Genomic DNA, 56,770 nt, shown 5'->3' on the forward strand with positions numbered 1-56,770 from the left:
TGCGTCTCGCGTCCGCGGTACTGGTTGTTGACCCCGATGAGCAGGGTGACGAAGCCGAACGGTCCGGCGGGGGTCGCCTCGTCGATGGCCGCGTCGAGCTCGTCGGTGGTCCAGCCGGTCCGCGCAATCGTGGTGGGCGTTTCCAGCGCGATGCCCTCGGCCTGCAGCAGCGCGGCCAATTGATGGGGCCAGCGCTCCTCCTCGGGCACGGCCTCGCCGATGGTGTAGCTGTCACCCAGCGCCAGGTACGTGATCGGCGCGGGGCTCGGGTCGGGGGATGGTGTCATCGTGCATCCGGCAAGGGTGGCCAGGGCCAGGGGGAGGAGGAGTGCGGCCCGCATGTCAGGCGACGCTGCGCGCGCTCGCGGGCGCCGACTCGGCGCGCCGGGCGAGGACCCGCCCGATGCGCTGGAACACTTCGGCCATCGTCTCCGAATCGGGCAGCAGCGTGATCCGGAAATGATCGCGGCGCGCGAGGTTGAAGCTCGATCCGGGCACCACGAGAACGCGTTCGGTCTCGAGCAGCTCCACGGCGAAGAGGTGGTCGTCGAAGCCCGTGGCTGCGTCCCCGACGACCCGCGGGAAGGCGTACATGGCCGCCGCCGGTGCCACCAGGTCCAGGTGCCCGCTGGCAGCGCAGGCGTCGACCACCGCCTGGCGCGAGTCGTAAAGGCGGCCGCCCGGCCGGCACAGGGCGCTGATCGAATCGGCGCCCTGCAGGGCTGCCTGCACCGCGAACTGGCCAGGCACGTTGGCGCACAGGCGAAGCGCACCCAGCAGGTCGATCGCGTGGTGGTAGTCGCCGATCCTGGCGGCGTCACCGGTGAGCACCGCCCAGCCCACGCGCCAGCCGCAGGCGCGATGGACCTTGCTCAGCCCGCCCAGGCTCAGGCAGGGCACGTCGCCCGCCAGCGGCGCCAGGGGCTGGAACGGCGCGTCCGCATAGACGATTCCGTCGTAGATCTCGTCGGCCATCAGCAACAGGCCGTGGCGGCGGGCGATGCCGACCAGGGCCTCGAGCAGTTCGCGCGGGTAGCTTGCCCCGGTGGGATTGTTGGGGTTGATCAGCACCAGGGCCCGGGTGCGCGGGGTGACCAGGGCTTCGATCTCCTCCGGATCCGGGAGGAAGGCATTTTCCGACCGGCACGGGTAGTGCACCGGGAACCCGTCGTTGAGGATCGTGGCGGCCGTCCACAAGGGGTAGTCGGGACTGGGGAGCAGCACCTCGTCACCGGGGTTGAGCAGGGCACGAAGCGACAGGTCGATGAGTTCGCTGACCCCGTTGCCGAGGAACACCCGGTCCGCGTGCGCCTGGCTGGCGCCGCGCGCCCGGTGCACGGCCGCAACCGCCTCGCGGGCCTCGGGCAGGCCCTGCTGGTGGCCATAGGCTTCACTGGCGGGCAGGCCCCGCGACACCGCTTCGCGCAGATGGGCGGGTGCCTGGAATCCGAACGCGCCGGGATTGCCGATGTTGAGCTTGATCAGCGTCTCGCCGCGCGCCTCGAGTTCGCGCGCGCGCCGGGCCAGTTCGCCGCGGATTTCGTAACGGACATCGTTGAGGCGGAGGCGGGTGGCCAGCGGACGTTGCGGCATCGGCGGGGTTCGAAATGGATTCGCGCCAGCCTAGCCCAAGCACGGCCGCCCGTCAGCCGTCGCGTGTGCGACGCACGGCGTCCATCCACAGCGCGGTCGCGGCCAGCGCGACGAAGCCGAACTCCCACACCAGTGCGCCGGTGAAGAAGCCGGTCCACACCTGGTCGATGAGGGCGCCGAGCACCCGGGAGATGCCGATGCCGAGGTTGAGCAGCAGCACCAGCCACAGCGCCGGCCGAGCCCAGTGCGGACGGGTGGCGGCGAGCAGCAGCCAGGCCGCCAGCGCGATTTCCAGCCCGCCGTAGAAGGCCCTGAGTTCGACCGGGGCGGCCTCGCCCGAGAGGGTGATGCCGATGCGGGCCATCGGGTCGACCGGATCCAACAGGAACCAGCCACCGAAGCCGAGGAAGCCCAGTGCCGCCAGGATCAGTGTCAGTCGAACAAGCCAGTGCATGGGCGCAGGCTGGGCGCGCGGTGATGAAATCCGTGTGCACGGGCGCGACCGCGCGGCGCTACACTCCGCCCATCATGCAGCTTGGCGACGACACCCTCGACCACCTCGGCCATCTCGGCTGGCGCCCGGGCGTGGCCTTCTCGGCGGCCTTGCCCGATGCGCCGGCAGGACGCGTGGGCCGCGTGAGCAGCCAGCACCGCGCCGGCTACGAAGTGGCGGTGGACGAGGACGACGTCCGGCACGGCGTGCAGCCTCCGCCGGAGTGGCTGCGACCGCGCTTCCCGGCCGAGGATCGCGCCTGCGTCGGCGACTGGGTCGTGCTCGACGCGGAATGCGCCAACATCCTGCAGCGCCTGCCACGGCAGTCGGTGCTCAAGCGTGCCGCAGCCGGCGAGCACTACAAGCAGCAGCTGATCGCCGCCAACATCGACCATGTGCTGGTGGTGTGCGGCCTGGACCACGACTTCAACCCCCGGCGGCTCGAGCGCTACCTGCTGCTGGTGCGTGCCGGTGGTTCCGAGCCGGTCATCGTGCTGACCAAGGCCGACCAGGTCGACGACCTCGAGCCGGTGGCGGAAGCCCTGGCGGACATCGCGGCGCAGGACATCGCCATCCACCCGGTCAATGCCAAGGACGCCGATAGCGTGCGCGTGCTCGAGCCCTACCTTGGTGCCGGCCGTACGGTGGTCCTGGTCGGCAGTTCGGGTGCCGGGAAGTCGACCCTGACCAACACCCTGCTGGGCCTGGAGAAGATGGCGACGGGAGAGGTCCGCGAGAAGGACTCGCGCGGCCGCCACACCACGACCCGGCGCGTGCTGCTGCCGCTGCCCCAGGGCGGCTGCCTGATCGACACGCCGGGGATGCGCGAGCTGAAGCTGACCGGCGAGGAGAAGCTCGAGGCCAGCGCGTTCAGCGACGTCGAGGCGATCGCCGCAGGCTGCCGCTTCCGTGACTGCCGCCACGAGGGCGAGCCGGGTTGCGCGGTGCAGGAAGCGCTGGACACCGATGCGCTCGATCCCGACCACGTCGCCAACTACTTCAAGTTGCGCGACGAGCTGGCGACCGCTTCGGGCCAGCAGGCGATCCGGCAGGCCCAGCGTGCCGAGGAACGGACACCGGGGCGTGGTGCCGGCCGCACCAGCGCAAAGCGCCCGGGGGAATGGAAGGGGCGTCGTTGAGCAGGCTGCGTGACCCTGCGGTGCTGCACCACGCCGCCCTCGACGCGCGCCTGGTGGATGCGATCGGCTCGATCCGCATGCTGCAGTCGCTGAGCTGGCCGGCGCACGTGCAGGACGACTTCCTCTACAGCTGGAGCGCGGGCCAGGCGCGGCTGCCCAGCGTGGCCTACCCGCAGGCCGACTACCGCGAGGTGCGCGAGGAACTGGGTCGCATCGCTTCGGCAGCCGATGCCGACCATCCGCTGGGTCGATACCTGCTGGGCACGGTGGAAAGCTGGACGTCCGCGACCTGGCTGCTGGAGGGGGCAGGCGGTGCCGACGTGACCCGACACAGCATCGCGCTGTTCGGCCGGCCGGGCGACGCGCTGCCCGGGGGCGGGGCCACCAACATCGATGCGGCACGCCATTTCATCAGCCTGGCCGACGAGCTCGACCGCGAGCTGCTGCCGGACGAGTCGCAGCAGCGCATCACCGCCGAGGAACTCCGCAACGACTTGCAGGGCGAGCTCGATCGCTTCTTCGTGCACCATCGCATCAGCGTCGAGATCGACCCGGAACTGATCGCCAAGCCGCTGCGGGCCCGACCCGCATCCGCCTGCGGGGTGGCGGCCATTACAGCGAGTACGACCGGCACCAGCTGCTCGAGCACGAGGCCTACGTGCACAGCCTGACCGCGCTCAACGGCCGCGAGCAGCCGTACATGAAATCGCTGGCGCGCACCTCGCCACGCATCACCGCCACCCAGGAGGGAATGGCGACGTTCGCCGAGCTGATCACCGGGGCGATCGACATCGAGCGCATGAAGCGCATCAGCCTGCGCATCATCGCCATCGACATGGCCCTGCGTGGCGCGGACTTCATCCAGGTGTTCCGCTTCTTCCTCGACGCCGGCCAGACCGTGACCGACAGCTTCGCCTCGGCCCAGCGGGTCTTCCGCGGCGTGCCGTTGACCGGCAAGGCGGCTTTCACCAAGGACACCGTCTACCTGCACGGGCTGATCGGCGTGCATACGTTCTTCCGCTGGGCGCTGCGCCACCGGCGGCTCAACCTCGCGCGGTTGCTGTTCGCCGGCAAGATGACGCTGAGCGACGTGGTGGCGCTCGAGCCGATGTTCGAGTGCGGCGCCCTGGTCGCACCGCTGTACGTGCCGCCCTGGCTGCAGCGCGCCCAGGGGCTGGCCGGGATGCTGGCCTTCAGCCTGTTCGCCAACCGCATCCGCCTGGACAACATCGACGACGAGGCCCCGATCCCGGGGCTGTAGACGCGCGGCGCCCGGCTTCGGCGGCTTCGGCCCGTGCCGGCTACAATCCGGGGTCTGTGCCCAGCAAAGCCGCCGGTAGCCCCCATGCCCGAGAAAGACCTCAAGATCGCCGCCCTCGACTACCACCGCCAGAACCCGCCGGGGAAGATCAAGGTGGTGCCGACCAAGGCGATGGTGACGCAACGTGACCTGGCCCTGGCCTACTCGCCGGGCGTGGCCTACGCCTGCGAGGCGATCGTCGAGGATCCCAACGAGGCCAGCACGCTGACCGCGCGCGGCAACCTGGTGGCGGTGATCTCCAACGGCACCGCGGTGCTGGGCCTGGGCAACATCGGCCCGCTGGCGTCCAAGCCGGTGATGGAAGGCAAGGGCGTGCTGTTCCAGAAGTTCGCCGGCATCGACGTGTTCGACATCGAGATCGACGAGAACGACCCCGACAAGCTGGTCGACATCATCGCCAGCCTGGAGCCGACCTTCGGCGGCATCAACCTCGAGGACATCAAGGCGCCGGAATGCTTCATCGTCGAGCGCAAGCTGCGCGAGCGGATGAAGATCCCGGTGTTCCACGACGACCAGCACGGCACCGCGATCATCGTCGGTGCCGCGGTGTTCAACGCGCTGCACGTGGTCGGCAAGCAGATCGACGAGGTCAGGCTGGCCACGGCCGGTGCCGGTGCGGCCGGCATCGCCTGCCTGGACATGCTGGTGGCGCTGGGCATGAAGCGCGAGAACATCCTGGCGGTCGATCGCGACGGCGTACTGCACTCCGGCCGCAGCGACCTGGACCCGGACAAGGCGCGCTATGCGCAGGACACCGGGTGCCGGACGCTGGCCGACATCATGGACGGGGCCGACGTCTTCCTTGGCCTGTCCGCCGGCAACATCCTCACCGAGGCGATGCTGGCCTCCATGGCGCCCAGGCCGGTCATCCTCGCGCTGGCCAACCCGACCCCCGAGGTCGATCCGGGCCTGGCCCGCAAGGTGCGCCCCGACTGCATCATCGCCACCGGCCTTCGGACTACCCGAACCAGGTCAACAACGCCCTGTGCTTCCCCTACATCTTCCGCGGCGCGCTGGATGTCGGCGCCACGGTGATCAACGAGGCGATGAAGACCGCCTGCGTCAAGGCGATCGCCGAGCTGGCCCGCATCGAGGCCACCGACCTGGGCTCCGCCTACGGTGGCGAGACGCCAAGCTTCGGTCCGGACTATCTGATCCCGCGTCCCTTCGACCCGCGGCTGATGGTGCAGCTTTCCCCCGCGGTCGCCAAGGCGGCGATGGACTCGGGCGTGGCCACCCGGCCGATCGAGGACATGGACGAGTACCGGGACCGCCTGAGCCAGTTCGTCTACCGCACCGGCCTGCTGATGAAGCCGATCTTCGACCGCGCCCGCACCGACCTCAAGCGCGTGGTCTATGCCGAGGGCGAGGAGGAAACGGTGCTGCGCGCGGTCCAGACCGTTGTCGACGACGGCCTGGCGCGCCCGATACTGATCGGCCGGCCGGCGGTGATCCAGATGCGCATCGAGCGCCTGGGCCTGCGCATCCGGCCGGGCGTGGATTTCGACCTGACCAACATCGACGACGACCCGCGCTTCAACGACTACTGGCAGCTCTACCACGCCATCATGCAGCGTCGTGGCTTCAGCCCGGCCGCGGCCAAGGCCGTGGTGCGCACCCGCTCCACGGCGGTGGCGGCACTGATGGTCAAGCGCGGCGAAGCCGATGCGATGCTGTGCGGGATCGTCGGCCGCTACCAGAAGAAGCTGGCCTACGTGGTGAACATCCTCGGGCGCGAAGTGGGCATTCCCAACAGCTCCGCGATGAGCGCGGTGCTCAACGACAAGGGCGTGTTCTTCTTCTGCGACACGCATGTGCAGGCGTGCCCCACCGCCGAGCAGATCGCCACCAGCGCGCTGCAGGCGGCCTACCGGCTCAAGCTGTTCGGCATCACCCCGAAGGTGGCGCTGGTAAGCCATTCCAACTTCGGCAGCCATGACGACGAGAGCGCGCGGAAGATGCGCGATGCGCTGGTGCTGATCCGCGAACGCGCCCCCAAGCTCGAGGTCGAGGGCGAGATGCATGTTGATGCGGCGCTCAAGGAAGAGATCCGCAACCGGATCTTCCCCAACTCGCGCCTGAGCGGCAGTGCCAACCTGCTGGTCTTTCCGAACCTCGACGCGGCGAACACGGCCTACAACCTGGTGCGCACGATGACCGACGGCGTCGGCCTCGGCCCGATCCTGATGGGAGTGGCCGGCGCGGCGCATGTCCTGACGCCATCGGCGACGGTGCGGCGGGTCGTGAACATGACCGCGCTGGCCGCGGTGGAGGCGCAGATCCGTGCCGAGCGGGGCTTGTAGCCCCACCGGGGCCGGGGCGGAAGAGGGCCTCGTCCGACCGGGCCCGGCGCGCCAGCGGCGTGGCGTGCGGACCTGCCCGCCGGCGGGTCCGGATTGCCGGCGGGGCTCGTGACAACGCCTCCGGGAGCGCTGAGGTGGTGGCGGGCATGGCGAAGCTTCGTCGACGGAAGGACCGCTGCGCTGCCCCCGGTCGAGCGTGCCCGCATGGAGCGTCTCCAACTCGACACCATGCACGCACCGGCGACCCGGCTGGTCCAGGTGCTTTGCGTGTTCGGTCTGCTCAATGTCGTGCTTGCGGAGCTGGGGCTGATGGCCGGGGCCGGGTTCTCGCCTGAGGTCGGCGTGGCCTTCGCCGTGATGCTGGCATGTGCCGGCGGTTTCGCGCGGATCCCCGCGGTGGGGCCGCGGGCCCTCGTGGGCCTGGTCTTCCTGTTCTCGTTCGTGATCGTGCTGCTCGGCCCCCCTGCCGCCTGGCCCCACGTGTCCGGGCTCGCCCTGGCAGGCATCATCCTGCTCCCGGTGATGATCATCCCGCTGCTGGTGCGCTGGTGGGTGGTCTGGATATTGATCGTGTTCTGCGTCGTGCTGGTGGTCATCCTCACGATGGTCGCCGAGGGCGTGCCCGCCGCCACGCGCATGGGCCTGTACTTCCACCTCCTGCTGGCCTTCGCCTCGGGCCTGATGCTCAGGCGCAGTCGCGCCGACCTCGTCGCGCATGCGATCACCAGCCTGGAGTCGGCCTGGTCGCAGGCCAACACCGACCTGCTCACGCGCCTGCTCAATCGCCGTGGCTGGGTGCGGCATACCCAGGAAGTGCTCGGACGTGGGCGCGAGGAGGGTGAGGAACTGGCCGTGCTGTTCATCGACATCGACCATTTCAAGCAGCTCAACGACACCCATGGCCACCAGGTGGGCGACGAGGTGCTGGCACAGCTGGGTCGGGTGATCCGGACCCGGCTGGGCGAGGAGGACCTGGGAGCCCGCCTGGGTGGCGAGGAACTGGCCTGCCTGTTGCGCCGCTCGTCGCGCCCGGCGGCGCTGCGTTTCGCCGAGCGGGTCCGCCGCGACTTCAGCGCGCGCAACGCGCAGTACGGCTCGACGATCAGCGTGGGGATCGCCATGGCCGGCGCGGAGCAGGATCTTGGCGACCTGATGGCCCGGGCGGACGAAGCGATGTATCGGGCCAAGTCGCTCGGACGCGATCAGGTGGTGCTGGCCGACGAGGTGTGCGCCGGCAAGGTGGTTGGCGCATCCAGCCATACGGCATCCCAGAAGGGGTAGTCGGCGATCCGCCGGGCGAGCCCGCAGCGTACCGGTGCCAGGACGAGCTCTCGACCTGCCTCGCGGGGCGTGTTCACACCGGCCAGCTGCGTCAGGTGGCCACCGAAGGCCCACAGCCCGCCCTGTCCCCCGAGCTGCGCCCAGGCCCGCTCGCCCGCTTCGCGGACGCGATTGAGCCGAATGTCCGGGCTGTCGAGCGCGCCCGACTGGACCAGGCCCTGCCAGCCATCGGGCAGCAGCACCCAGGCCAGCAGGCGCGAGTTCACCCACACCCGCCTGTCGCTCAGCGCGCGACTCAGGACGAACCCGCGACGCCCCTGCAGCGGGTCCAGGCGCTCGGCGAAGGGCAGGCTGACGCGGTAGAGGGCCACGGGCGCGAAGGACTGCGTCCGCACGGGGCAGGCGGCAAGGTGCATGCAGTGATGTTGCCCGCCTCGGGTGCCGGTCCGCCGTCGGCACGACATGCGTCGCGATGTCGGAAATTCCCCCGGCATCAGTGCCATACGCTGCCGTACCGGCGGGTTCCCGAAGCACCATGCGCTACACTTGGCGGTCCGAAACCTAGAGCGGACGGGAGCGCCCGACCGCACGACGCACGAGCTGCGGTGGACGGCCACCGCCCTTGGAGAACTACGAATGAACTGGCTGAACGACGCGCTGGCACAGGACCCGGATCCCACCGAGACCCGAGAATGGATCGAGTCGCTGCAGGCGGTGATCGGCCACGACGGCCCCGGGCGCGCCCACCAGTTGCTCGAGAACATGGTGGAGATGACCCGCCGGGCCGGTGGCTCGCTGCCGTTCAACCCCACCACGGAATACATCAACACCATCCCGCCGCACCTGGAGGCCAAGAGCCCGGGTGACGCCGCGATGGAGTGGCGCATCCGCTCGATCATCCGCTGGAACGCGCTGGCGATGGTGGTGCGCGCCAACCGCAAGCCCGGCGACCTTGGTGGGCACATCGCCAGTTTCGCTTCGGCCGCCACGCTCTACGATGTCGGCTTCAACCACTTCTGGCGCGCGCCCAGCGACGACAACCTGGGCGACCTGCTCTATATCCAGGGCCACTCGTCGCCGGGCATCTACGCGCGCTCGTTCCTGGAGGGCCGCATCAGCGAAAGCCAGCTCGACCACTTCCGCATGGAGGTCGACGGCAAGGGCATCAGCTCCTACCCGCATCCCTGGCTGATGCCGGACTACTGGCAGACCCCGACCGTGTCGATGGGCCTGGGCCCGATCGCGGCGATCTACCAGGCACGCAACCTGAAGTACCTCGAGAACCGGGGGCTGATCCCGAAGCAGGGCCGCAAGGTCTGGTGCTTCCTCGGCGACGGCGAGACCGACGAGCCCGAGAGCCTCGGGGCGATCTCGGTGGCCGGTCGCGAAGGGCTGGACAACCTGGTGTTCGTCATCAACTGCAACCTGCAGCGCCTGGACGGGCCGGTGCGCGGCAACGGCAAGATCATCCAGGAGCTCGAGGGCGGGTTCCGGGGTGCCGGCTGGAACGTGCTCAAGCTGGTCTGGGGCAGCTACTGGGATCCGCTCCTGGCGCGCGACAAGGACGGGCTCCTGCGCAAGCTGATGATGGAGACCGTCGACGGCGAGTACCAGAACTGCAAGGCCTTCGGCGGTGCGTACACGCGCGAGAACTTCTTCGGCAAGTACCCCGAGACCAAGGCGATGGTCGCCAACCTGTCCGATGACGACATCTGGCGCCTCAACCGTGGCGGCCACGACCCGCACAAGGTCTATGCCGCCTACCACGCGGCGGTGAACCACGAGGGCCAGCCGACCGTGATCCTGGCCAAGACGGTCAAGGGCTACGGCATGGGCAAGGCCGGTGAGTCGCTCAACCCGACCCACCAGACCAAGAAGCTCGACGAGGAGGACGTGGCCGCGTTCCGCGACCGCTTCAACATCCCGGTCGAGGTCGAGCAGCTGTCGAAGCTGCCGTTCTACCACCCGGGCGAGAAGTCCGAGGAAGTGCAGTACCTCAAGGAGCGCCGGGCCGAGCTGGGTGGCTACCTTCCGCAGCGCCGGGTCAAGGCCTCCAAGCCGCTGACGGCGCCGAAGCTGGAGGTGTTCGAGCGCCTGCTCAAGTCCACTGGCGAGCGCTCCAACTCCACCACGATGTCGTTCGTTCAGGCGCTCAACATCACCCTGCGCGACAAGCAGGTGGGCCCGCGCTGCGTGCCGATCGTGGCCGACGAGGCGCGCACCTTCGGCATGGAGGGCCTGTTCCGCCAGCTGGGCATCTATGCGCCGAAGGGGCAGAAGTACAAGCCGGTCGACGCCGACCAGCTGATGTACTACCGCGAGGACCAGACCGGGCAGGTGCTGGAGGAGGGCATCACCGAGGCCGGTGCGTTCGCCAGCTGGATGGCGGCCGCCACCAGCTACTCGACCAACGACCTGCAGTTGATGCCGTTCTACATCTACTACTCGATGTTCGGCTTCCAGCGCATCGGCGACTCCGCCTGGCAGGCCGCGGACATGCGTTCGCGCGGGTTCCTGCTGGGCGCCACCGCCGGGCGAACGACGCTCAATGGCGAGGGCCTGCAGCACGAGGACGGCCACAGCCACCTGCTGGCCAGTGCGATCCCGAACTGCCGCAGCTACGACCCGACCTTCGGCTACGAGGTGGTCGTCGTCCTGCAGCACGGCATGCAGCGCATGCTCGAGGAGCAGGTCGACGAGTACTACTACCTGACGCTGATGAACGAGTCCTACCCGCATCCGGACATGCCGGAAGGCGCGGCCGAGGGCATCATCAAGGGCATGTACCTGCTCAAGGACGCCGGCAAGCCGAAGAAGGGCGAGCTGCGCGTGCAGCTGATGGGCAGCGGCACGATCCTGCGCGAGGCGATCGCTGCGGCCGAACTTCTGGACAAGGACTTCGGCGTCACCGCCGACATCTGGAGCTGCCCCAGCTTCACCGAGCTGGCGCGCGATGGCGAGGACGCCATCCGCCACAACCGCCTGCACCCGGAGGCGAAGTCGAAGCGGCAGCCCTACGTGACCGAGCTGCTGTCGGGTCGGCAGGGCCCGGCGATCGCGGCGACCGACTACGTGCGCAGCTTCGCCAACCAGATCCGCGAGTTCGTGCCGATGCGCTACACCGTGCTGGGCACCGACGGCTTCGGCCGCTCCGACACCCGCGAGAACCTGCGCCGCTTCTTCGAGGTCGACCGTTACCACATCGCGCATGCGGCGATCTGTGCGCTCGCCGACGAGGGCAAGATGAATGGCAAGGACGTGGCGCGGGCCATCAAGGAGTACAAGCTCGACCAGGACAAGCCCAATCCGCTGACGGTCTAGGGGCGGCCTCCACGCCCCGCGGGAGGGTGCCAGGCCTCTCGGGACCCGGGCCCTTTCCCGCGAGGAGAGGGGCTATTGAGGGGTGCCGAATACCTGGACCCAGTAGATCACCGCGTCGCTTTGCTCGTCGATGGCATAGGCCGCGCCGGTTGCGGAGAAGTCCGGATTCATCAGCGTGGTGCAGTGGGTCGGACTGTCGATCCAACCCTCCACGGCTTGCTCCGGCGAGCCGGCTCCGGCGGCGATGTTCTCGCCGATGCGGCTCCACGCGTAGTCGGCCTGGTCGACCCGGTGCGACAGCGTCTCGCCGCTGGGACTGACGTGGCTGAAGAAGTTGTGCTCGGCCATGTCGCGGCCGTGGGCCAGGGCTGCCTGCGCCAGCGGTTCGCTCCATTGGAGCGGCGCGGCGGCATCGTGGTGGGCGGATCCGCAATAGCGTGCTGTCGCTCGCGCCTGGTTGACCTGCTCGAGGATCGCCCGGCCCGCCTCGCGCCAGTCGCCCAGTCCCTCGTCCAGCAGCGGGCGCGCCAGCACCACTTGCCACCGGGTTCCGTCACGCGCCACGCCGATGTCGGTGAACTGCTCATCGAGAAGGACCGGGCAGTAGCGCGTGGCCAGGAACTCCATCGCTTCGTGCGCATCGCCGGGGCCCCGCAGTTCGATGACCTGGACCTTCGCCGGTGAATACCCGGTGGCACGGGTCGCCGCCATCGGATTGGAAGCCGCCCCGGCGTCGAGCCGGGCCAGTCGCTCGTCCGGGGCCAGCGAGGGCACCGCGGCCACCTGCCGTCCGTCGCATGCGTCACTTGCGTCGCGGTGGCTGTTGATCAGCGACACGAGTTCGGCTTCGTCTCCAGCCACGGGATCGCTCGCTGACGCAAAGCCCATGATCATCAGGGCGATCGGAAGGAGCACTGCAGCGCAGCCTCGGGGTGCGCGACTGTCCCGGCGCATCGGCAACGGGGTGCGTGAAGGATGCTGACTGGGGGAATCATTCACGGGAAGGTTCCTGTTCGGCGGATGGCGCAGCTTGGGCTGCGACGTGTCCGGGAAACCGTACCCGGCTAATTATGAATGCTGTCGGCCGGGCGCGGGGGGAAGTCCGCGCCTAGCTTGACGGCGGCAGCGGCAGGCTCCAGCCACGGCGCACCGCCATGAAGCGCAGCCAGAAGCACAGCAGCGCGCCCACCAGCATCGACGGGGCGGCGGGCACGCCGAGCTGGTGGCCGATGACCACCGCGCCCGCGCCCGCGGCGGCCGCGACCGCGTAGAGGTCGGAGCGCAGCACGACCGGTGTCTGCGCCACCAGCACGTCGCGCACGATGCCGCCACCGATGCCCGAGAGCATCCCCAGCAGCACCGCCATGATCGGGCTGAGGCCGAAGGCCAGCGCCTTGCTGGCGCCGGACACCGCGAACAACGCCAGGCCCGCGGCGTCGAACATCTGCACCGGGTTCTTGAGCCGCTCGATGTCCCGGCTGCGGAAGAAGGTGACGAGGCCGGCGATGCAGGCCACGGCGAGGTAGTGCCAGCTCTCCAGCGCCGCCGGCGGCGTGGCACCGATCAACACGTCGCGGGTGATGCCGCCGGCCGTGGCCGCGCAGAACGACAGCACCAGCACGCCGAACAGGTCGAGGCGGTGCCGTACCCCCAACGTCGCGCCACTGATCGCGAAGACGAAGGTGCCGACGAGGTCGAGGGAGAGCAGCAGCATCGTCAGGCCGGCCCGAAGGCCAGTGCCACCCATTCGGCCGCGCGGATGCCGTCGACACCGGCCGACAGGATGCCGCCGGCGTAGCCCGCGCCTTCGCCGGCCGGGTACAGGCCGCGTGTATTGAGGCTCTGGCCATCCTCGCCACGGGTGATGCGCACCGGAGAGGAGGTGCGCGTCTCGACCGCGGTCAGGATCGCATCGTCCATCGCGAAACCCGGGATCTTGCGATCGAAGGCGGGCAAGGCCTCGCGCATCGCCGCCAGCGCATAGTCGGGCAGGCAGGCGTCGATCTCGGTGAGGTGCACGGCAGGGGTGTAGGACGGCAGCGCACCGCGGACCTGCGTCGACGGCCGCCGGGCCAGGAAATCGCCGACCAGCTGGCCCGGTGCGTCGTAGGTTGCGCCGCCCGCGACATAGGCGCGCTCCTCCCAATGCCTTTGCAATGCCACGCCGGCCAGCACCGAGCTGTCCGGGAAATCCGCCGGCGTGATGCCGACCACGATCGCGGCGTTCGCATTGCGCTCGTTGCGCGAGTACTGGCTCATGCCATTGGTGACCACGCGGCCCGGCTCGCTGGCCGCGGCCACCACCGTGCCGCCCGGGCACATGCAGAAGCTGTAGACGGTGCGGCCGTTGCTGCAGTGGTGCACCAGCTTGTAGTCGGCCGCTCCCAGCAGCGGATGGCCGGCCTGGGGGCCGAAGCGGGCGGCATCGATGATCGATTGCGGGTGCTCGATGCGGGCGCCGATCGAGAACGGCTTGGGCTCCATGTACACACCGCGACGGTGCAGCATCTCGAACGTGTCGCGCGCGCTGTGTCCCACCGCCAGAACCACGTGGTCGGTGCGGATCACCGCGCCATCGGCCAGCACCACGCCGCGCACCTGCCCGTCGACGATCTCGATGTCGTCGACCCGGCAACCGAAGCGGTACTCGCCGCCCAGCGATTCGACCGTCTCGCGCATGCTTTCGACCATGGACACCAGCCGGTAGGTGCCGATGTGCGGCTTGGCGACGTAGAGGATTTCCTCCGGGGCCCCCGCGCGCACGAACTCCTCGAGCACCTTGCGCCCCAGGTGGCGCGGGTCGCTGATCTGGCTGTAGAGCTTGCCGTCGGAGAACGTGCCGGCGCCGCCCTCGCCGAACTGGACGTTGGACTCCGGATCGAGCCGGCGCTGGCGCCAGAAGCCGAAGGTGTCCTTGGTCCGCTGCCGCACCGCGCGGCCGCGCTCGAGGATGATCGGCTTGTAGCCCATCTGCGCCAGCAGCAGGGCGGCGAACAGGCCGCAGGACCGGTGCCGATCACGACCGGGCGTTGCGGCAGGGTCGAAGGCGCCCTCGCCACCAGCCGGTAGGTCGTGTCCGGTGTCGGGCCCAGCTTGATGCGCGAGACCGGCGAAGCCCGGCGGCGTCCGCGCCCGCCACGATGGCCCGGTCCGCGCGAGGCATTGTCGCTGCCGTCTTCTCCGGCAGCATCGTGCGCCAGAAGCTCCGTTTCGCGCGGCGTATCCACGTCGACGGCATAGATCAGCTTGATCGCACCGCGCTTGCGCGCGTCGTAGCTGCGCTTGGCCACGCTGAAGCCGCGCAGGTCGGCGGCTGTGATGCCCAGCCGCTTGAGAATCGCCGCTTCCAATGCTTCGGGGGCGTGGTCGAGCGGCAGCTGGATGTCGGTGAGTCGGAGCATGGGGCGCGTTCCCGGTGGGGCGCCATTCTAGCCCAGCCCCCGCGTCCCACCCGGTGCGACACGGCCCGATACGAGGTTCAGTTTCCGGCCGGGGCTGCCGCGGCTCCGCCGAAGTCGGGACCCTGCACGTCTTCCCGGCCCCAGCCGCGGTCCTCGTCGCGCGCGGTGATCCACCACTGGTGCGCACTGATCCGCAGCGGACCCCGGACGCGCTCGTCGAAGCGCGAGGGAAACACGTACGGGCCGACGCGGTCGTAGGCCAGGAACGTCGTGTCCACGTGCGCGCCCTGGGTGGTCTCGAAGCCATTGAGGGTCAGGTGGACCCGGAACAGCAGGTCGGTCCCGGGGTGGATCCACAGCACCACCTGGTCCTCGTCGGCTTCGCCGAAGCCGGGCCGAAGGGTCGCGAGGACGCGGCGGTAGTCCACGCCGCCCTCGCGGGCGTCGGCCAGGCGCACCATGCGCTGGGCGCGCCACTTCACCAGCGATGGACCGAAGTGGAACAGCTGAAACGCGTCGGTGGTCATCGCCGTGGCTCGCAACTTCGCCGGGTCGGTCTCGCGCTCGCCGTTGTAGAAGACTTCGATCGAGTCCGGCGTGCGCACGACATGCTTGCTGCCTTCCGGGCCCTGGTGGCGCACCACGTAGAGCTGTTCGCCGGGACGAAAGCGCTCCTCGGCGGTGATCCGGTAACCGGCGTCGGTGACCACTGGCTGGATGCGCTGGATCAGCGACTGCCACTCCCCGGCCATCGCCAGGTTGAAGTCGCCGGGCGCTTCGGCAAGGTCGCCGCCATGCGCGGCCAGGGAGCGCTCGAACACGGCGTGGGCGTCGAGCCCGTCTTCGAACACCAGCCCCGGCTGTGCGGTGGGAAACGTGCCCGCACATCCGGCCAGCAGGACGGTGGCGAACAGGGGCATGGCCAGGCGCAGGATCGGGTTCATGCTGCACAGCAGGCCACGGGCCAGGTGTTGCCCCGGTGAAATCGGGGCCCGCGGGTGCATACTCGCGCAGGCGGCCGCCGCGCCGCCTTCCATTCACGTCCCGAGGAACGCGATGAACATTGCCCTGACCCCGCTGCTGGCCCTGCTTGCCGGCATCCTGATCCTCATCATGCCCCGCCTGCTGGCCTACATCGTCGCGATCTACCTGATCATCATCGGGCTGGTCGGCCTGTTCGGTGGTGCGATGAACCTCACCATCTAGCCGGCGGCCACCCGCCTGCGTAGCGCCGCGGTGCTGCGCGGGCGGGCGGTGGCGTGATGGGCGCACATGCAGGCATCCTCCGGGGTCGGGTGTCGCGCCGCGAAAGGACCAGCAAGGTGTCAGCAGTCATATCGATCCAGGGCCTGGAGAAGACCTATGCCGGCGGCTTCCAGGCGCTCAAGGGCGTGGACCTGGAGATCCGGCGCGGCGAGATCTTCGCGCTGCTGGGACCCAACGGGGCCGGCAAGACGACGCTGATCGGCGTGGTATGCGGCATCGTTAGGCCTACCGGCGGGCGGGTGCTGGCCGATGGCCATGACGTGGTCCGCGACTACCGCGCGGCGCGCGAAAAGATCGGGCTGGTGCCGCAGGAGCTTTCCACCGACGCGTTCGAAACCGTCTGGGCCACGGTGCGCTTCAGCCGTGGCCTTTTTGGCAAGCCGCCGAACCCGCAGTACCTCGAGCAACTGCTCAAGGACCTCTCGCTGTGGGACAAGCGCAACAGCAAGATCATGCAGCTTTCCGGCGGCATGAAGCGCCGGGTGCTGATCGCGAAGGCGCTGGCCCACGAGCCCGACATCCTGTTCCTCGACGAGCCGACCGCCGGCGTGGACGTCGAGCTGCGCCGCGACATGTGGCGCATGGTGGGCGGGCTGCGCGAGCGCGGGGTGACGATCATCCTGACCACGCACTACATCGAGGAGGCCGAGCAGATGGCCGACCGCATCGGGGTGATCAACCATGGCCGGCTGCTGCTGGTGGAGGACACCGCGACCCTGATGCGCAAGCTCGGTTCCAAGCAGCTGCGACTGGCCCTGCACGAACCGCTCGACGTGCTGCCTCCCGCCTTGGCCGACCTGCCGCTGGTCCTCGACGACCAGGGCAACACGCTGGTCTACACCTACGACGCCCAGGCCGATCGCAGCGGCATCGCCACGCTGCTGCGGCGATTGCAGGACGAGGGCGTGTGCTTCGGGGACATCAACTCGCGCGAGTCCTCGCTCGAGGAGATCTTCGTGGACCTGGTGAGGGCGCCGGAATGAACCTGCACGCGATCCGCGCGATCTACCGTTTCGAGATGAGCCGCACCTTCCGTACGCTGGGCGAGAGCCTGGCCGCGCCCGTGCTGACCACGTCGCTGTACTTCATCGTCTTCGGCGCGGCGATCGGCTCGCGCATGGGCGACATCGACGGGGTGAGCTACGGCGCCTTCATCATCCCGGGCCTGATCATGCTCTCGCTGCTCAACGAGAGCATCTCCAACGCCTCGTTCGGAATCTACATGCCGAAATGGTCGGGCACGATCTACGAGCTGCTTTCCGCGCCGGTGTCGTTCGTCGAAGTCGTGGCCGGTTACGTGGGGGCGGCGGTGTCGAAATCGCTGATGATCGGCGTACTGATCCTGATCACCGCGCGTTTCTTCGTGCCCTACGGCATCGAGCACCCGCTGTGGATGCTGTTCTTCCTCGTGCTCACCGCCACCAGCTTCAGCCTGTTCGGGTTCCTGATCGGACTGTGGGCGGACGACTTCCAGAAGCTGCAGGTGATCCCGCTGATGATCATCACCCCGTTGACCTTCCTGGGCGGGGCGTTCTATTCGATCGAGATGCTCCCGCCGTTCTGGCAGACCGCCTCGCTGTTCAATCCGGTGGTCTACCTGATCAGCGGCATGCGCTGGAGCTTCTATGGCGTGTCCGACGTGAACGTCGTGGTCAGCGCGGCGATGATTCTGTGCTTCCTGGCCGCCTGCCTGGCGGCGGTCTGGTGGATCTTCCGGACCGGCTGGCGCCTGCGCAGCTGAAGCCGCTGCGCCGCGCGACCCGGGTTTGTCACGTTGGGTGGTTCCTCCGCGTCGTGGGCGGCGGCGCGACCGACGGGTGTCCACCGTTGTCCGGGGGGCGCCCCGGACAGCGCCGCGGACAGCCCGGATGGCGGCCGCAGGGCCTGGACGCGCCCGGGGCGCGACGTTTTTCGATTGGCAGGCATCTTGCTTTAGGACGGTAACCCACACGAGTCGCCTGCGGCCCGCCCACCGGGCCGGTAGCCACGGAGAACCCCCATGTTCAGCCTGCCGCTTTCGATCCTGCTCATCCTCGTACAGGCGGTCTTCTGCAATGGCCTCGGCTGCGAGGCGGCCACAACGCCGCAAGAGGCTCCGGCCGCAAGCCACGCCATGTCCACCGCGGAGGTCGCGCCTTCGCAGCGCTACACCCTGGCCGACCTCGGTCGGGCTGCCATCGACATGGCGTTCTCCGGCGTGGTCGAGATCGGCGAAGGTCCCGTTGCCGCGCTGCCGCCGCCCGTGGCGTGCTGAATCTCCAGGGCGTTCGCGTTCGCGGAACATACGGTCGCCTAAGCTCGGGCTTCCACCCGATGCACGGAGACTGGCATGAAGAAGCACGGATCGGCGGTATGGAAGGGCGGCATCAAGGATGGCGGAGGCACGATCTCCACCGAGACCGGCGTGCTCGACGCGGCCCCGTACGGTTTCAAGGCGCGCTTCGAGGATGGCCCGGGGACCAATCCCGAGGAACTCATCGGCGCAGCGCACGCGGGCTGCTTCTCGATGGCCTTCTCGCTGATCCTCGGTGAGGCCGGCTTCACGCCCGAGCGAATCACGACACGGGCGACGGTGACCCTGGAAAAGGCCGGCGAGGGGTTCGAGATTCCTTCGGTGCACCTGGACGTGGGTGCCAGGGTGCCCGGGGTCTCGAAGGAGGTGTTCCAGGAACTCGCCACCAAGGCGAAGGAGGGATGTCCGGTGTCGAAGGTGCTGCGCGCCGACATCACGATGGACGCCCGCCTGGAAGATTGATCCCTGCGGCGGTGTCCCGCGCATTCCCCTGTCCATGGCCGTTCACCTTGGGCTGGTGTTGGTTGGGGCATAAAGTCCCTACCAAGGATGCGAAGGAGGTCGTCATGGAATCGAGTCGAGTGCGGACAACCCGGAACCGCGCGGGCGTCGCGGGATTGGCCGCGACCGCGTCGCTGGTCCTTGCCGCCTGCGGCACCACCGCACCGCGCGTCGTCACCGATGCGGCGGCGCGCGCGCCGGAATGCCGGACGGTGGCCTGGGCGCCCGCGGACGAGCGCCCCTTGACGATGGTCGACCAGCAGGTGCGCGACCTCCTGCTGGACACCATGCAGGGCAAGGGCTACGCCCTTGGGGCCGACGGCGCGGATTGCCTCGTCTACCACCGCTTCGGTACCGGCCAGGCCGTCCCGCGCAGCGGCCCGAGCGTGGGCCTGGGCGCGGTGGCGGGTCGAGGCGTGTCGGCGGCGGCGTCGGGCTGAGCTTCCCGATGGGCGGCGGCACGCGCACCGGCGCGCAGCTGGTGGTCGATGTCGTCGACGCCTCGCGCAACGAGCAGGTCTGGGGAGGCACGGCCGACCTGACCCTGGCCGGCCAGCAACCGACCCAGGCGGAACTGGCCGATGCCGTGTCGCGCCTGCTGTACCAGTTCCCCGACCGGCGCTGAGCGCACCGGGGCACATCCGTGGACGGTGCGTTCAGGGCGCGCCGACTAGCTTGGACAATTCCCCCCGCAAGGAATCGCGACGCATGAAGATCCATCTCAATACGGACAACCACATTTCCGCCAGCGAAGGCCTCAGCGAGCGCGCCGATCGCGTCGTCGGCGGTGCGCTGGAGCGCTTCGCCGACCGACTTACCCGGGTCGAGGCCCACATCAGCGATGTGAATTCGCACAAGACCGGCGACGGCGTCGACAAGCGCTGTGTGCTGGAGGCACGCGTCGCCGGCCACCAGCCCGTTGCGGTGACCGAGGATGCCGAAACCGTCGAGCAGGCCTTGTCCGGCGCCGCCCAGAAGCTCAAGCGAGCCCTGGATTCAATGTTCGGCAAGCTCGACCGCCGCCCGGAAAAGGCGCCGGTTCTGCCCGAGGCCGCAATGCCTCCGGAAGACTGATACCGCTTGCTGGCCCGTTCGTGGCGGCCGTCGCGGTCGCCACGACCATCGCCGCGGCGATCGCCGGCGGCATGTACAAAACCCTCCTTGGACTGAATGGGTCACGCTCCGTAGCGCGGGCATGACTTTCGGCCTATGGTGTTTTTGTTCTGGTGTTGTAGTCTACCAGCACACCAGCCCACAGGAACACCGACATGAACGCCCTCTTCATTGCTTCCCGCTTCGCCTCCGCCACTCTGGTCGACCTGCCCCTGAAGGCGCCGTACCTGCAGTCCAGTGCGATCGGCCAGGCGTCCGCGCAGGCCTTGCCTGCCCGACGCAACCGTTACTCCCAGCGCTCCTTCGGCGTCGCTACGGCCGCAGCCAGGGTTATGCCAAGGCGCGCTCCTACCTCGGCACCCCGAGCCTGTCGCGCTACCGCTGAATCCTCCCCATGGCGGGCTGGCCGGTGCATCTTCCGTCCACCCCGGGTCCGTCGGACCGATCCCCGCCCGACGCGGCCCGGTGGTGGACACCGCTTCGGCCCGCGGTCCAGAATCATCCCTGGGCCGATGGCAGCCCCCGATCGGGACAGCCGCATGGGCACGGAGGGTGATCGATGAACGCAAGCGCGATCCCGGACCAGCGCCTGCCATGGCGCGACGGCAAGCGCCACGCCTGGCTGCTCTCGTTGCTGGTGCCCGCGCTCGTCGGTGCCGGGCCGCTGGCCTGGCTGTGGCTTGGGCACGACCTGGTGCTCTGGGCACCCCTGGTCCTGGTCTACGTCCTTCTCCCCCTGCTGGATGCGCTGGTCGGCGAGGACCGGTCGAACCCGCCTGAATCCGCGGTCGCCGGGCTGGAGTCCGACCCCTACTACCGCCGCATCACCTGGGCGCTTGTGCCGATGCTCTGGGCGGCCGTCATCTTTGCCGCCTGGTTTGCAACCACGCAGCCGCTGCCCTGGCACGGCCTGCTCGCCGTGGTCCTGTCCACCGGGGTCGTCGGCGGCTTCTGCATCAACGTCGGGCACGAGCTTGGGCACAAGCGTTCGCCGTTCGAGACGTGGCTGGCCCGACTGATCCTGGCTCCCACCGCCTACGGCCACTTCCGGGTCGAGCACAACCGCGGGCATCACCGCGACGTCGCGACGCCGGCCGACCCGGCGTCCTCACGCATGGGCGAATCGATCTACAGGTTCATGTGCCGCGAGATCCCGGGTGCGTGGCGGCGCGCGTGGGCCCTGGAGCGCGAGCGGCTTGCGGCCCGCGGCCGTCCTGCGTGGCATCCGGACAACGAGATCGTGCTCACCGGCATGATCACGCTGGTCCTGTGGACTGCACTGGTGGCCTGGCTGGGGCCGCCGGTGCTGCTGTTCCTTGTCGCCGCATCGTTCTGGGCCAACTTCCAGCTCACCTCGGCGAACTACATCGAGCACTACGGCTTGCTGCGGCGCATCCTGCCCGACGGTCGCCGCGAACCCTGCGGGCCGCAGCATTCCTGGAACAGCAACCACCTGGTGTCCAACCTGGCCCTGTTCCAGTTGCAGCGCCACGCCGACCATCACGCGCATGCGACCCGCCGCTTCCAATCGCTGCGGCACTTCGACAGTGCGCCGCAACTGCCCGCGGGCTACTTCGGCATGTTCCTCCTCGCCTACGTGCCACCCCTGTGGTTCCGGGTGATGGACCCACGCGTGGTGGCCCAGGTCGGGCGTGACGGGCGATGCATCAACATCGACCCTGCCCGACGGTCGCGACTGCTTTCCAGGCACGGACTGGCGATGGACGGGGAGGGTTCACCAAGCTGAACCCAGTCCGCGGGGTCCGCGACGGATCCGGCGCCAGGGGCGCGTTTGTTTCCATGGGTGCCAGGCAGGCATCGTGGAAGAGGAACCGCCCATGAAGCACTTCGTATTCGCTGCCATCATCGGCACGCTGGCCTTCGTGCCCGCCGTGGCCGATGCCCAGTCGTACCGGGACGGTTCGCGCGGTCATACCCAGGACCAGCGCCATGACCGGGGGCGGGACTACAGCCGCGTCCAGCATCGCGGCAACACCCGCGCCCATCCGGCCCAGAACCGCGGCCACAACCGCAGCCACAACCACAACCGGGGCCACAACCGGGGCCACAACCGGGGCCAGTATCGCGGCCACAACCGCGCGATCGTGCATCGAGCGCCCCAGCACCATTACCGTCCGGCACCGAGGACCGTCACGCGGGTGGTCTACGCGCCGGCGCGTCCGGCCTACCACCACAACGCACGCTGGCAGCGCGGCCAGTACCTGCCGCCCCAGTATCGTGGTGGCGACTACTACGTCGACCACCGCCACCATCGCTTCGCGCCGCCGCCTCCGGGCCATCGGTACGTGCGCATCGACGGTGATGCGGTCCTGATCGGCGTGGCGACCGGCCTGATCACCGCCGTGCTGGCGGGAGCCTTCCACTAACCCGGGGGAGTCGGGGCGGGCCGGGCAGGGTGGGGCGCTAGAATGGCGCCTGCACCCTGGCCCGGCCCACTTTCTTCTTGGCGATCGCCACCTCCGACATCGATGCCCTTGTCGCCAGCCTGATGCTCCCGTTCGACGAGGGCAGGCTGGCTTGGCCGCGTGCGGGCCGGGTGCTGGTGCTCAATGCCCGCTTGTCGCCGGCGCTGGGGCAGGCACCGGTCGAGCGCTTGGCCTGCCAGCAGGACTTCCGACCCTTCTTCGATGCCCTCGACCGTGCCGGCTTCAGTGTCGGCGAGTCCGAGCCAACCGGGCGGTTCGAGCGCGTCCTGGTCATGCCGGTCCGCCAGCGCGACCAGTTGCGCGCCAGCTACGCGCGGGCCCTGGGCTGCCTGTCGCCGGGGGGGCGTCGTGCTCGGCGTGGCGGCCAACGACCAGGGCGCGCGTTCGGCCCAGGCGGACCTCACGGCGCTCGCAGGCCCGTTGTCGAGCCTGAGCAAGAACCGCTGCCGTGTGTTCTGGAGCGCGCCACTCGAGGGTGCCGGGAACACCCAGCAGGCGCAGGACTGGATCGATGCGGCTGCGCCGCGTCCGATCCTCGATGGCCGGTTCGTCTCGCGGCCGGGCCTGTTCGCCTGGGACCGCATCGATCCGGCCTCGGCGCTGCTGGCCGAGCACATCGATCCCGACTGGCGCGGGCGTGCGGCCGACCTTGGGGGAGGGTGGGGTTACCTGTCATCGCAGCTGCTCGCACGCTGCCCCGGCATCACTGCGCTGGACCTGTTCGAGGCGCAGGCCCAGGCCCTGCCCCTGGCCCGCCTGAACCTGGGCGCGCATGCCGATCGGGTGACGCTGGGCCTGCACTGGCACGACGTCACCCGCGGACTGGCGCAGCGTTACGATGTGGTCGTGACCAACCCCCCGTTCCATGCCCAGGGCAGGGCGGATGACCCGGCGCTGGGCCAGGCCTTCATCGCCGCGGCCACCCAGGCGATGGCACCCGGAGGAAAGCTGTTGCTGGTGGCGAACCGCCATCTGCCCTACGAGGCAGCATTGCAGCGCGGCTTCGGCAAGGTGTCGCTCCTGGCCCAGCGGGACGGATTCAAGCTGTTCCTCGCGACCGCGCCGCGTTAGCGGCGCCCTGTTGGAACGATGTACGCCAATCGCAGTCTCATGATCGACGCCCGGATTCCCTGCAGGTAAAGCCATGCCCCCGCGCCGCCCCGCCAAACCCGCCCGCCACAGCCTGTGGCCCGTCCTTCTCGCCGCCGCCCTCATTGCACTCGGCGCGCTGGCCTGGTGGATGTACCAGCGCGACGCGCTTCCGCCGGGGACGGATCCCGCGCCCGTCGGGGATGCCGTGGCGCCGTGGCGCGGGGACGACACCGCGCCGCGCTATCCGATCGGCGTGCAGGACCCGGACGACCCGGATGCCGTCGTCGACCTGCCCGGGCTGGGCGACTCCGACGCCGCATTCCTGGACGCGCTGGCGCAGCTGCTCGAGCGCACGCAGCTGGAAAGCCTGGTCGTGCCCGAGTTCATCATCCAGCGCGTGGTGGCCAGCGTGGACAACCTGCCGCGGCGCAGCCTGCCCGCCCGGATGCATCCGGTGCGACCCACGCCCGGTGCATTCGAACCGGAGGCCGGAGAGCCACTGCGACTCGGCACCGGCAACCACGCGCGGTATGCGGCGCGTCTGTCGCAGCTGGAGTCGGTCGGCGTCGGCCCGCTGGTGGATCTGTACGAACGCTGGTATCCGCGCTTCGACCAGGCCTATCGCGAGCTGGGCTACCCCGAAGCGCACTTCAACGACCGCCTCGTCGAGGTGATCGACCATCTCCTCGAGGCACCGGAGCCCGGCGGGGAGCTCGAGCTGGTGCGCACCGAGCGCGGTTATGCCTTCGCCGACCCGGCGCTGGAAGCGGCCTCCGTGGGGCATCGGGCGATGTTCCGCATCGGCCCCGAGAACGCTGGTCGCCTCAAGGCCTGGTTGCGCGAATTGCGATCAGAGGTGACCAGCCGCGCGGCCGTCGGCGCGGGTGCGCGCCGGTGAAGCTGCTGCGACTCATCGCCAACCTTGGCTACGGGAGCCGCAAGCAGGTGCAGGCGATGTTCCGCGAGGGACGCATCACCGACAGCGATGGCGACGTGCTCTACGCCGATGACCCGGCCCGGCACGAGGGGGTGCAGGTCGACGGCGAGCCGCTGGATCCGCCGATCGGGATGCTTGTGATGTTGTACAAGCCGGTGGGCTACACCTGCTCGACCAAGGACCAGGGCCGTCTGGTGTACGACCTGCTTCCACCGCGCTTCCGCCTGCGCAACCCGGTGCTTTCCACTGTGGGCCGGCTGGACCGCGAGACGTCCGGACTGCTGCTGTTGACCGATGACGGCCAGCTCCTGCACCGGATCATTTCGCCGCGTTCCAACCTCGGCAAGGTCTACGACGCCACGCTGGCGCGTGAGCTCACCGGGACGGAGGCGGCGGCATTCGCCAGCGGCGAACTGATGCTGGAGTCCGAAACCACCCCGCTCAAGCCCGCGGTGCTGGAGGTGACGGGTCCGCGGCAGGCGCGGGTGGTGCTGACCGAGGGCCGCTACCACCAGGTGCGGCGGATGTTCGCCGCCCTCGGCAACCACGTCGAATCGTTGCACCGCAGCCAGGTCGGTGGCCTCGGGCTGCAGGGGCTGGAGCCCGGCGAGTGGCGCCTGGCGGACGCGGCCGACCAGGCCCTGCTGTTCGGCGTCCAGGCGCCGGCGTCGAACTAGTCGCGGAAGTTGTCGAACTGCAGCGGCAGTTCGACCTCGCTCTGCCTGAGCAGCGCCATCGCGGTCTGCAGGTCGTCGCGCTTCTTGCCGTTGACGCGGATCTTGTCGCCGTTGATCTGCGCCTCGACCTTGAGCTTGGCGGCCTTGAGTTCGGCGATCAGCTTCTTCGCCGTGGCCTGCTCGATGCCCTGCTTGACGGTGATCTTCTGCTTCGCCCCGGCCACGTTGCTCTCCACTTCGCCGGCATCGAGGCAGCGCATGTCGATGCTGCGTGCGGCCAGCCGCCCGCGCAGGATGTCGAGCATCTGCTGCAACTGGAACTCGCTCGGTGCGGATTGGGTGATGACGAAGCCGTCGAGCTCGAAGCTCGCCTCGACGTTCTTGAAGTCGAACCGGGTCGACAGTTCGCGGTTGGCCTGGTCCACGGCGTTGGTCAGCTCGTGCTTGTCGACTTCGGAAACCACGTCGAAGGAGGGCATGGGGCGGATCCTGTGGGCAATCGAGGCGGAAAGGTTAGCCCAGCCGGGCACCGGTGCGCGACTCAGTCGTCCCCGCCGCGCAGCACGCGGCGCAGCCCGCCTTGGCCGAGTTCGCGCAGGCGCGCCTGGTTGCGCCCGATGATCGCATCCGGGTCCGGGTAGGCGGCCACGGCGCGGTCGATGCTGTCCTCGCGCAGCAGGTGCAGCATCGGGAACGGCGAGCGGTTGGTATGGTTCTCGATGTCCTCGGGCAGGCTGTCGGCGAACCGGTAGTCGGGGTGGAAGCTGGCCACCTGGATCACGCCCTCCAGGTCGAGCTCGACCAGCGCGGCATCGGCGATGTCGAGGAAGTCGTTGTAGTCGAGGAAATCCTGGAGCACGTGCGGATGGACCAGCAGGGTCGTTTCCAGGACCTCGGCGGGCGTATCGCGCAGTCTTGCCAGTTCGCCGGCCAGGTCGCCCAGCAATGCCTCGGCGCTGGCCGCCTCGCTGAGTGCGTAGCGCACCTGTCCGCGGACTTGAACGGCTTTGGCGAACGGGCACAGGTTCAGGCCGATCACGACGCGCTCCACCCAGTGCCGGGTCAGGGTGATCGGGTCTTCATTGGAAGGGGCTTCCATGGTCTTCACTCCTGTGCGGCTCGACCCATTGTCACCCACGCCGGTGCGCGTGCCGATGGTTGGGGTTTCCCCGGTGAAGCGCTTGGTCGACACTCGGGGATTGAATCCACGCCTGCAACGGAGCCCGAGATGTCCCGAACCTCCACCCTCAGCCTGGCGGTCACGTTGTCCCTGGCCCTGTGTGCGCCATGGGCGACCCTCGCCGCGGGTGCCCCACAAGGACAGCGCAGCAGCGATTCCTCCGTCGAAGCCCGCAGTCCGGCCAGCCAGGCCCTGCACGCGCTGTTCGAGGCCGATTTCGAACGCTCGCTGCAGGAGAACCCCCTGTTGGCGACGGCCCTGGGCGACCCCCGCTACAACGACCGCTTGCCCGAACTCGGCCCGCAGGCGCGCGAACGCCAGCAGCAGGCGGTGCGCGATTCCCTGGCGAGGCTCGAGGCGATCGACCGCGGTGCACTGGGTGCGGCCGACCAGCTCAATTACGACATCTACCTGACCCTGCTCGAGGAGCAGGTCGAACGCGCCGCGTACCGCACCGACCTGATGCCGATATCGCAACGTGGTGGCGTGCACACGATGGGCGATTCCTGGCGCCAGTCCTGGCGGCCGGGCACGCTCAAGGACCACCAGGACTGGATCGCGCGGCTCAATGCATACGGCGACTACGTCGACGGCACGATCGCGTTGATGCGCGAAGGCATCGACAGCGGCTGGGTGTCGTCGCGCGCGATCATGCAGCGCGTGCCGCCGCAGCTGGCTGCACAGATCGTCGACGACCCGACCCGGAGCGCGTTCTACGCTCCGTTCCGCGACATTCCCGGCAGCGTGCCCGCCGACCAGCACGAGACCCTGCAGGCACAGGCCCGCGAGGCGATGGTCGAGGTGGTTCTGCCCGCCCTGCGGCGCCTCCAGGTGTTCTTCAACGAGGAATACCTTCCGGCCACGCGCGAGTCGGTGGCGGCCAGCGAGCTTCCCGCCGGGCCGGCGTTCTACGATTTCCTCGCCCGACGCTTCACCACGACCGAACTCAGTGCCGCCCGGATCCACCGCATCGGCCTGGAAGAGGTGGCCCGGATACGCGCCGACATGGAGCGCATCCGCGAGGAGGTGGGCTTCGAGGGCGACCTGCAGGCGTTCTTCCACTACCTGCGCACCGATCCGAAGTTCTACTACGACAGCCCCGAGGCGCTGCTGGAGGGCTACCAGGCGATGACCCGGCGCATCGATCCGGAACTGGTCAAGGTGTTCACCCACTTCCCGCGCATGCCCTATGGCGTGGTGCCGATTCCAGAGGCGACCGCGCCGGACACCACCACCGCCTACTACAGCCGACCCGCGGCCGACGGCAGCCGCGCCGGCCAGTACTACGTCAACCTGTACCGGCCCGAGACGAGGCCGAAGTGGGAGATGATGGCGCTGTCGCTGCACGAGGGTGTTCCCGGCCACCACTTCCAGATCGCGCTGTCGCAGGAAATGCCCGGCCAGCCGATGTTCCGGCGCATGTCGCCGTTCACCGCCTTCGTCGAGGGCTGGGGCCTGTACGCCGAGCGCCTGGGCTACGACATGGGCCTCTACGACGACCCCTACGACCGCATGGGGCAGTTGACCTACGACATGTGGCGCGCGGTGCGGCTGGTGGTCGACACCGGCCTCCACGCCAAGGGCTGGAGCCGGCAACAGGCGATCGACTACTTCGCCGAGAACGCCCCGAAGTCCGAGCACGACATCACAAACGAGATCGATCGCTACATCGGCAACCCGGGCCAGGCGCTGGCCTACAAGATCGGCCAGCTGCGCCTGAGCGCCCTGCGCGAACGCGCCGAGCAGCGGCTGGGGGAGGAGTTCGACCTGCGGGTGTTCCACGACCGCCTGCTGGCCGATGGTGCGTTGCCGCTGTCGGTGCTCGAGCAGCGCGTGGACGCGTGGATCGAGCAGCAGGCGGCCGCGCGCTGATGGCAGGGCCCGGCCGGGTCGAGTTCCGGGAGGCCGTGGATGCCGATCTTCCCGGCATCCTCTCGTTGCTGGCCGACGATGCCGTGGCGCTTGCCCGGGGCGGATACGCCGCAGGGGCGACCCCACAGGTGGTCGAGGCGTTTGCCGCGATCCAGCGCGACCCGAACAACCTGCTGCTGGTCGGCGAGCAGGGTGGCGACGTGGTCGCGGTGCTGCAGATGACGCTGATCCCGGGCTTGAGTCGCGGCGGCATGCGTCGTGCGCTGGTCGAAGCGGTTCGGGTCCGGCAGGATCTGCGCAGTTTCGGGATCGGCGCGGCACTGATGCAACACGCGATCGTTCGCGCCCGCCAGGAGGGCTGCGGACTGATGCAGCTGACCTCGGACAAGCAGCGCACCCGGGCACACGATTTCTACGTCCGCCTGGGTTTCGTCGCCAGCCACGAGGGCATGAAGCTGGCGCTGGACTGAGTCAGAAGACCGACAACCCGGTGAGCTGGGTGAAGCGGTCGAGTGCAATGCCGCCCGCCAGCGAGTTGCCCTTGGAGTCCAGCCCCGGGGACCACACCGAAATCGCGGCGACGTGGGGAATCACTCCGACGATGCCCCCGCCGACGCCGGATTTCGCCGGCAAGCCGACGTGGAAGGCGAAGTCGCCGGCGGCGTCGTAGGTGCCGCAGGTCAGCATCAGCGCGTTGATCCGCTTGGCCCGCTCCGGGTTGATGACCTGGCAGTCCGAGTGCCGGCACTGGCCGCGGTTGGCCAGGTACAGGAAGCTGCGGGCGAGGTCGGCGCAGTGCATGCGCAGCGAGCAGTGGTGGTAGTACACGTCGAGCACGTCTTCGACGGCGCTGTCGATGTTGTCGAAGCTGCGCATGAAGTGCACCAGGGCCGCATTGCGGTGTCCATGCTCGGCCTCGGATTTCTTGACTTCCGGGTCGGACTCGATCGAATCGTCGCCCGCCCGCGCACGCACGAAGTCCAGCATCGCCTGCTTCGGATCGTCGAAGTGCTTCGCCAGCACGTCGGCCACGACCAATGCACCGGCATTGATGAACGGATTGCGCGGTATGCCGTTCTCGTGCTCGAGCTGCACCAGCGAGTTGAAGCTGTTTCCCGACGGCTCGCGGCCACAGCGCTTCCACAGGTCGGCGCCGATGCAGTCCAGTGCCATCGTCAGCGAATAGACCTTGGAGATGCTCTGGATCGAGAAATAGTCCTCGGCGTCCCCGACCGTGTACACGTCGCCGTCGAGCATCGCGAGCGCCATGCCGAACTTCGATTTCGGCACCTCGGCCAGGGCTGGGATGTAGTCGGCCACCTCGCCCTTGTCCAGGTGCTCCTGCACCTCCTCGTGGATCTGCTCGAGGATGGCCGGGAAATCGTATTCCTCGACCTTGCTGTCGTTGGTGGGTGGTGTGTCCATGCGGGGTCGGGCATCCGGATGCGAAGGGGAACGCGCAGCCTATCGTGCCACTGCGTCGGCCGTTGCGAGGACGCGGACGCTGAACGCGTCCCGACCGGTGCGTCGCGACGTCATGCTGCGTTTACACCACGGTCCCAGCCAGCGGCTAGGCTGCCATGCAGGAAGTTTTTCCAGCATGCAAGGAACGCCATGTCCGTCGATCCCCGCCAACTTCGGCGCCCTCCTGGGCGCTCGCCCGCCCACCCGGTCCGCGGGCCCTACCCTGGACGGGTGGGCGCCGTGCCGCGGGCGCCCCGCCCCAGGCAGGCCTTCCTCGACCACGTCGACGACGAATCCTTCCCCTGCGTCGGCGCGAAGGCGTCGCGCGCGCGCGACGGCATGGAGGTGCACGAGTTCACCGACCTGGGCAGTCCCGCGGACGACCGGCGGCTGTGGCTGCGCCTGCGCCGCTTCGGCACGAGCGTGGATTCGGCCGGAGCCGAGGACCCGACCCTGCGCTCGCTCGCCGCGGTTTTCGCCGGTCCGGTGCCGAGGACCGAACACCAGTTCGAGCAACTGCTGTGGGCGCAACTGGCGCGCCTGCACCGCCTCGACCGCGACGCCGGCCAGGCCTGGGCCGGCGACGTGTCCAGCGACCCGGCCGATCCGCGATTCAGCTTCAGCCTTGGTGGCCATCCCTTCTTCATCATAGGACTGCATCCGTCGGCGTCGCGGCGCGCACGGCGCTGTCCCTACCCGGCACTGGTGTTCAATTCCCACCGGCAGTTCGAGCAACTGCGCGCCGATGGCCGCTACGCGAAGATGCAGGCGGCCACGCGCCGCCGCGACCGCGCGCTGCAGGGTGCGATCAATCCCAACCTGGCGGACTTCGGCACCGCTTCGGAGGCCAGGCAGTACAGTGGACGACGCGTCGAGCCCAACTGGCGCTGTCCGTTCCGGAAAGGGGATTGAAGATGTCGGGAACCACGCAACGCATCGCGCCGTGTTCGGCACGCGCGTTCGAACTCGAGCCCGGGGACGAGCTGGTGGTGGTGGATCCCGAGGGGCAGCAGGTCGCGGACCTGGTGGCGTTCGCCCGGCCCGGCCTCGTGGAGTACCTCTCCTCCGGACGCTCGATCGACTATGCGTCGCGCCTGTGGCTCAGCACCGGCGACGTGCTGTACTCCAACCGCAGCCAGCCGATGTTCGAAATCCTGGACGACACCTGTGGACGGCACGATTTCACGCTGACCCCCTGCTCCAGGGACACCTTCTCGATCATCTACGGTGAAACCGAGCCCCGCCCCGGCTGCGAGGGCAATCTCGCCAATGCACTGGCCCCCTGGGGCCTGGACGTGGACCGCATCCCGATCGCCTTCAACGTGTTCATGCACGTCGCGGTCGACGCGAAGACAGGGGTGATCTCGGTGGAACCGCCATTGAGCCGGGCCGGCGACCATGTCCGCCTGCGTGCGCTGATGCCCCTGCTGGTCGGCCTGACGGCATGCTCGGCCGGGCAGTCCAACAATTTCCGCTACAAGCCGATCGACTTCCGCGTCGAACGCGCGGATGCCTGAGCGGCTCATTCCAGCTCGCTGAACAGGTTCTCCTGCACCGGCAGGTCGGGGTCGTCGAAGCCTGCCAGGCCGACGCCCACCAGTCGGAAGCGGGTACTGTCCGGCAGCGTGACGCGTGCGCGCAGGTCCAGCGCGACGCGTACCAGTTCGTCCTGGTTGGCCACCGGCCTGGGCAGGCTCTGGCTGCGGGTGAGGGTCTGGAACTGCGCCGTCTTGAGCTTGAGCACGACGGTCCGGGCGCCACGGCCGCCCCTTCGGTAAGCCGCCCAGGTCTTCTCGGCCAAGGCCTGGATCGGTTGGGCCAACGCCGCCAGCGGCAGGTCGCTGGCGAACGTGTCTTCCGAGGACACCGACTTCACCGGCCGATGCGGGCGCACCTCGCTGCGGTCGACGCCGTGGGAGAGTTCATCAGCCTCAGCCCGTAGCGACCGAAGTGCCGCTCGAGCTCGACCAGCTCGCGACGGGCCAGGTCGCCCGCGGTGCGGATACCCAGGGCGTGCAGGCGCGACTCCATGACCCGGCCCACGCCGTGGATCTTTCCTACCGGCAAGGGTTCCAGGAACGCACGCACCTGGTGGGGCCGGATGACGTGGATGCCGTCGGGCTTGTTCCAGTCCGAGGCGATCTTGGCAAGGAACTTGGCCGGCGCCACGCCGGCGGAGGCGGTCAGTGCGGTCGTCTCGCGGATGCGCGCGCGGATCGATTCGGCCACTGCGGTCGCGCTGGGCAGGTCGAGCAGGTTCGTCGTGACGTCGAGATAGGCTTCATCCAGCGAGAGCGGCTCCACCAGTTCGGCATGCTGGTGGAAGATCTCGCGCACCTGCCTGGACACGGTGCGGTAGCGGTTGAAGTCCGGTGGCACGAAGACCGCGTCCGGACACAGTCGTTCCGCACGCAGCGCCGGCATGGCCGAACGGATGCCGAAGCGACGCGCTTCGTAGCTGGCGGCGCATACCACCGAGCGCGCCCCGCGCCAGGCCACCACGACGGGGCGTCCGCGCAGCGCGGGATCGTCGCGCTGCTCGACGACGCGTAGAACGCGTCCATGTCGATGTGCAGGATCTTGCGGACCGGGTCGTCGGGCATGCCGCCATCGTAAGTCCTCGGGCCGCAGGGGCGTCGCGCATAGGGCGCCGGGCTTGCATCCCGGCGAGGCAGTGCCCACGTTGGAGCGCGAGATGATCGAAACCGGTTTTCCGCCACTGGCGCGCCCCGACGCGCGCATCCTCGTGCTGGGCTCCATGCCTGGCCGCCGCTCGCTCGACGAGGCCCGCTACTACGCCCATCCACGCAATCTGTTCTGGCCGTTCATGGCCCGGGTCGCGGGCTTCGATCCCGGGCTCGGCCATGAGGCGCGCGTGGAGGCACTGCTCAGGGCCGGTGTCGCGTTGTGGGACGTGCTGGCGGCCTGCGAGCGCCCCGGCAGCCTGGACACGGCGATCCGCCGGGCGAGCGAGCGGCCCAACGCGATCGGCGAACTGCTCCATGCCCATCCCGGCATCACGCTGGTGGCGTGCAATGGCGGCAAGGCCCTGCAATTGTTCCAGCGCCATGTCCGGCCGACGCTGGCGGACGCCCTGAAGGCACGCATCGAGATCCTCGGGCTGCCCTCGACCAGCCCCGCGAACGCCTCGATTCCCCTGGCCGAGCGCGAGCGCGCATGGATGCGGCTCTCGTCCTACCTGCGCTGAGGGCGTGGATCAGGCCGGATCGGCCTCGATGACCTCGACCGGGTCTCCCAGTTGCACGCGGCCCCGGCCCCGCGCGATCAGCAGCACGCCGAAGTCGACGCCCTTGGCTGATCGCCGGTACGTCGACAGGGTTCGCAGCGGTTCGCCATCGGCGTCCCTGCGGCCAGTGAGCGGATCGACCGTGGTGAACGCACAGCGCGTGCAGGGCTGGGCCACCTCGAACTCGATGCCGGCGATGCGCAGCCGCCGCCAGCGGTCCTCGGCATGCGCCTTGAGGTTGCCCACGACGATGTTGGGCCGGAACCGGGTGATGGCCATGTGGCGGCCGATGCGTTCGCCCAGGTCATGGACGGCGCGGGCGCTGAGCAACAGCAGTGGAAAGCCGTCGGCGAAACTGACCTCGTCGCCGGGCTTGCCGTACTTGGCATTCACGGGCCGCACCGCGTCCGCGTCCATGTGGACCAGGTCCACGGGCTGGCCGAGGAAGTCGGAAAGCCAGGAGGAGGCTTCGGGTCCTGCCACCGGTGCCCGCACCCGGTCGCCCCACACCTCCACCTCCCGGTGCATTGCACCCGCATCGGGCTCGGCGACGTGCAGGGGTGGCTTTCCCGGCGCCTCCAGCTGCAGCCCTCCCGGTACCGGCCGCGCACGCAACAGCACCATCTGCGGCCGGGTCCGTCCGGTCACGAACTTGCCGGAGTCGTCGACGACCATCCAGCGCCGGTCGTGGGCGGGGCCGCGCGCCTGGATGTCCAGCGCCCCCAGGGGCAGGGATGCGGCGGACTTCAGCGGATGGACGTAGAGATGGGTGACCAGCATGGAGCCTCCTGTGCCGCCCATTGTGCCCCGGCGCCACGCCGCTGGCAGCGCCGGCACGTCCGCAGCCTCCGGCATGTCCCACGGTCGACTCCCGGGTTAGCATCCGCGACTGGTTCTATTTTCAGGTCACACGCCCATGACGACCCACACACGCGCCGTCCTGCCGGGATTCGCGGCCACGTCCGGTCGCCGACTCCCCTGGCTGCTGCTCGCCTGTGCCTTCACGTTGCCCGGTTGCTCGGACGAGGGTGGGTCGCAAGCCCCGGCGGATCCGGCAGGCAGCAGCGCGGTCGTGGCGGAAATGAAGCGCTTCCCCTCACCGCCGGCCTCGCGCTCCCTGGGCATCATGGACGATCCGGTCGCGGCGCTGAGCCTGCCCACCGGCCCGACGGACGCGGAGGGAGGCGTCCCGGTCCAGCGCGTGGAGGGACGGGTGTTCCGGCGCGTGTCGTTGATGTCCACCGGTTCGCAGATCAACGCACTCGCCAGCCACTACCGGGAGCGCTTCGAAGAAGGCGGCTACACGATCGTGTTCGAGTGCGAGGGGGCTGATGGCTGTGGTGGCACGCGTTTCGTCACCGAGGTCATCGAAGACTACGTGACCGCCCCCGACAACGTGTCGCGCTCGCGCTCGGTGATCACGCTGACGCAGCCGACAAGTGGCGAGCTGCGGCACTTCAGCGTCGCGCGCAACCACGAGGGCGTGGCCGAGCACATCGCAATCACGTTGACCCGCTCGGAGAAGGGGCCGCTGGTGGTGGTGACGCAGCAGGCATTCTCGCCGGTCTCCGGCGACTGATCCGGATCAAGGGAGCCCGTGGCACCGGCAACCACAATGGTTGCACTGGCGTTTCGTTGGAGCTGCGCGGGTGGAGGATCTCGGGAGATGGCCATGGTGATCCGGGTGGTGCTTGCCATCGCCGCCGCGATGGCGACGGGGGCCGCCCCGGCCGCGAACGCGCCGTGGCGGCTGAGCGGGGACGTGCGCGTGGGCACCTTGCATTCGGAGCGGGTCGCGCGCGATGGCGCGGGTTCCAGCGACGATGAGCTGCGCAGCCGCATACGCCTGGCCGCGGATGTCGCGATGGGGGAGCGCTGGAACTTCCGGGCGCGTGCCGCCAGCCGGCCCAGCAGCGCACAGGACGGCATGCGCGCCTACGTGCGCGGTCCTGCCCCGGAGTCGGGCGGCGCGGCCGCAGGCGACACGACGCTCGATGAGTTCTATTTCGAGCGGGGCAGGGGCGAAGGCCAATGGTGGCTTCGCGCAGGCCGTTTCCAGAGCCGCTTCGACCTGCAGGGGGTGGCCGCCAAGAGCCTCGACCGCAACGACAGCCCGAACATGGACGTTAACTGGACCGACGGTCTCCATGTCCGTTACGACGGGCTGCCCGGTTGGCGCGTGCACGGCGTGCTCGAGCGCAATGCGTCGCGCTTTCCGTCATCGGTGCGTCGCCCGCCACTGGATTTCAGCCGGAATCCGGCCGGACCCGGGGTATTCCTCGGGCTGGAGGCCGCGCAGCGCGCCGGCCCGGTGGTGCAGCGCATGGTGTCGGTGACCTGGTTGCCCGACGCGCTCGCCATCCAGGGCCTGACATCCCCGGCTCGAAGCGATTACATCGCGATCACCGCACGGGCCGCCGTGGCGTTCCTGGAGTCCGGGTCGGGGCGCAGGATACTGCTCGGCGGCGAGATCGGTCAGGCGCCAAAGACGCCCTACCGGTCCGCCCTGGGGCTGGATGGGGGCGGGCGCGTCGGCGGCAAGGCCTGGCAGGCGGCGTTGAGCTTCGAGCAGTTCCGACCGGGGCATTCGCTGGGCGTGGTGCTGGGGCGGGCGCAGGCGGGCTGGCTGCTGTCGCCGGACTTCCGCAACAACGATCGCCTGGCGGAGTTGCGCTACCAGTGGCGCTTGAACAGTGACTGGTCGATCGAGGCGCGGGTGCGTGAACGCGAGGAACTCCACGTGCCGGCATCGGCCCTGCGCCCGCGGCGCGACCGTGATGCCTACCTGCGACTCAGCGGTCGCTTCACGGGGCCCTAGGCAAAGAGCTTCACGCCGTCGGCGGCGACAGGGCTTGAAACCCGGGGCCCACGCCCCGAAACTTGAGGATTGAAAACCCTTGGATTCAGGAGAGTGACCCGATGAACCAGACGAACACGGCCGTCAGGACCGTTTCCGGTGTGCCCGTCAGCCGGGTGGTCCGCAATGCCTACATCCTGTTGGCGATGGTCATGGGCACTGCCGCGGTCGGCGCCGGTGTCGGGCTGGCCATGAACATCGGCTGGAGCCTGGGCATGTGGCTGCTGCTGATGGTGGTCTTCATCGGCGGTCCGTTCGCTATCAACAAGGCCAAGGGCAGCCAGGCGGCGATCGGCCTGACCTTCGCCTGGGCCGCACTGGTGGGCTTCCTGCTCAGCCCGCTGGTGTCGCTGTATGCGTCGATGCCGGGCGGCAACATGATCGTGGTCAACGCGCTGGCCACCACCGCCGTGCTGTTCGGCGCGCTGTCGGCCTACGCCATCACCTCGCGTCGCGACTTCAGCTTCATGGGCGGCTTCCTCTTCGCCGGCCTCGTCGTGGTGCTGCTGGCCATCGTCGCCAACCTGTTCCTGCAGATGCCGGCGCTGTCGCTGGCCATCTCCTCGGTGGCGGTCATGTTGATGTGCGGCATGATCCTGTTCGAGACCAGCCGCCTGGTCAACGATGGCCAGGCCAGCTCGGTGATGATCGTGGTGTCGCTGTTCTCCAGCATCACCGTGCTCTTCCTGCACCTGCTCAACCTGTTCACGCTGTTGACGGGCAACGACTGACGCGGCCAATCCGGCGTCGGCTGGAATAGCAAAGACCCGCCCTCCGGCGGGTCTTTTGCTTTGTCGCGTGTGCCGGTCCTACCAGGGCAGCGTCTCGCCGTTGGCATGCCGGAAGCAACCGGTTGTCTCGAGCGTGAGTTCATCCACCCGCGCCACCAGTCCGGCGGCGGCGTGGTCGGCGCTGACGTCGCCGCGGCCGCCGACCATGTCGGTCTGGACGAAACCCGGGTGCAGCAGGGCCACGGCGATCCCGCGCTCGCGCAGGTCGTTGGCCAGCGACTTGCCGGCGGCGTTCACCGCGGCCTTCGACATGCGGTACCCGTAACGCCCCCCCGGAACCGTTGTCGGCGATCGAGCCCATCCGGCTCGTCGTGATCGCCACCTTGCCGCCCTCCCCGAGGAGGTCCTGCAACACCGCGGCGAGATGCAGCGGTGCGATCGCGTTGATCTCGAACTGGCGTCGCATCGATTCCAGCGCGTCGTCGTCGAGCCGGTCGAGTGATTCATCGGCCAGCACGCCGGCGTTGAGCATCAGCACGTCGATTCGCCGGCCCTCGAGTCGTTCGGGCAGGCCGCGCACCGCCCCGGCGTCGGAGACGTCCACGCCGTCCAGGACCTCGACGCCGAGTGCATCGAGTTCGGGGGAGTTGCGCCGGCACACGGCGACGACCTCGTCACCGCGCTCCTTGAAGCGCCGGGCCAATGCCAGGCCGATGCCGCGGTTGGCGCCGGTGATCAGTACGGTTCCCATTTCCATCCTCCTTGTGAGTGCGGGCGGTGCCCGCGTCGATCCAACCCCGGGCTGTTCACTCGCGGTTGCCATGGCCGGGGCATGCTGGGCGCATGAAGACCACCCTGCGCCTCGCCCTGTCGACCGCCGTGCTCGCCACGGCCTTCCTGCACACGCCCTCCGCGACAGCCGAGGCACCGGAACTGGCCGGAACCTGCGGCGCGGAAAGCACCTACGACCTCGACATTGGGCCGGAGTGGCTGCATTTCCAGCGTGAGCAGTCCAGGCCCGGGGGACGTGAGGATCGGCGCGGGCCGCCTGCAGCTGGGGCGGCAGGACACGACCGTGAACCTGGAAGACCGCGACCGGCTGGTGCTGTTCGAGCAGGTGCTCCGATCGCTGGTGCCGGAGGTGAAGGGCGTGGCCAAGCGCGGCGTCGACCTGGCGCTCGAGGCGGTGCGCGAGGAGATGCGCAGCGTCACCGGGACGCCGCCCAGTCCGCAGGCCGAGGCGCAGCTGCGCAGCCGGCGTGACCAGGTGCATGCCCGCATCGACGCCAGCAGCTCGACCCGCGACTGGCAGGGCGAGGCGTTCGAGCGCGAGATGCAGGCCATGGCCAACGAACTGGTTCCGATCCTGGCGGCCGACGTCGCGCGTCGCGGCATGGAACTGGCGATGGCCGGGGACATGGCCGGAGCAGCGGTGCTGCAGCGGCAGGCGCAGAACCTCCCGCAGACGATGCGGGCACGCATCGAGCGCAGCCTCGAACCCCTCCAGCCGGACGTGGCCAGGCTGTGCCCACGGGTCCGTGAACTTGCCGAACTCAACCAGGGCATGAGCCTGCGCCTGGACGACGGGCAGCGGCTGGAGCTGCTGCGACTGAAGGACTAGCCGGTCGGCGTACGAGGGTCATCGGCGTCGCCGGCAGGCGAACTCGTACAGGGCGACCGATGCGGCCACGGCCACGTTGAGGCTGTCGAGTGAACCGATGCGGGGAATGGCGACGCGTGCCACGTGGGCATCGGCGCGTACCGCTTCGCTCAGCCCCTCGCTTTCGTTTCCGAGGATGAACGCGCAGCGCTCGGGAAGCTCGGCCTCGGGAAGTTCGATGCCGGCGTAGGGGTCCAGCGCGACGAGGCCGAAGCCGTCCTCCAGCAATGCATCACGGCAGCCCTCGAAGTCGGCATGGAAACGGGCCGGCACGTGCTTGAAAGCCCCCTTGCCGCGCCGGGTCGAAGGGACCGATGTCGACGAGGTGCACCGAATGCGCCCCGAAGGCCTGGGCGCTGCGGAAGATCTTAGGCACGTTGAAATCGGGGCGGAGCCTGTCCAGCACCAATGCCACCGGTAGGGGGCCGGGGCTGCGCGCAGGTTGGCCCGCCGCTGGCGCTCGTATCGCCACAGCGCGTTGGCGTCTCCCGCGCGGCCACGCCGCGGTGAGGTGCCGGGTGCGATGACGCGGTCGGGGTCGGTCGGTGTCTCGGGTATCGCCATCGGGCCAGCGTAGTCCGTGGCGTCGTCAGCGTCACGGCGTCGACGACGCAGCGTCATCCAGGGCGGGAGGCCGCTTGGTCGTCGACGGATTCGCTCCTCGGGGCGTGCCTGCAGTGGAAGAGTGGCCGGAGTTGCGTGCGGTTCACGTAGACACCAAGTGTACGGCGGGGGAAACCGTGCCTTTCAGCACCTGACAAGCAGGGTGCGGTCGGGCATCGTGCGCTGCCGGCATCCGGCGCACAGCGGCGGATCCACCGAGTTTTCCGCGTTCGACTCCCGCAACGGGAGTCCCCGGTGCGGCCAAGCCCCACTGTGGTTGACGCTCCCCACCCCGCCTGCGAACAGGCGGGGATTTTTTTTGCCCGCCTCCTTGGCGGCGTGGGCCGCAGGCGATTGCTTGGCGCGCATGGCCTGCTGGGGCGACAATGACCGCTTCACGCCTTCAAATGCAGTCGACGGGAGAACCCATGGCCGAGGTCAGGGAAGCAAACGTGCCGGATATCGGCGGACACAGCGACGTGCCGGTCATCGAACTCCTCGTGTCCGCCGGCGATCGCGTCGAGAAGGACCAGGGGCTGGTGACGCTGGAGTCGGACAAGGCCACGATGGAAGTGCCCGCGCCGTTCGCCGGCGTGGTCAAGACATTGAAGCTCAAGGTCGGCGACACCGTCTCCGAGGGCGACCTGGTGGCGGAGATCGAGGTGGGTGAAGGCGGGGAGGGCGGACACGGCAAGGAGAAGGGCGACGCCAAGTCCGACGACGCCAAGTCCGGTGACGCCGATGCCGGCGAGCGGTCCGATGCATCCGCCGACGGGGATTCCCGGAGCGCCAAGGCGGATTCCAAGGACAAGGACTCGGCGACCCCCGCTTCCGAATCGAAGTCCAGGGAGGATCGGTCGACACCCTCACCCTCCCAGGCCAGCGGCGAAGCGCCGCGCACGCCCCCGGTGGCGTTCAACTCCGACGAGCTGATGCCGGACAAGGTGCCCTACGCCAGCCCGGCGGTGCGCCTGTTCGCGCGCGAGCTTGGCGTCGACCTGCAACGGGTCCAGGGCAGCGCCCGGGGCGGACGCATCTCGCGCGAGGACGTGCAGGCGCACGTCAAGGGGATCATGGCCCAGGGCGGCTCGGGCACCGGTACGGGTGCGGGTGCGTCGGGCGGGGCCGGTGGTGGGCTGAACCTCATTCCCTGGCCGAAGGTCGACTTCGCCAAGTACGGCGAGGTGAAGACCGAGCCGCTGAGCCGGATCAAGAAGTTGTCGGGTGCGAACCTGGCGCGCAACTGGGCGATGATCCCGCACGTGACCCAGCAGGACCTGGCCGACATCACCGAGATGGAGGCGTTCCGCAAGCAGCTGGGCCAGGAGAACAAGGACGTCAAGGTCACGCCGCTGGTGTTCCTGATCAAGGCCGCGGTCGCGGCGCTCAAGCAGTTCCCGCAGTTCAACGCCTCGCTCGATGCCAGCGGCGAGAACCTGGTGCTCAAGCAGTATTTCCACATCGGGATCGCGGTGGACACCCCCGATGGGCTGGTCGTGCCGGTGCTGCGCGACTGCGACAAGAAGGGCCTGCTGCAGCTGGCGAACGAGCTGGGCGAGATCTCGAAGAAGGCGCGCGACAGGAAGCTGGGCCCGGCCGAAATGAGTGGCGGCTGCTTCTCGATCAGCTCGCTGGGCGGCATTGGTGGTGTCGGCTTCACCCCGATCATCAACGCCCCCGAGGTGGCGATCCTGGGCGTGTCGCGCTCGAGCATGCAGCCGGTCTGGAACGGCACGGAGTTCACGCCCCGGCTGATGCTGCCGCTGAGCCTGAGCTACGACCATCGCGTCATCGATGGTGCAGCCGCGGCACGCTTCACCAGCTACCTGGCGCAGGTGCTGGGCGACCTGCGGCGGGTGCTTCTCTGAACCCTTCCATGCCTCGGGACAACCGGCTCTCACGTCCGGTTGTCCCAGCGACAGGCACGCTGGCGTCCTCATCCCCTACCGAACCAGGAAGCCATTGATGGCCCGCAGCAACAAGACCACCAGCACCAAGCACGAAAGCCGCGCCAAACTCGTGGTGCGCGAGGCCTGCACTGCCGACATCCCCGAGATCGTCGCACTGACCGCCCGCGCCTACGGTTCCGAGGGCGGCTACACCCCGGAAATGGTGACCGGACAGCTGACCCAGTTCGCCGAAGGGCAGTTCGTGGCGGTCTATGAAGGGAAGGTGGTCGGCTATTGCGCCACCTTCCGGGCACCCGAGCGCATCGTCATGCGTCGACACACCTGGCCGGAGATCACCGGCGGCGGCTATGCCTCGCGGCACGACGCCAAGGGCGACTGGCTGTACGGCATGGAGATCTGCGTCGACCCGGAATACCGCGAGATCCGCATCGGCCGGCGCCTGTACGAGGAACGCAAGTGGCTGTGCCAGCACCTGGGCCTCAAGGGCATCGTCTTCGGTGGCCGGCTGCCCGGCTACGCACGGCGTGCCAAGCGTTTCGACAACGACGTCGAGGCCTACGTGGCCGAGGTGCAGGCGCGGCGCATCCGCGACCGCGCGCTGAGCTTCCAGCTGCGAAACGACTTCGAAGTGCGCGGCGTGCTGCCGGGCTACATGCCCGACGATGTCGAATCCAAGGGCTATGCGGCGCACCTGGTGTGGCGCAACCCGAAGATCGATACCGACGAGGAGCTGCAGCTGGCCAAGGAGGAGGGCCGGGTCCAGGACATGGTGCGCGTGGCCACGGTGCAGTACCAGCAGCGCCGGGTGAAGGATTTCGACGAGTTCGCCACCCAGGTGGAGTTCTTCGTCGACGTCGCCTCGGACTACCGCGCCGACTTCGTCGTCTTCCCCGAGCTGATGACGCTGCAGCTGCTTTCGATCGAGAACAAGCCGCTGTCGCCGGGCGCTTCGCTGGTGGCCCTGACCAGCTACACCGAGCGGGTCAAGGCGCTGTTCTCGCGACTGGCGGTGGAATACAACATCAACATCATCGGTGGTTCGCACCCGACCCAGGTCGAGGATGGCGACATCCACAACGTGTGTTACGTGTGCCTTCGCGACGGTTCGATCCACGAGCAGGAGAAGATCCACATCACGCCCAACGAGCGCAACTGGTGGGGCATCAGTGGCGGCGACCAGGCGCGCGTGATCATGACCGACTGCGGGCCGATCGCGGTGATGATCTGCTACGACAGCGAGTTTCCCGAACTGGGCCGGCACCTGGTCGACCAGGGCGCGAACATCATCTTCGTGCCGTTCTGCACCGACACCCGCGAGGGCTATCTGCGCGTGCGCTATTCCTGCCAGGCGCGCGCGATCGAAAACCAGTGCTACATGGTGCTTTCCGGCAATGTCGGCAACCTGCCGGGTGTGAACAACTTCGACATCCAGTATTCGCAGAGTTGCATCCTCACCCCGTGCGACTTCCCCTTTGCCCGGGATGGCGTGGCCGCGGACACCACGGCGAATGCCGAGCAGGTCGCGTTCGCCGACCTGCGCCTGGAGACGCTGGCCGAGGCGCGCAATGCCGGCACCGTGCAGAACCTCAAGGACCGGCGCCACGACCTTTACCGGCTGCGCTGGCTGCCGCGCCGCTGAGCACGACCCGACCATGAACTAAGGACGACGGAGACCCCCCCATGGCCAAGCAGATCGAGATCAAGGTGCCCGACATCGGCGGGCAGAACGACGTGCCGGTGATCGAAGTGCTGGTATCCGAGGGCGACCGGGTCGAGAAGGACCAGGGCCTGGTGACGCTGGAATCCGACAAGGCCACGATGGAAGTGCCTGCCAGCGCGGCCGGCGTGATCAAGTCCCTGAAGGTGAAGGAGGGTGACACCCTGTCGGAAGGCGATGTCGTGGCCGTGGTCGAGGACGACGGGGATGGCGATGCTGACGACGACGGCGCCGACAAGGACAAGGACAAGGACAAGGACAAGGACAAGGACAAGGACAAGGACGCAGGCAGGGGCGAAGGCGGACGCGACGACAAGGGCGGCGCGGGGGACGAGGGCAGTGAACGCTCCAGCTCGTCGGGCAAGGACGAGTCCAGGCCTGGGGACGGCTCCGCCAGGACGGCCGCGGATGCGGGAGGCGGCGCGACGGTGTCCGCACGCCCCGGCCCGGCCCCGGCCGAGGCCAGCGGGCGCGACCCGGACATCGAGTGCAAGGTGCTGGTGCTCGGCGCCGGCCCGGGTGGCTACACCGCGGCGTTCCGCAGTGCCGACCTGGACATGGACACGGTGCTCGTGGAGCGCTACCCGAGCCTGGGCGGGGTTTGCCTCAACGTCGGCTGCATCCCGTCCAAGGCGCTGCTGCACGCCGCCTTCGTCATCGACGAGGCGGCGCACGCGGCGGACTACGGCATCCGCTTCGGTGCGCCGAAGATCGACCTGGACCGCCTGCGCTCGCACAAGCAGACGGTGGTCGGCCAGCTGACCAAGGGGCTGTCGGGCATGGCCAAGCAGCGCAAGGTGCGCGTCGTCCAGGGCGTGGGTCGGTTCGTGTCGCCCAACGAGATCGAGGTGGACGGCGAGGGCGGACGTAGCCTGGTGCGCTTCGAGCACTGCATCATCGCCGCTGGTTCCCAGCCGGTGAAGTTGCCGGGCTTCCCCTGGGAGGACGAGCGCGTCATGGATTCCACCGACGCGCTGGAGCTGCAGGAGATCCCGAAGAAGCTGCTGGTCGTCGGCGGCGGCATCATCGGCCTGGAGATGGCGACGGTCTATCGTGGGCTGGCAGCGAGGTGACGGTCGTGGAACTTGCCGACCAGCTGATGCCCGGCGCCGACCCCGACCTGGTCAAGCCGCTGGCCACGCGCCTGAAGGCGATGGGTGTCGCGGTGCACCTGAAGGTGAAGTCGGGCGAGGTCAAGGCGCAGAAGAACGGCATCAAGGTGTCGTTCGAAGGCGACAAGGCGCCGGACACGCAGATCTTCGACCGGGTGCTGGTGGCGGTCGGGCGCAGCCCGAACGGATCGAAGCTTGAAGCCGCCAAGGCCGGCGTGCACGTGAGCGAGCGCGGTTTCATCCCGGTCGACCGCCAGATGCGCACCAACGTGCCGCATATCTTCGCGATCGGCGACCTCGTCGGCCAGCCGATGCTGGCGCACAAGGCGACCCACGAAGGGCGTCTCGCCGCCGAGGTGATCTCCGGCCTCAAGCGCGAATGGGTCGCGCGCACGATCCCGTCGGTGGCCTACACCGACCCGGAGATCGCCTGGGTCGGACTGACCGAGGCCGAGGCCAAGGAGAAGGGCCTCAAGGTCGGCGTGGGCAAGTTCCCGTGGGCCGCGTCAGGGCGCGCGATCGGCAACGGTCGCACCGAAGGCTTCACCAAGCTGATCTTCGACGAAGCGACCCACAGGGTGGTCGGTGGCGGCATCGTCGGCACCCATGCCGGCGACCTGATCGCCGAAGTCGGGCTGGCCATCGAGATGGGCTGCGAGGCAGCGGACATCGGGCACACGATCCATCCGCACCCGACCCTGTCGGAGACCGTTGCGATGGCGGCGGAGGTGTTCGAGGGCACGATCACCGACCTGTACATCCCGCGCAAGAAGAAGGGATGACACACCGCCCGGGCCCGCGCCGGGCGACATGCAAACGCCGCCATGGGCGGGGCGTTGGTGGCACGGAGCCCGGAATGCAGACCCCTGAACGGCAGCCTCAGAACGCGAACGTCACGCCCAGGGTCGGGCCCCTGACGTCCAGCTCGCCCCGGGCCCGGCCGCGGTAGGTGATCTCGCCGTCCGCCAGGCCACCACGGAAGTCGTCGGCGATCTTGAGGCGGAACCAGTCGTAGCCGGCGTGGACACCGAGGTTGCGGGTCACGCGGTACTCGGCATTGAGGCCCATGCGGATGTAGTGGCCATCCTCGCTGGTGAAGTTGCCCCAGCCGGTGCTGAAGCCCTGTGCGTCCATGGAGAGGATCCAGCGATCGGCGGGCTCGTAGACCACGCGCAGGCCGACCGAGGGTGCCCAGCGCCGCCGCACCCAGTCGTACTCGAAGCTCTCGCTGCGGGTTTCGCCATCGTATTCGGCCGTGGCCAGCACGTCGGCCCAGGCCTCCAGCCGCGCCCAGTGCACGCCGCCGGCCAGCCCGACCGTCCACTGGTCGGTACTGACGATCGCGTACTCGTACATCAGGTTGAACAGCTCGAATTCGATGTCGAATCCGGCATCGCCGTGGATGCGGAGCTGCTCGTCGGGAAACTCGCCCGCCGTGATCGTCTCGTCGAACGGATAGCGCCTGCCCTGCGCCGTCTCGTAATGGGCGGCCAGAAGACGCTGGCGATCGGTGAAGCGCCACATCGCCTGGACGTGGGGCCGGGTTCGCGTGCCGCGGATCTGGTCGCGGCCGCCGAAGGCCACCGAGAACGGGAAATCGTCCGTTCGGGCCCGGCCATCGGCCGCCAATTCAAGCTGCGAATCGGTGTGGAAGCCGCTGATCTTCAGCGTGAAGCGGTCATCCTGGGCCGTCGCCGGTCCAGCGGTCGCCAGCATGCCGAGCGTGATGGCGGTGGCGAGACTTCGATAAGTGGGGGTCATGGTGTCGTCCTTGACGATGCGTGAATATCCGCCGAAGTTAGCAGTGCGCATCCAAATGCAGACTGAGCGACGAGCTCGCCCTTGACAGTCGATTCACACTGGCGGCCTCCCGTGGCACGGCCAGCACGCTGGAAGCCGTCCGCAGCCCTTACAATGCGACGCCGCCCCCCTCCCAGAGAGCATCGATGGTCATCCAATTGCTGGTGTTCCTTGTCGGGCTGGGCCTGCTGGTGGTCGGTGCCAACCTGTTCATCCGTGGTGCGGGGGGTATCGCGCTGCGATTTGGGATCAGCCCCTTCGTGGTCGGCATGGTCCTGGTCGGTTTCGGCACGTCGATGCCCGAGCTGGCCGTGAACCTGACCGCGGTGTTCGAGAACCGGCTCGACCTGGCCGTCGGCAATGTCGTGGGCAGCAATATCTCCAATGTCGGCCTTATCCTCGGCACGGCGGCGCTGATCGCGCCGATGGCCATTCCCCGGCGTGTGTTCCGCAGTGAGCTGCCCGTGCTGGCGGGCCTGTCGCTCGGCTTCTGGCTGCTGGTGCTCGATGGGCGGCTGGGACGCATCGACGCCGGGATCCTGCTGGCTGGCTTCGCGGTGATGATGGTGGTGATGGCCCGGGGCAGCCGCGAGCTGCCGGTCGCCGTCGAGGACGAGATCGGTGTCGACCCCGAGCAGGCGCGGCAATCCACCTGGCCACATGTGTGGCGCCTCGTCGTGGGCCTGGTGCTGTTGCTGGGTGGCTCGAAGCTGATGGTCGACGCCGCGGTGGCACTGGCCCTGTCGTGGGGGGTGAGCGAGCTGGTCATCGGCCTGACCGTGGTGGCGATCGGCACCTCGCTGCCGGAGCTGGCGGCTTCGGTGGTGGCCGCGCTGCGCGGCGAGGCCGAGATCGCCGTGGGCAACGTGCTCGGTTCCAACGTGTTCAACCTGCTGTTGATCCTGGGCGTGACCGCGATGGTGCAGCCCCTGCCGGTGGCTGGCAGCCTCATACGCATCGACATCGTGCTGATGATCGCGTTCGTGCTCGTGATCTACCCGTTGGCCCTGCGCAAGAGAAGGCTGGGACGCTTCGGTGGCGTGGTGTTGCTGGCTGCGTTCGCCGCCTTCCTCGCCTCGCAGTTCATGCGCACGCCAATGATGTGAGGCTGGCCCGGACTCAGGCGTCCGGGCGTTTGGCGTCGCGGAGTTCCGCCTTCGTGTACGCATGGCGGCCGCGGCCCGTGCCAGCATGTGCGAGGCCACCGGCAGCGTCATCAGCAGCAGCGCCAGGATGGCCACGATGCGCCCCCACCAGGCCGGATCGTTGACCTCCAGGCCGACGCCGATCAACACCAGGCCCAGCGCCAGCGTGGCGGACTTCGTGGCGGCATGCTGGCGCGAAAGCGCATCGGGCAACAGGAACAGTCCCAGCGCGGCGACCACCAGCAGCAGTACCCCGGCGAAGGCGATGATCAGGGCGAGCGTGCTCATTCCGCGTCCTCCGGCGAGGCGTCGATCAACCGGGCCCAGACGATCGTCGCAACGAAGCCGACCACGGCCAGGCCGATCGCCACATCGAGGAAGAGCACCCGGCCCGACGTCAGGGCGGCGGCCGTCGCCAGTGCGAGGTTCGCGGAGAACACCAGTTCCAGCGCCACCACCCGGTCGGCCTGGGTGGGGCCGCGCAGCATCCGCGCCAGCGCCATGAACAGCGCCAGCAGGGCACCGCCCACGATCAGCATCACCATCAGCTCGCCCGTGTTCATTTGGGCCTCCTGTCGGGGTACATGTACTGCAGTGGTGCCTCGAACTGCTTGCGGATCTTTTCAATCGTCCGCACGGGATGGCTGGCGTCGAGCAGGTGCAGCAGCAACTCCTGTCGCTCGGTATCGATGTCGATCGTGGTGGTGCCCGGCGTCAACGTGATCATGCAGCCCAGGACGGTCACCCCGAACTCGCTGAGGTTGTCGTAGCGCATGCGGATCAGGCCCGGTACGAGGCGACGGCCGGGACGCACGATCGACCAGGACGTGGTAATGCCCGAGGTGACCACCTGCCACAGGAAGCGCAGCAGCAGTCGCACGCCGGTCAGCAACCAGGTCATGGTGTCACCCCCATCACGCGCGCGGCTTCCTCTGCGAAGGTGTACAGCGGCTGCGGCCAGACGCCGATCGCCACGGTGATCAGCGCCAGGCCGATCGTTACGATCCAGGCCGGCCCCAGGCGGGTGGCGGCCGGCAGCGTCCATGTCTCGTCCGGGTGGCGGGCCCAGAAGGCCTGCATCCAGATCTTCATCATCGAGTACAGGGTCAGGAAGCCCACCAGCAGTGCCGCGGCTGCCCAGGCCATCTCGCCCTGGGTCAGCGACTCGCGCACCACGATGAACTTGGCCCAGAACCCCGACAGCGGCGGGATGCCGACCAGCGACAGCGCGGGCACGAGGAACAGGACGCCCAGCCACGGTCGCGTCTTCCACAGGCCACCGATGCGCCGCAGGTCGTAGCTGCCGGTGAGCTTGAAGATGATCGCCGCGATCAGGAACAGGTTCGCCTTCACGATGATGTGGTGGAGGATGTAGAACACCGTGCCGATCTTGCCCGGGTCGGAATTGAGCGAGATGCCCAGCAGCATGTAGCCGATCTGGCTGACGATGTGGAAGGCCAGGATGCGGCGCATGTCCCAGTGGTAGGCCGCGCCCAGCACGCCGGTGACCATGGTGGCCACCGCCACCCAGCCCAGCACCTGGAAGGCGATGTCGGGCGTGACCACGAACACGTCACCAAGCATGCGCAGCACCGCGTACACGCCGACCTTGGTCAACAACGCCGCGAACAGCGCCAGCAGCGGTGCCGGCAGCGTGTGGTAGCTCGCCGGCAGCCAGGCGAACACCGGGAACGAACCCGCCTTGATCAGGAAGGCCAGGCACACCAGGGCCACCGGTGCCAGCAGCCGCAGCGGTTCGATGCCCTGGGAGGCCTCGGCCATCGCCGCGTAGTTCACATGTCCGGTCAGGCCATAGATGCCGGCGATGCCGGCCAGGAACAGCAACGTGCCGACCGCATTGAGCACGAAATACTTCAGCGTGGCGTCGAGATGGCGTCGGCCCATGCCCAGGGCCAGCAGTCCAAGCGAGGCCAGCAGCATGATCTCGAACCACACATAGAGGTTGAACAGGTCGCCGGTGATGAAGGCGCCGGCGACGCCGGCAAGCAGCGCGTGCACCAGCGGGTGCAGCGTGGGGACTTCTTCCGCCGGGTCGGCACTCGAGCGCTGGAACAGCAGTGCGGCCACGCCCATCAGCGCCGTGATCACCGCCATGCTGGCGCTGAGCGGGTCGACCACGAACTCGATGCCGAACGGGGCCTGCCAGTTGCCGAACGCGGTGCGCTGCACGCCGTCGGAAACCACGCGCCCGAGCAGCAGCAGCGTGCAACCCAGCAGGGTGAAGGCGCCGACCAGGCTCAGGTTGGCGGTCAGTCGCGCGCGGCCCTGGGTCAGCGTGGTCAGCAGCGCGAAGGCCAGCGGGACCAGCGCCGGGGAAACGACCAGGAAGGCGCTCATCGTCGTGCGTCCTCCAGGATCGCCGGCTTGCCGTCGTCGCCCGCCGGCGGCTCGGCATCGCGCAGTTCATCGGTGTCGCCCTCACCGGTCTCCTGCTTCACCGACAGCGCCAGCACCAGCGAGAAGCAGGTCAGCGCGAAGCCGATCACGATCGCGGTGAGCACCAGCGCCTGCGGCAGCGGGTTGGAGCCATCGACCAGGGCCTCCAGCCCCTTTTCGATGACGGGCGGCGAGCCGGTGCCGACCCGGCCGGCGGTGAACAGCATCAGGTTCGCCGCCGAGCCGATGAGCGACACGCCGATCACCACGCGCAACACACTGCGCGAGAGCAGCAGGAAGACGCCGGCCGCAAGGACCGCGCCGATGGCCAGGGCGAGCATCCAGCTCATGCGGGTTCCTCGTCGATGGCGATGGCCTGGGCGCAGAATCCACCAAGTGCGCCCCAGACCGCGGCGAACACGCCGATGTCGAACACCAGCACGGTGGACAGCTTCAATTCGGTGAAGCCCAGCGGCAGCGTCATCCAAAGATGGGTCATGTAGGGCAGGCCCAGGAACAGCGCGGGCACGCCGCTGAGCAGCGAAGCCAGCACGCCGGCGGCGGCCAGGCGCATCGCGCCGAGCGGCAGCCGGCCCAGGGCGCGCTCCGACCCGTGTGCCACCGCCAGCATCGCGGTCGCGGAGACCGCCACCATGCCACCGATGAATCCGCCACCGGGCTCATTGTGCCCGCGCAGCAGGATCCACACCGACACCAGCAGCATCAGCGGGTACAGGCTGCGCGCGACGACGCTGAGGATCAGGGCGCGCGGACTCATGCCCGCCCCCTTTCGCGGCCGATGCCACGACGCTTGCGCAGCATGGCCAACAGCGGCAATGCGCCCAGCAGCGCCACCGCCAACACCGCGATCTCACCCAGGGTGTCCACGGCACGGAAGTCGACCAGGATCACGTTGACCACATTGCGGCCGTGGGCCTCGGGATAGCTGGCCAGGGCGAAGTAGTCCGGTAGCGTCGTGTCGAATGGACCCGAGGTGGCCGCCAGCAGCGTCAACATCAACACCGCCGACGTGGCGACCGCGACCACCGCCCGTGGCAGCACCGGCGGCTCCTTCACCGGCCCCAGTCCCAGGTGGCGCATGCGCAACAGGATCGCCGCGATCACCGTGACGAAGGCCACCTCCACCGCGAACTGGGTGAACGCCAGGTCGGGTGCGGCCAGGAACAGGAACAGCAGTGCCGAGCCCAGTCCGACGAAGCCGCTGACCAGCAGCATGACGAACGGCGTGCGGATGACGCACACGGCGATCGCGGCCACGATCAGTGCCACGCTGGCGCCGCCGATGGCCAGCGAGGGCGCCTGCATGTCGGGCATGCTCAGCGGTGCGCCCAGCCACAGTGCGAAGCCCATCAGCACGGTCACGAACACCAGCAGCATGGCAGTGGCGGTGGTCAATCGGCCGTTCTGCAATCGCCGTGTCACCGCACCCGCCACGGTTGGGATGCCGGCCAGCATGCGCTCGTACCAGGCGATCGCAGCGATCGGGTCGATGCGCCGCAGGCCGTCGTCGATGAGCCGGTGCAGCCGGTCCCAGAAGATGAAGACGAGCGCGCCGAGCACCACGGCCAGGCCGATCGCACCCAGCGTGTGGACATGGTCGACCGCCTGGCTGAGGCCCTCGAAGTCGGTCCCGGGGTACATCGACAGCGCCGTGCCCTCGAACAGGGCGTTCGCCAGCCACGGCATGATCCCCAACGTGACGCCGAGCGAGGCGATGAGCAGAGGCGGCAGCTTCATCGACCACGAGGCCTCGTGCAGTTCGCGCGGGATCTCGTCGCCGCCGCGGTGCCAGAACATGCGGATCGCCGCGACCGCCGCCACGGCGACCGTGATCGCATTGACGAACACGGTCGTGTAGCTGACCCAGAAGAGCACCAGGCCCTCCTCCTTGGCCACGTCGATGAGGTCCTTGGCGACGAAGCCCAGCGAGAACGGCATGCCGGCCATCGAGACCGCCGCCAGCGCCGCGGCCGTCGCCGACCACGGCATTCGCGGCGCCAGGCCGGCGACGTGGTCGATGTTGCGGCTTCCGGTGCAGTGGTCGACGTTGCCGGCGATGAAGAACAGCGGCGCCTTGTACAGCGCGTGCGCCAGCAGGAAGGCGGCCAGCGCCATCGCCGCACCCTCGCCGGGCAGGCCGATGAGCATGACCAGCGTGCCCAGCGCCGACACCGTCGACCAGGCCAGGATGCGCTTGAGGTCGCGCTCGCGCAGCGTCAGCAGCATCGCCCACGCCGAGGTGGCCGCACCGACCGGCACCAGGATCTGCTGCCACAGGGCGTAGTCGTCGAAGGCCGGGTCCAGGCGCGCCAGCAGGTAGACGCCCAGCTTCACCATCGTCGCCGAATGCAGGTAGGCGCTGACCGGTGTCGGCGCCGCCATCGCATTGGGCAGCCAGAAGTGGAACGGCAACTGTGCGGACTTGGTGAACGCACCGATGATCACCAGGACCATCGCCACGGGCACCTGCGCATGGCCGCGCCACTGGTCGGCGGTGGCGACGATCTCCGAGATGCGGAAGGTGCCGGCGATGTTGCCCAGCAGGATCAGGCCGGCCAGCAGCACCAGGCCGCCGCCAGCCGTCACCATCAGCGCCTGCTGCGCGGACTTCCGCGAGCTCTCGTACTCGTGCTTGAAGCCGACCAGCATGAACGACGTCAGGCTGGTCATTTCCCAGAACACGAACAGCACGATGAGGTTGTCGGCGGTGACGCAGCCGATCATCGCCACCATGAAAAGGAGCAGCAGCACGAACAACCGCTCGCGCTGGGCCATCCCGGCCATGTAGCCGCCGGCGTAGACCAGGACCATCGTGCCGATACCGGTGATCAGCAGCACGAATTGCAGGGACAGCCCGTCAAGCAGGAAGTGCAGGTCGATGCCGAGCGACGGGATCCACGCCAGTGCCAGCGACGCGGGCCCATCGCCGCGCACCAGCTGCATCAGCGCCAGCAGGAACAGCGTCGCCGGGATCAGCGCCAGCCATGCCAGCCGCGAGGTGGTGGCAGGAGGGCGGGGGGCGTCGTTGCCGGAATGTGGTTCGGCCATGGTCTCCACTGGGGTGCGTGGCGGTTGGGCCTCGATCGAAGATCGCCGCGGGCCGCGAAATCAAGACGGCTATGCTATCAAACGCGCATTTGACGGCCAATCGGGTCGAGGTGGCGTGCAGGCGGTGGCGAGGGAATCGCCCATGGGAGGGCGTGTGGCGGAACGGAACTGGCTGGTTGTCGGTGCAAGTGGTGGGGTCGGGGCGGCCGTACTCGAACGGCTGGCCGCCACTGCAGACGCGGTGCAGGCACTGAGCCGCGCGGCGAGGACGTCCACGCCATCGCGGGGCGTGCGCTGGCACGTGGGCGACCTCAATACCGCGAACCCAGCGGAGGTCGGGTCGCCAACGCACGTGGTCAGTGCAGGCCCCCTGGACGCGTTCGCCGGGTATCTCGCAAAGGCGGAGTGGCCGCCGGGTACGGTGGTCGTCGCGCTGTCATCGATGAGCGCGAGCACCAAGGCTGCTGGTGGCCATCGGTCCGAGCGCGAGGTCGCGCGGCGTCTGCTCGACGCGGAGCAGGCCCTGTTCGCGCGCGCCGGACACAGGGCGTGGCCTGTGGTCGTCCTGCGGCCCACGCTGATCTGGGGTGCGGGGGATCGAAGCATCACCCCGCTGCTTGCCCTCGCGCGGCGCACCGGAGCACTGCCACTGCCGCGCGGGGCGACCGGCCTCCGGCAACCGGTGCATGTCGCCGACCTGGCCCAAGCCCTGGTGCGCGCGGCGCAGAACCCGGACATCGGGCCTGGCCCATGGCCGGCACCGGGAGGCGAGGTCCTCGCGTTCGATGAAATGCTGGCGCGGGCCTTGGCCGTCGCGTGCCGCAAGCGCGTTTGCTACGAGTGCCCGATGGTCCCTGCCGGGTGCTCGAGGCATTGCTGCTGCGATTGCCGGGCAGGATCGGGCGGGTCGCGAGCCAGTCGCATCGCACCCGCGGCGACCTGGATGTCGGCGCTGCGGCCGTGTGGTCGCGACTTGGAATCCAGCCGCGCGGATTCGACCCGGACGCGGCCAGCTTCCCGGCGCTCCCGGGGTCCCGGAGCGGTGCCGCATCCTGAGCGCGGGTGCGGTGCGTGCCCACATGCTGCGACGCAGCAACCCAACTGCCCCGGAACTCCGTACGCTACAGCATTGCCAACGCGTGAAAGTCACACCTAAGATACCTCTGCATTTAACGCATCCTTTCCCTGGGGGGGAATACACAATGAAGGCCCGATTCCTTTTGGCCGCGTCCTTGTCGACTGTGCTGCTCGCCGCGTGTGGCGGGTCCAGCAGCGAGGGACGCTCCGTGCCGGTGCCGCCGGCACCGCCGGTGACCGGCGTCATCACCGCCCGCTTCGATCCCGCGGCATCGCCGTCGGTCCTTCCTTCGGCCATCAACCTGGCGTTCCAGGGCACGACCGACCTGACCCTGAACCCGCCAGTGGCCGATCCGGGCAACTTCGGCGACCCCGCCGTGGCCATCAGTGCACTTGACGGATTCGGTACGGTGACTCCGATCACCACCTCCTTCAGCAGCGCACCGAATCGGCCACGCTGACGCCGGGCAACGGCGTGCGTGTGTTCGAGGTCACCCTCTCGGGCCCCGGTGGCGGCGTCACCGGCGTCGAGCGCGAGCTGACCGCGCAGGAGTTCGCCGTCGCACCGGTGGGCACCGATCCGTCCGGCCGCACGGTGGCCATCGTGCCGCTGCGCCCGCTCAAGCAGATCACCAGCTACATGGTGGTGCTGACCAATTCGGTCCGCGACGGCCAGGGCAACCCGGCCACCCCGGACCAGACCTACTTCTTCACCCAGAGCCAGACCCCGCTGTGCGTCAACGGCCAGAGCCAGATCCCGGCGCTGACCAACCAGCAGGCCTGCGCGCTCGAGCCGCTGCGCCTGCTGACCAACTCCCAGGAAGCCGCGGCCGCGGCCGCAGGGGTGCCGCGCACGAACATCGCGCTGAGCTGGACCTTCACCACGCAGAGCATCAGCCCGGTGCTGCAGGCCGTGCGCTCGACCGTGCAGCCCGCGGCGGTCACCCTGGTGCCGACCGGCCTCACGATCGGTGATGTCGCGCCGGTGCCGCCGGTGGCCGACCTCATCGTCGGTGCCATGAACCTGCCGTACTACCTGGACGCCGCCGAGGCGCCCAACGACCCGACGCCGCTGCAGACATTCTGGCAGGCGAACCCGGGCGCGTACGTGCCGCCGTTCGACCAGTTCGGGCTGGACCCGAACTCCACCAACCTGACCTATGCCAATCCGTTCCCGGCGCAGAAGGACACGGTGCGCATCCCGGTGCTGGTGACGGTGCCGAATGCGAATTCGGGCCGGACCCAGCCTGCCGACGGCTGGCCGGTGGTGATCTACCAGCACGGCATCACCCGCAACCGCACCGACGCGATCGCGCTGGCTGCCGGCCTGGCTGCCCAGGGCTATGCGGTGGTCTCGATCGACCTGCCGCTGCACGGCATCACCGATCCCGCCAACCCGCTGTACGCGGAGGGTCCGATGGTCGGAGCGCTGGGTGGCCGGGAGCGCCACTTCAACCTCGACCTCGACGGCGAGGCCGGCATCGACGGTTCCGGTGCCTACTTCATCAACCTGTCGTCCCTGCTGACCTCGCGCGACAACATGCGCCAGGGCATCGTCGACCTGTTCACGCTCGCGGTTTCCATCGACGGCATGAGCGTGGGTGGCGTGATCAACTTCGATGGCAGCGACGTCAGCTTCGTCGGCCAGTCGCTGGGCGGCATCATCGGCACCGGCTTCGTCAGCATGGAGCCGACCGTGGGCGTGGGCGTGATCTCGGTGGCGGGTGGCGGCATCGCCCAGCTGCTCAATGGTTCGGCCACCTTCGGCCCGGTGATCCGTGCCGGTCTGGAGCAGGTCGGCGTCATGCCCGGCACGCCGCAGTTCGCGCAGTTCCTGGGCGCGGCCCAGACGGTGATCGACTCCGCCGACCCGATCAACATCGCAGCATTCTCGGCGGGCAACGCCTTCCTGCTGCATGAGGTCGTTGGTGGCGACACCTTGTCCGGTGGTGTCGTCAACTTGCCCGACCAGGTGGTGCCCAACGCCGTCACCGGCGCCCCGCTTTCGGGCACCGAACCACTCATCCGTGTGCTTGGCCTGGACAGCATCACCCAGGCAGGCGTGTACACGAACGAGGGCGAGGCGGTTCGCGCCGCCGTGCGCTTCACCCAGGGCGAACACGGTTCGCTCCTGAGCCCGGCACGCAGCGATGCGCTGCATCCGCCGGGGTCGCCGACTGGCTTCATCGCGGTGACCACCGAGATGCAGACCCAGGCCGGAAGCTTCATCGTCAGCGGCGGCACGGCCGTCGTGGTGACCGATGAAGACGTGATCCGCACCGAATAAGCCCGACTCGAGGACATGCACATCATGAAGAACCTGCACATGGTCCGCGGGCCCAAGGCCCGCACCCCGATGGCTCTCGCCGTGGCCGCTGCGCTGCTGGCTTCGCCGTCCGCCTTCGCCGTCGACTTCAGTCGCGGCGAACTCACCGGCAGCCTGGACACCACCATTTCCTACGGCGCATCCGTGCGCATGCAGGACCAGGCCGACGATCTCCTGGCGAAAGCCTATTTCGACCCGACGATCATCTTCCAGGTCAGCCAGTTGCAGGCGCAGGGCGACTACGCCGCCGCGCAGGCGCTGCTGCTCAATGCGCGCGGTCGCTTCTCGGCCAACCGCGACGACGGCAACATCAAGTACGACAAGGGCGACCTGATCGCCTCGACCGCGAAGATCACCAGCGAGCTGGCCCTGAACTGGCGCAACTGGGGTGCCTTCACCCGCGCGACCTACTTCTACGATTTCGAGAACGCCAACCGCAGCGACCTCAACCGAGAGGCCCGCCAGCGTATCGGTGAGCGCTTCCGCCTGCTCGATGCCTTCGTCTTCAACGACTTCAGCTTCGGCGAGACCGGGTCGGGCACCGTGCGCCTGGGTCGCCAGGTGGTGAGCTGGGGCGAGAGCACGTTCATCCAGAACGGCATCAACGTGATCAACCCGGTCGACCTGTCGGCATTGCGCGTCGCCGGTGCCGAACTGCGCGAGGCCTTCCTGCCGATCGATGCGCTGTACGTGTCCTTCAACCTGACCCAGAACCTGTCGGTGGAAGGCGTTTACATGTTCGAGTGGGAGGAGATCGAGATCGATGCCTCCGGCACCTACTTCAGCGCCAACGACTTCGCCGCGCCGGGTGGCAACCACGTCATGCTCAACTTCGGCTACCTGCCGCAGCCGGTGAACAACCACGAGCTGTTCTACGACACCTGCTTCCAGGGGCCGGCCGGCTTCGCCAACAGCGACCGCCTCGCGGAACTCTCGGAGCGCTACGGCCAGGCGACGGCCCTGCAGTTGATCGGAGCGGGCTGCTCGGGCGCTTTCGCCCGCGCGCCCAACAACCACGCGCGCGACAGCGGCCAGTGGGGCGTGGCGGCACGCTACTACTCGCAGGCCCTGTGGGAGACCGAGTTCGGCCTGTACTACCTGCGCTACCACAGCCGCGTCCCGGTCATCTCCGGCATCGCGGTCACCGGCGGTTCGCCGACCACCGGTCGCTACTTCCTCGAGTATCCCGAGGACATCGACCTGTTCGGCCTGAGCTGGAACACCAACATCCCGGGTGGCGTCGCGATGCAGGGCGAGGTGAGCTACCGCCCGAACATGCCGCTGCAGATCGATGACGTCGAGCTGCTGTTCGCCGGCCTTACTCCGCTCAACGTGGCCATCCCGCAGCCGGGCCTGCGCTTCCGCAGCCAGCTCGGCAATTTCGGCTTTGGCGACTACGTGCAGGGCTGGGACCGCCACAAGGTC

Annotated in this window: 50 protein-coding genes and 8 pseudogenes (2 of these 58 only partly in view); 34 read left to right on the forward strand and 24 right to left on the reverse strand. The window is 68.7% G+C overall.

Features of this window, described 5'->3' with window-relative positions; translation table 11 throughout:
- The 3 genes in view from FU658_RS03500 to FU658_RS03510 are tightly spaced (at most 55 nt apart) and all read right to left on the reverse strand, a layout consistent with a single transcriptional unit that may run on beyond the window.
- Positions 1-287: the 5' portion of an SGNH/GDSL hydrolase family protein gene (locus FU658_RS03500; RefSeq protein WP_147890825.1), read on the reverse strand. Its footprint begins 352 nt before the window's first position; 287 of the gene's 639 nt are visible here — the first part of the coding sequence; it begins with the start codon at positions 285-287; its stop codon lies off the left edge, out of view.
- A 55-nt stretch (positions 288-342) separates the two neighbouring features.
- Positions 343-1,593 carry an aminotransferase class I/II-fold pyridoxal phosphate-dependent enzyme gene (locus tag FU658_RS03505; RefSeq protein ID WP_147890826.1) on the reverse strand — a complete coding sequence of 417 codons (1,251 nt, stop codon included), beginning with the start codon at positions 1,591-1,593 and terminating at the stop codon, positions 343-345.
- A gap of 52 nt (positions 1,594-1,645) precedes the next feature.
- Complete coding sequence (locus FU658_RS03510; protein ID WP_147890827.1) at positions 1,646-2,047, reverse strand: DUF4345 family protein; 402 nt, start codon at positions 2,045-2,047, stop codon at positions 1,646-1,648.
- A gap of 74 nt (positions 2,048-2,121) precedes the next feature.
- Between FU658_RS03510 and rsgA the strand changes: the two genes are divergently transcribed.
- The 4 genes and pseudogenes from rsgA to FU658_RS03530 all read left to right on the forward strand — a co-directional run bounded on the left by rsgA (position 2,122) and on the right by FU658_RS03530 (position 8,130).
- Positions 2,122-3,225 carry a ribosome small subunit-dependent GTPase A gene (rsgA, locus tag FU658_RS03515; RefSeq protein ID WP_147891077.1) on the forward strand — a complete coding sequence of 368 codons (1,104 nt, stop codon included), beginning with the start codon at positions 2,122-2,124 and terminating at the stop codon, positions 3,223-3,225.
- Positions 3,207-4,486, forward strand: a pseudogene (locus tag FU658_RS03520) (peptidase MATCAP family protein). The gene rsgA and the pseudogene FU658_RS03520 overlap by 19 nt, the downstream one beginning before the upstream one ends.
- Positions 4,487-4,570: 84 nt before the next feature.
- Positions 4,571-6,849 (forward strand): annotated as a pseudogene (locus FU658_RS03525) (NADP-dependent malic enzyme).
- Positions 6,850-7,053: 204 nt separating this feature from the next.
- Positions 7,054-8,130, forward strand: coding sequence for a GGDEF domain-containing protein (locus FU658_RS03530; RefSeq protein WP_147890828.1), 1,077 nt, complete (start codon positions 7,054-7,056; stop codon positions 8,128-8,130).
- Here FU658_RS03530 and FU658_RS03535 read toward each other — a convergent pair.
- On the reverse strand, positions 8,052-8,501 hold the full coding sequence (locus tag FU658_RS03535; RefSeq protein WP_147890829.1) for a transposase: 450 nt from the start codon (positions 8,499-8,501) through the stop codon (positions 8,052-8,054). The genes FU658_RS03530 and FU658_RS03535 overlap by 79 nt on opposite strands.
- Before the next feature lie 265 nt (positions 8,502-8,766).
- Here FU658_RS03535 and aceE point away from each other — a divergent pair, with 265 nt between their 5' ends.
- Positions 8,767-11,451, forward strand: coding sequence for a pyruvate dehydrogenase (acetyl-transferring), homodimeric type (gene aceE, locus FU658_RS03540; RefSeq protein ID WP_147890830.1), 2,685 nt, complete (start codon positions 8,767-8,769; stop codon positions 11,449-11,451).
- A gap of 72 nt (positions 11,452-11,523) precedes the next feature.
- Here the strand turns inward: aceE and FU658_RS03545 are convergent, their stop codons facing one another.
- The 4 genes and pseudogenes from FU658_RS03545 to FU658_RS03560 all read right to left on the reverse strand — a co-directional run bounded on the left by FU658_RS03545 (position 11,524) and on the right by FU658_RS03560 (position 15,796).
- Complete coding sequence (locus FU658_RS03545) at positions 11,524-12,312, reverse strand: CAP domain-containing protein (RefSeq protein ID WP_222708352.1); 789 nt, start codon at positions 12,310-12,312, stop codon at positions 11,524-11,526.
- 247 nt (positions 12,313-12,559) lie between these two features.
- Entirely contained in the window at positions 12,560-13,171 is a 612-nt protein-coding gene (locus FU658_RS03550; protein WP_425477578.1) for a trimeric intracellular cation channel family protein, read from the reverse strand.
- A pseudogene (locus FU658_RS03555) lies at positions 13,168-14,852 on the reverse strand (NAD(P)/FAD-dependent oxidoreductase). Before FU658_RS03555 ends, FU658_RS03550 begins: the two are co-directional and overlap by 4 nt.
- 77 nt (positions 14,853-14,929) lie before the next feature.
- On the reverse strand, positions 14,930-15,796 hold the full coding sequence (locus FU658_RS03560; RefSeq protein WP_187265893.1) for a hypothetical protein: 867 nt from the start codon (positions 15,794-15,796) through the stop codon (positions 14,930-14,932).
- A 112-nt stretch (positions 15,797-15,908) separates the two neighbouring features.
- Here FU658_RS03560 and FU658_RS03565 point away from each other — a divergent pair, with 112 nt between their 5' ends.
- The 13 genes and pseudogenes from FU658_RS03565 (at position 15,909) to FU658_RS03625 (ending at position 25,178) form a co-directional block, all read left to right on the forward strand.
- Positions 15,909-16,058, forward strand: a complete 150-nt coding sequence (locus tag FU658_RS03565) for a DUF3096 domain-containing protein (protein WP_147890832.1) — start codon at positions 15,909-15,911, stop codon at positions 16,056-16,058.
- A 116-nt stretch (positions 16,059-16,174) separates the two neighbouring features.
- Positions 16,175-17,101 carry an ABC transporter ATP-binding protein gene (locus FU658_RS03570; RefSeq protein ID WP_147890833.1) on the forward strand — a complete coding sequence of 309 codons (927 nt, stop codon included), beginning with the start codon at positions 16,175-16,177 and terminating at the stop codon, positions 17,099-17,101.
- On the forward strand, positions 17,098-17,859 hold the full coding sequence (locus FU658_RS03575; RefSeq protein WP_147890834.1) for an ABC transporter permease: 762 nt from the start codon (positions 17,098-17,100) through the stop codon (positions 17,857-17,859). Before FU658_RS03570 ends, FU658_RS03575 begins: the two co-directional genes overlap by 4 nt.
- A 258-nt stretch (positions 17,860-18,117) precedes the next feature.
- Complete coding sequence (locus FU658_RS03580; protein ID WP_147890835.1) at positions 18,118-18,372, forward strand: hypothetical protein; 255 nt, start codon at positions 18,118-18,120, stop codon at positions 18,370-18,372.
- Between the two features lie 75 nt (positions 18,373-18,447).
- Positions 18,448-18,873: an OsmC family protein gene (locus FU658_RS03585; RefSeq protein ID WP_147890836.1), complete on the forward strand. Its 426-nt coding sequence runs from the start codon at positions 18,448-18,450 to the stop codon at positions 18,871-18,873.
- A gap of 104 nt (positions 18,874-18,977) precedes the next feature.
- Complete coding sequence (locus FU658_RS03590) at positions 18,978-19,352, forward strand: hypothetical protein (protein ID WP_147890837.1); 375 nt, start codon at positions 18,978-18,980, stop codon at positions 19,350-19,352.
- Positions 19,241-19,537 (forward strand): DUF4136 domain-containing protein, encoded by a 297-nt coding sequence (locus tag FU658_RS16150; protein WP_484476957.1) that lies wholly within the window; start codon positions 19,241-19,243, stop codon positions 19,535-19,537. Before FU658_RS03590 ends, FU658_RS16150 begins: the two co-directional genes overlap by 112 nt.
- Before the next feature lie 83 nt (positions 19,538-19,620).
- On the forward strand, positions 19,621-19,986 hold the full coding sequence (locus FU658_RS03600; protein WP_147890839.1) for an HPF/RaiA family ribosome-associated protein: 366 nt from the start codon (positions 19,621-19,623) through the stop codon (positions 19,984-19,986).
- 598 nt (positions 19,987-20,584) lie between these two features.
- Entirely contained in the window at positions 20,585-21,772 is a 1,188-nt protein-coding gene (locus tag FU658_RS03605; RefSeq protein WP_147890840.1) for an alkane 1-monooxygenase, read from the forward strand.
- A 91-nt stretch (positions 21,773-21,863) separates the two neighbouring features.
- Positions 21,864-22,412 (forward strand): RcnB family protein, encoded by a 549-nt coding sequence (locus tag FU658_RS14680; RefSeq protein WP_147890841.1) that lies wholly within the window; start codon positions 21,864-21,866, stop codon positions 22,410-22,412.
- A 122-nt stretch (positions 22,413-22,534) separates the two neighbouring features.
- Positions 22,535-23,543, forward strand: a pseudogene (locus tag FU658_RS03615) (class I SAM-dependent methyltransferase).
- Positions 23,544-23,616: 73 nt separating this feature from the next.
- Positions 23,617-24,462: a DUF3014 domain-containing protein gene (locus FU658_RS03620; RefSeq protein WP_147890842.1), complete on the forward strand. Its 846-nt coding sequence runs from the start codon at positions 23,617-23,619 to the stop codon at positions 24,460-24,462.
- The gene (locus FU658_RS03625; RefSeq protein ID WP_147890843.1) at positions 24,459-25,178 is read left to right on the forward strand and encodes a pseudouridine synthase; all 720 of its coding nucleotides are present in this window, start codon (positions 24,459-24,461) and stop codon (positions 25,176-25,178) included. Before FU658_RS03620 ends, FU658_RS03625 begins: the two co-directional genes overlap by 4 nt.
- Here FU658_RS03625 and FU658_RS03630 read toward each other — a convergent pair.
- Together FU658_RS03630 and FU658_RS03635 are read right to left on the reverse strand one after the other, a co-directional pair.
- Positions 25,175-25,657, reverse strand: coding sequence for a YajQ family cyclic di-GMP-binding protein (locus tag FU658_RS03630; protein WP_147890844.1), 483 nt, complete (start codon positions 25,655-25,657; stop codon positions 25,175-25,177). The genes FU658_RS03625 and FU658_RS03630 overlap by 4 nt on opposite strands.
- A 62-nt stretch (positions 25,658-25,719) precedes the next feature.
- On the reverse strand, positions 25,720-26,277 hold the full coding sequence (locus FU658_RS03635; RefSeq protein ID WP_147890845.1) for a DUF1415 domain-containing protein: 558 nt from the start codon (positions 26,275-26,277) through the stop codon (positions 25,720-25,722).
- Between the two features lie 129 nt (positions 26,278-26,406).
- Here FU658_RS03635 and FU658_RS03640 point away from each other — a divergent pair, with 129 nt between their 5' ends.
- Positions 26,407-28,230 carry a DUF885 domain-containing protein gene (locus FU658_RS03640; RefSeq protein WP_147890846.1) on the forward strand — a complete coding sequence of 608 codons (1,824 nt, stop codon included), beginning with the start codon at positions 26,407-26,409 and terminating at the stop codon, positions 28,228-28,230.
- Positions 28,230-28,700 (forward strand): GNAT family N-acetyltransferase, encoded by a 471-nt coding sequence (locus FU658_RS03645; protein WP_147890847.1) that lies wholly within the window; start codon positions 28,230-28,232, stop codon positions 28,698-28,700. Before FU658_RS03640 ends, FU658_RS03645 begins: the two co-directional genes overlap by 1 nt.
- A 1-nt stretch (position 28,701) precedes the next feature.
- Here the strand turns inward: FU658_RS03645 and FU658_RS03650 are convergent, their stop codons facing one another.
- Positions 28,702-29,655: a glutaminase gene (locus FU658_RS03650; RefSeq protein ID WP_147890848.1), complete on the reverse strand. Its 954-nt coding sequence runs from the start codon at positions 29,653-29,655 to the stop codon at positions 28,702-28,704.
- A gap of 279 nt (positions 29,656-29,934) precedes the next feature.
- Here FU658_RS03650 and gntA point away from each other — a divergent pair, with 279 nt between their 5' ends.
- Positions 29,935-30,606: a guanitoxin biosynthesis heme-dependent pre-guanitoxin N-hydroxylase GntA gene (gntA, locus tag FU658_RS03655; RefSeq protein WP_255505390.1), complete on the forward strand. Its 672-nt coding sequence runs from the start codon at positions 29,935-29,937 to the stop codon at positions 30,604-30,606.
- A 2-nt stretch (positions 30,607-30,608) separates the two neighbouring features.
- A complete protein-coding gene (locus FU658_RS03660) occupies positions 30,609-31,211 on the forward strand; it encodes a DUF1989 domain-containing protein (protein WP_147891080.1) in 603 nt (200 codons plus the stop codon).
- A gap of 5 nt (positions 31,212-31,216) precedes the next feature.
- On the opposite strand, the pseudogene dinB reads toward FU658_RS03660, so the two are convergent.
- Positions 31,217-32,297, reverse strand: a pseudogene (dinB, locus tag FU658_RS03665) (DNA polymerase IV).
- A 92-nt stretch (positions 32,298-32,389) separates the two neighbouring features.
- Here dinB and FU658_RS03670 point away from each other — a divergent pair.
- A complete protein-coding gene (locus FU658_RS03670; protein ID WP_147890850.1) occupies positions 32,390-32,902 on the forward strand; it encodes a DNA-deoxyinosine glycosylase in 513 nt (170 codons plus the stop codon).
- A 9-nt stretch (positions 32,903-32,911) separates the two neighbouring features.
- On the opposite strand, the gene FU658_RS03675 is transcribed toward FU658_RS03670, so the two are convergent.
- The gene (locus FU658_RS03675; protein WP_147890851.1) at positions 32,912-33,721 is read right to left on the reverse strand and encodes an MOSC domain-containing protein; all 810 of its coding nucleotides are present in this window, start codon (positions 33,719-33,721) and stop codon (positions 32,912-32,914) included.
- 136 nt (positions 33,722-33,857) lie between these two features.
- On the opposite strand from FU658_RS03675, the gene FU658_RS03680 reads away from it, so the two are divergent.
- The 3 genes from FU658_RS03680 to FU658_RS03690 all read left to right on the forward strand — a co-directional run bounded on the left by FU658_RS03680 (position 33,858) and on the right by FU658_RS03690 (position 36,529).
- Positions 33,858-34,520, forward strand: a complete 663-nt coding sequence (locus FU658_RS03680; protein ID WP_147890852.1) for a hypothetical protein — start codon at positions 33,858-33,860, stop codon at positions 34,518-34,520.
- 87 nt (positions 34,521-34,607) lie between these two features.
- Complete coding sequence (locus tag FU658_RS03685; RefSeq protein ID WP_147890853.1) at positions 34,608-35,759, forward strand: hypothetical protein; 1,152 nt, start codon at positions 34,608-34,610, stop codon at positions 35,757-35,759.
- 101 nt (positions 35,760-35,860) lie between these two features.
- A complete protein-coding gene (locus FU658_RS03690; protein WP_147890854.1) occupies positions 35,861-36,529 on the forward strand; it encodes a Bax inhibitor-1 family protein in 669 nt (222 codons plus the stop codon).
- 78 nt (positions 36,530-36,607) lie between these two features.
- Here FU658_RS03690 and FU658_RS15925 read toward each other — a convergent pair whose 3' ends face one another.
- Positions 36,608-37,036, reverse strand: coding sequence for an SDR family oxidoreductase (locus FU658_RS15925; protein ID WP_425477579.1), 429 nt, complete (start codon positions 37,034-37,036; stop codon positions 36,608-36,610).
- Positions 36,942-37,352 (reverse strand): annotated as a pseudogene (locus tag FU658_RS03695) (SDR family NAD(P)-dependent oxidoreductase); the annotation flags it as partial. The gene FU658_RS15925 and the pseudogene FU658_RS03695, both read right to left, overlap by 95 nt.
- A 180-nt stretch (positions 37,353-37,532) precedes the next feature.
- Here FU658_RS03695 and FU658_RS03700 point away from each other — a divergent pair.
- Positions 37,533-38,150 (forward strand): DUF2884 family protein, encoded by a 618-nt coding sequence (locus tag FU658_RS03700; protein WP_187265894.1) that lies wholly within the window; start codon positions 37,533-37,535, stop codon positions 38,148-38,150.
- A gap of 18 nt (positions 38,151-38,168) precedes the next feature.
- Here the strand turns inward: FU658_RS03700 and FU658_RS15015 are convergent, their stop codons facing one another.
- Positions 38,169-38,810 carry a TrmH family RNA methyltransferase gene (locus FU658_RS15015; protein ID WP_147890856.1) on the reverse strand — a complete coding sequence of 214 codons (642 nt, stop codon included), beginning with the start codon at positions 38,808-38,810 and terminating at the stop codon, positions 38,169-38,171.
- Between the two features lie 278 nt (positions 38,811-39,088).
- Between FU658_RS15015 and FU658_RS03710 the strand changes: the two genes are divergently transcribed.
- From FU658_RS03710 to lpdA, 3 genes and pseudogenes are all read left to right on the forward strand, one after another.
- Entirely contained in the window at positions 39,089-40,660 is a 1,572-nt protein-coding gene (locus FU658_RS03710; RefSeq protein WP_425477580.1) for a dihydrolipoyllysine-residue acetyltransferase, read from the forward strand.
- A gap of 97 nt (positions 40,661-40,757) precedes the next feature.
- Entirely contained in the window at positions 40,758-42,341 is a 1,584-nt protein-coding gene (locus FU658_RS03715) for a bifunctional GNAT family N-acetyltransferase/carbon-nitrogen hydrolase family protein (RefSeq protein WP_147890858.1), read from the forward strand.
- A gap of 41 nt (positions 42,342-42,382) precedes the next feature.
- Positions 42,383-44,313 (forward strand): annotated as a pseudogene (gene lpdA, locus FU658_RS03720) (dihydrolipoyl dehydrogenase).
- Positions 44,314-44,410: 97 nt separating this feature from the next.
- Here lpdA and FU658_RS03725 read toward each other — a convergent pair.
- Entirely contained in the window at positions 44,411-45,292 is an 882-nt protein-coding gene (locus FU658_RS03725) for a hypothetical protein (protein ID WP_147890859.1), read from the reverse strand.
- A gap of 185 nt (positions 45,293-45,477) precedes the next feature.
- On the opposite strand from FU658_RS03725, the gene FU658_RS03730 reads away from it, so the two are divergent.
- Positions 45,478-46,437, forward strand: coding sequence for a calcium/sodium antiporter (locus FU658_RS03730; protein ID WP_147890860.1), 960 nt, complete (start codon positions 45,478-45,480; stop codon positions 46,435-46,437).
- 81 nt (positions 46,438-46,518) lie between these two features.
- On the opposite strand, the pseudogene FU658_RS15930 reads toward FU658_RS03730, so the two are convergent.
- The 7 genes and pseudogenes from FU658_RS15930 to mbhE all read right to left on the reverse strand — a co-directional run.
- Positions 46,519-46,764: pseudogene (locus tag FU658_RS15930) on the reverse strand (cation:proton antiporter); the annotation flags it as partial.
- On the reverse strand, positions 46,761-47,039 hold the full coding sequence (locus FU658_RS03740) for an MrpF/PhaF family protein (protein ID WP_147890861.1): 279 nt from the start codon (positions 47,037-47,039) through the stop codon (positions 46,761-46,763). The gene FU658_RS03740 and the pseudogene FU658_RS15930, both read right to left, overlap by 4 nt.
- On the reverse strand, positions 47,036-47,377 hold the full coding sequence (locus FU658_RS03745; RefSeq protein ID WP_147890862.1) for a Na+/H+ antiporter subunit E: 342 nt from the start codon (positions 47,375-47,377) through the stop codon (positions 47,036-47,038). The genes FU658_RS03740 and FU658_RS03745 overlap by 4 nt, the downstream gene beginning before the upstream one ends.
- Positions 47,374-48,834, reverse strand: coding sequence for a complex I subunit 5 family protein (locus tag FU658_RS03750; protein ID WP_147890863.1), 1,461 nt, complete (start codon positions 48,832-48,834; stop codon positions 47,374-47,376). The genes FU658_RS03745 and FU658_RS03750 overlap by 4 nt, the downstream gene beginning before the upstream one ends.
- Entirely contained in the window at positions 48,831-49,223 is a 393-nt protein-coding gene (locus FU658_RS03755; RefSeq protein WP_147890864.1) for a Na+/H+ antiporter subunit C, read from the reverse strand. The genes FU658_RS03750 and FU658_RS03755 overlap by 4 nt, the downstream gene beginning before the upstream one ends.
- Positions 49,220-49,651 (reverse strand): MnhB domain-containing protein, encoded by a 432-nt coding sequence (locus FU658_RS03760; protein ID WP_147890865.1) that lies wholly within the window; start codon positions 49,649-49,651, stop codon positions 49,220-49,222. The genes FU658_RS03755 and FU658_RS03760 overlap by 4 nt, the downstream gene beginning before the upstream one ends.
- Positions 49,648-51,942 (reverse strand): hydrogen gas-evolving membrane-bound hydrogenase subunit E, encoded by a 2,295-nt coding sequence (gene mbhE, locus FU658_RS03765; protein ID WP_147890866.1) that lies wholly within the window; start codon positions 51,940-51,942, stop codon positions 49,648-49,650. The genes FU658_RS03760 and mbhE overlap by 4 nt, the downstream gene beginning before the upstream one ends.
- A 1,202-nt stretch (positions 51,943-53,144) precedes the next feature.
- Here mbhE and FU658_RS14310 point away from each other — a divergent pair.
- The 3 genes in view from FU658_RS14310 to FU658_RS03780 are tightly spaced (at most 24 nt apart) and all read left to right on the forward strand, a layout consistent with a single transcriptional unit that may run on beyond the window.
- On the forward strand, positions 53,145-53,480 hold the full coding sequence (locus FU658_RS14310) for a hypothetical protein (RefSeq protein WP_187265896.1): 336 nt from the start codon (positions 53,145-53,147) through the stop codon (positions 53,478-53,480).
- Between the two features lie 14 nt (positions 53,481-53,494).
- Positions 53,495-55,306 (forward strand): lipase, encoded by a 1,812-nt coding sequence (locus FU658_RS03775; RefSeq protein WP_187265897.1) that lies wholly within the window; start codon positions 53,495-53,497, stop codon positions 55,304-55,306.
- Positions 55,307-55,330: 24 nt separating this feature from the next.
- Positions 55,331-56,770, forward strand: partial view of a DUF1302 domain-containing protein gene (locus FU658_RS03780; protein ID WP_187265898.1) — the 5' portion only. It continues 513 nt past the right edge of the window; the window shows 1,440 of its 1,953 coding nt (coding positions 1-1,440); its start codon is at positions 55,331-55,333; its stop codon lies off the right edge, out of view.

It is taken from the genome of Alkalisalibacterium limincola (genome assembly GCF_008017755.1).
Classification (GTDB): domain Bacteria; phylum Pseudomonadota; class Gammaproteobacteria; order Xanthomonadales; family Xanthomonadaceae; genus Alkalisalibacterium; species Alkalisalibacterium limincola.

Coding starts and splice junctions, on each gene's coding strand:
- FU658_RS03505 (WP_147890826.1), bottom strand. CDS start 1,593: ATGCCGCAACGTCCGCTGGCCACCCGCCTCCGCCTCAACGATGTCCGT.
- FU658_RS03510 (WP_147890827.1), bottom strand. CDS start 2,047: ATGCACTGGCTTGTTCGACTGACACTGATCCTGGCGGCACTGGGCTTC.
- rsgA (WP_147891077.1), top strand. CDS start 2,122: ATGCAGCTTGGCGACGACACCCTCGACCACCTCGGCCATCTCGGCTGG.
- FU658_RS03530 (WP_147890828.1), top strand. CDS start 7,054: ATGGAGCGTCTCCAACTCGACACCATGCACGCACCGGCGACCCGGCTG.
- aceE (WP_147890830.1), top strand. CDS start 8,767: ATGAACTGGCTGAACGACGCGCTGGCACAGGACCCGGATCCCACCGAG.
- FU658_RS03560 (WP_187265893.1), bottom strand. CDS start 15,796: ATGAACCCGATCCTGCGCCTGGCCATGCCCCTGTTCGCCACCGTCCTG.
- FU658_RS03565 (WP_147890832.1), top strand. CDS start 15,909: ATGAACATTGCCCTGACCCCGCTGCTGGCCCTGCTTGCCGGCATCCTG.
- FU658_RS03575 (WP_147890834.1), top strand. CDS start 17,098: ATGAACCTGCACGCGATCCGCGCGATCTACCGTTTCGAGATGAGCCGC.
- FU658_RS03580 (WP_147890835.1), top strand. CDS start 18,118: ATGTTCAGCCTGCCGCTTTCGATCCTGCTCATCCTCGTACAGGCGGTC.
- FU658_RS03585 (WP_147890836.1), top strand. CDS start 18,448: ATGAAGAAGCACGGATCGGCGGTATGGAAGGGCGGCATCAAGGATGGC.
- FU658_RS03590 (WP_147890837.1), top strand. CDS start 18,978: ATGGAATCGAGTCGAGTGCGGACAACCCGGAACCGCGCGGGCGTCGCG.
- FU658_RS03600 (WP_147890839.1), top strand. CDS start 19,621: ATGAAGATCCATCTCAATACGGACAACCACATTTCCGCCAGCGAAGGC.
- FU658_RS03605 (WP_147890840.1), top strand. CDS start 20,585: ATGAACGCAAGCGCGATCCCGGACCAGCGCCTGCCATGGCGCGACGGC.
- FU658_RS14680 (WP_147890841.1), top strand. CDS start 21,864: ATGAAGCACTTCGTATTCGCTGCCATCATCGGCACGCTGGCCTTCGTG.
- FU658_RS03620 (WP_147890842.1), top strand. CDS start 23,617: ATGCCCCCGCGCCGCCCCGCCAAACCCGCCCGCCACAGCCTGTGGCCC.
- FU658_RS03630 (WP_147890844.1), bottom strand. CDS start 25,657: ATGCCCTCCTTCGACGTGGTTTCCGAAGTCGACAAGCACGAGCTGACC.
- FU658_RS03635 (WP_147890845.1), bottom strand. CDS start 26,277: ATGGAAGCCCCTTCCAATGAAGACCCGATCACCCTGACCCGGCACTGG.
- FU658_RS03640 (WP_147890846.1), top strand. CDS start 26,407: ATGTCCCGAACCTCCACCCTCAGCCTGGCGGTCACGTTGTCCCTGGCC.
- FU658_RS03645 (WP_147890847.1), top strand. CDS start 28,230: ATGGCAGGGCCCGGCCGGGTCGAGTTCCGGGAGGCCGTGGATGCCGAT.
- FU658_RS03650 (WP_147890848.1), bottom strand. CDS start 29,655: ATGGACACACCACCCACCAACGACAGCAAGGTCGAGGAATACGATTTC.
- FU658_RS03660 (WP_147891080.1), top strand. CDS start 30,609: ATGTCGGGAACCACGCAACGCATCGCGCCGTGTTCGGCACGCGCGTTC.
- FU658_RS03670 (WP_147890850.1), top strand. CDS start 32,390: ATGATCGAAACCGGTTTTCCGCCACTGGCGCGCCCCGACGCGCGCATC.
- FU658_RS03675 (WP_147890851.1), bottom strand. CDS start 33,721: ATGCTGGTCACCCATCTCTACGTCCATCCGCTGAAGTCCGCCGCATCC.
- FU658_RS03680 (WP_147890852.1), top strand. CDS start 33,858: ATGACGACCCACACACGCGCCGTCCTGCCGGGATTCGCGGCCACGTCC.
- FU658_RS03685 (WP_147890853.1), top strand. CDS start 34,608: ATGGCCATGGTGATCCGGGTGGTGCTTGCCATCGCCGCCGCGATGGCG.
- FU658_RS03690 (WP_147890854.1), top strand. CDS start 35,861: ATGAACCAGACGAACACGGCCGTCAGGACCGTTTCCGGTGTGCCCGTC.
- FU658_RS15925 (WP_425477579.1), bottom strand. CDS start 37,036: ATGAATCACTCGACCGGCTCGACGACGACGCGCTGGAATCGATGCGAC.
- FU658_RS15015 (WP_147890856.1), bottom strand. CDS start 38,810: ATGACGCTGCGTCGTCGACGCCGTGACGCTGACGACGCCACGGACTAC.
- FU658_RS03715 (WP_147890858.1), top strand. CDS start 40,758: ATGGCCCGCAGCAACAAGACCACCAGCACCAAGCACGAAAGCCGCGCC.
- FU658_RS03725 (WP_147890859.1), bottom strand. CDS start 45,292: ATGACCCCCACTTATCGAAGTCTCGCCACCGCCATCACGCTCGGCATG.
- FU658_RS03730 (WP_147890860.1), top strand. CDS start 45,478: ATGGTCATCCAATTGCTGGTGTTCCTTGTCGGGCTGGGCCTGCTGGTG.
- FU658_RS03740 (WP_147890861.1), bottom strand. CDS start 47,039: ATGAACACGGGCGAGCTGATGGTGATGCTGATCGTGGGCGGTGCCCTG.
- FU658_RS03745 (WP_147890862.1), bottom strand. CDS start 47,377: ATGACCTGGTTGCTGACCGGCGTGCGACTGCTGCTGCGCTTCCTGTGG.
- FU658_RS03750 (WP_147890863.1), bottom strand. CDS start 48,834: ATGAGCGCCTTCCTGGTCGTTTCCCCGGCGCTGGTCCCGCTGGCCTTC.
- FU658_RS03755 (WP_147890864.1), bottom strand. CDS start 49,223: ATGAGCTGGATGCTCGCCCTGGCCATCGGCGCGGTCCTTGCGGCCGGC.
- FU658_RS03760 (WP_147890865.1), bottom strand. CDS start 49,651: ATGAGTCCGCGCGCCCTGATCCTCAGCGTCGTCGCGCGCAGCCTGTAC.
- mbhE (WP_147890866.1), bottom strand. CDS start 51,942: ATGGCCGAACCACATTCCGGCAACGACGCCCCCCGCCCTCCTGCCACC.
- FU658_RS14310 (WP_187265896.1), top strand. CDS start 53,145: ATGAAGGCCCGATTCCTTTTGGCCGCGTCCTTGTCGACTGTGCTGCTC.